48 protein-coding genes and 4 pseudogenes (2 of these 52 only partly in view) are annotated in these 57176 nt (G+C 72.7%); 38 read left to right on the top strand and 14 right to left on the bottom strand.

Translation table 11 applies throughout. The features are described from left to right. Both rpsI and glmM read left to right on the top strand, forming a co-directional pair. Window positions 1-441, top strand: partial view of a 30S ribosomal protein S9 gene (rpsI, locus tag IE142_RS05950; protein WP_043380984.1) — the 3' portion only. 72 nt of this gene lie to the left of the window's left edge; only the last 441 of its 513 coding nucleotides appear in the window; the start codon falls outside the window, past its left edge; the stop codon is at window positions 439-441. A 210-nt stretch (window positions 442-651) separates the two neighbouring features. Beyond that, a complete protein-coding gene (glmM, locus tag IE142_RS05945) occupies window positions 652-2010 on the top strand; it encodes a phosphoglucosamine mutase (protein WP_191884726.1) in 1359 nt (452 codons plus the stop codon). A gap of 112 nt (window positions 2011-2122) precedes the next feature. Here glmM and IE142_RS05940 read toward each other — a convergent pair. Continuing rightward, window positions 2123-3065 (bottom strand): annotated as a pseudogene (locus IE142_RS05940) (DUF389 domain-containing protein). Window positions 3066-3096: 31 nt separating this feature from the next. Then, window positions 3097-4065, bottom strand: a complete 969-nt coding sequence (gene coaA, locus IE142_RS05935; protein ID WP_191884725.1) for a type I pantothenate kinase — start codon at window positions 4063-4065, stop codon at window positions 3097-3099. Window positions 4066-4600: 535 nt separating this feature from the next. Between coaA and IE142_RS05930 the strand changes: the two genes are divergently transcribed. Next, the gene (locus IE142_RS05930; protein ID WP_191884724.1) at window positions 4601-5041 is read left to right on the top strand and encodes a hypothetical protein; all 441 of its coding nucleotides are present in this window, start codon (window positions 4601-4603) and stop codon (window positions 5039-5041) included. A gap of 100 nt (window positions 5042-5141) precedes the next feature. Further along, window positions 5142-6989, top strand: coding sequence for a glutamine--fructose-6-phosphate transaminase (isomerizing) (gene glmS / locus IE142_RS05925; RefSeq protein WP_191884723.1), 1848 nt, complete (start codon window positions 5142-5144; stop codon window positions 6987-6989). On the opposite strand, the pseudogene IE142_RS05920 reads toward glmS, so the two are convergent. Next, a pseudogene (locus IE142_RS05920) lies at window positions 6925-7451 on the bottom strand (ASCH domain-containing protein). The gene glmS and the pseudogene IE142_RS05920 sit on opposite strands and share 65 nt — an antisense overlap. 120 nt (window positions 7452-7571) lie before the next feature. Continuing rightward, the gene (locus tag IE142_RS05915) at window positions 7572-9038 is read right to left on the bottom strand and encodes an NAD(P)H-hydrate dehydratase (RefSeq protein WP_191884722.1); all 1467 of its coding nucleotides are present in this window, start codon (window positions 9036-9038) and stop codon (window positions 7572-7574) included. A gap of 69 nt (window positions 9039-9107) precedes the next feature. Here IE142_RS05915 and IE142_RS05910 point away from each other — a divergent pair, with 69 nt between their 5' ends. Then, on the top strand, window positions 9108-9710 hold the full coding sequence (locus tag IE142_RS05910) for a helix-turn-helix domain-containing protein (RefSeq protein WP_191884721.1): 603 nt from the start codon (window positions 9108-9110) through the stop codon (window positions 9708-9710). Window positions 9711-9766: 56 nt separating this feature from the next. Here the strand turns inward: IE142_RS05910 and IE142_RS05905 are convergent, their stop codons facing one another. Continuing rightward, window positions 9767-10138 (bottom strand): holo-ACP synthase, encoded by a 372-nt coding sequence (locus tag IE142_RS05905; protein ID WP_043380970.1) that lies wholly within the window; start codon window positions 10136-10138, stop codon window positions 9767-9769. A 63-nt stretch (window positions 10139-10201) separates the two neighbouring features. On the opposite strand from IE142_RS05905, the gene alr reads away from it, so the two are divergent. From alr to IE142_RS05885, 4 genes and pseudogenes are all read left to right on the top strand, one after another. After that, window positions 10202-11368 carry an alanine racemase gene (alr, locus tag IE142_RS05900; RefSeq protein WP_191884720.1) on the top strand — a complete coding sequence of 389 codons (1167 nt, stop codon included), beginning with the start codon at window positions 10202-10204 and terminating at the stop codon, window positions 11366-11368. Between the two features lie 187 nt (window positions 11369-11555). Next, window positions 11556-12864 (top strand): annotated as a pseudogene (locus IE142_RS05895) (alpha/beta fold hydrolase); the annotation flags it as partial. Beyond that, on the top strand, window positions 12833-13366 hold the full coding sequence (gene tsaE / locus IE142_RS05890; RefSeq protein ID WP_191884719.1) for a tRNA (adenosine(37)-N6)-threonylcarbamoyltransferase complex ATPase subunit type 1 TsaE: 534 nt from the start codon (window positions 12833-12835) through the stop codon (window positions 13364-13366). The pseudogene IE142_RS05895 and the gene tsaE, both read left to right, overlap by 32 nt. Window positions 13367-13510: 144 nt before the next feature. After that, window positions 13511-13669, top strand: a complete 159-nt coding sequence (locus IE142_RS05885; RefSeq protein WP_191884718.1) for a hypothetical protein — start codon at window positions 13511-13513, stop codon at window positions 13667-13669. Between the two features lie 31 nt (window positions 13670-13700). Here the strand turns inward: IE142_RS05885 and IE142_RS05880 are convergent, their stop codons facing one another. Next, window positions 13701-14255 (bottom strand): hypothetical protein, encoded by a 555-nt coding sequence (locus IE142_RS05880; RefSeq protein ID WP_191884717.1) that lies wholly within the window; start codon window positions 14253-14255, stop codon window positions 13701-13703. 202 nt (window positions 14256-14457) lie between these two features. On the opposite strand from IE142_RS05880, the gene tsaB reads away from it, so the two are divergent. From tsaB to IE142_RS05840, 8 genes are all read left to right on the top strand, one after another. After that, complete coding sequence (tsaB, locus tag IE142_RS05875) at window positions 14458-15111, top strand: tRNA (adenosine(37)-N6)-threonylcarbamoyltransferase complex dimerization subunit type 1 TsaB (protein WP_191884716.1); 654 nt, start codon at window positions 14458-14460, stop codon at window positions 15109-15111. Window positions 15112-15155: 44 nt separating this feature from the next. Beyond that, complete coding sequence (gene rimI, locus IE142_RS05870) at window positions 15156-15641, top strand: ribosomal protein S18-alanine N-acetyltransferase (protein ID WP_107480426.1); 486 nt, start codon at window positions 15156-15158, stop codon at window positions 15639-15641. Continuing rightward, a complete protein-coding gene (tsaD, locus tag IE142_RS05865) occupies window positions 15634-16737 on the top strand; it encodes a tRNA (adenosine(37)-N6)-threonylcarbamoyltransferase complex transferase subunit TsaD (RefSeq protein ID WP_191884715.1) in 1104 nt (367 codons plus the stop codon). The genes rimI and tsaD overlap by 8 nt, the downstream gene beginning before the upstream one ends. Next, window positions 16734-16991 (top strand): hypothetical protein, encoded by a 258-nt coding sequence (locus tag IE142_RS05860; RefSeq protein WP_191884714.1) that lies wholly within the window; start codon window positions 16734-16736, stop codon window positions 16989-16991. Before tsaD ends, IE142_RS05860 begins: the two co-directional genes overlap by 4 nt. Window positions 16992-17316: 325 nt before the next feature. Beyond that, window positions 17317-18369 carry a LacI family DNA-binding transcriptional regulator gene (locus tag IE142_RS05855; RefSeq protein WP_191884713.1) on the top strand — a complete coding sequence of 351 codons (1053 nt, stop codon included), beginning with the start codon at window positions 17317-17319 and terminating at the stop codon, window positions 18367-18369. A 175-nt stretch (window positions 18370-18544) separates the two neighbouring features. Then, complete coding sequence (locus IE142_RS05850; protein WP_191884712.1) at window positions 18545-19591, top strand: LCP family protein; 1047 nt, start codon at window positions 18545-18547, stop codon at window positions 19589-19591. A 121-nt stretch (window positions 19592-19712) separates the two neighbouring features. After that, window positions 19713-20069: a YciI family protein gene (locus tag IE142_RS05845; RefSeq protein WP_191884711.1), complete on the top strand. Its 357-nt coding sequence runs from the start codon at window positions 19713-19715 to the stop codon at window positions 20067-20069. 46 nt (window positions 20070-20115) lie between these two features. Further along, window positions 20116-21402 carry an RNA polymerase sigma factor gene (locus IE142_RS05840; protein WP_191884710.1) on the top strand — a complete coding sequence of 429 codons (1287 nt, stop codon included), beginning with the start codon at window positions 20116-20118 and terminating at the stop codon, window positions 21400-21402. Here IE142_RS05840 and IE142_RS05835 read toward each other — a convergent pair. Beyond that, window positions 21399-22589, bottom strand: a complete 1191-nt coding sequence (locus tag IE142_RS05835; protein WP_191884709.1) for a class I SAM-dependent methyltransferase — start codon at window positions 22587-22589, stop codon at window positions 21399-21401. The two genes, IE142_RS05840 and IE142_RS05835, sit on opposite strands and share 4 nt — an antisense overlap. A gap of 162 nt (window positions 22590-22751) precedes the next feature. Here IE142_RS05835 and IE142_RS05830 point away from each other — a divergent pair, with 162 nt between their 5' ends. From IE142_RS05830 to groL, 4 genes are all read left to right on the top strand, one after another. Then, window positions 22752-23621, top strand: coding sequence for a polysaccharide deacetylase family protein (locus tag IE142_RS05830; protein WP_229830172.1), 870 nt, complete (start codon window positions 22752-22754; stop codon window positions 23619-23621). Next, on the top strand, window positions 23618-24337 hold the full coding sequence (locus tag IE142_RS05825) for a polysaccharide deacetylase family protein (RefSeq protein WP_191884707.1): 720 nt from the start codon (window positions 23618-23620) through the stop codon (window positions 24335-24337). The genes IE142_RS05830 and IE142_RS05825 overlap by 4 nt, the downstream gene beginning before the upstream one ends. A gap of 375 nt (window positions 24338-24712) precedes the next feature. Continuing rightward, entirely contained in the window at window positions 24713-25021 is a 309-nt protein-coding gene (groES, locus tag IE142_RS05820; protein WP_019329594.1) for a co-chaperone GroES, read from the top strand. 120 nt (window positions 25022-25141) lie between these two features. After that, the gene (gene groL / locus IE142_RS05815) at window positions 25142-26767 is read left to right on the top strand and encodes a chaperonin GroEL (protein ID WP_191884706.1); all 1626 of its coding nucleotides are present in this window, start codon (window positions 25142-25144) and stop codon (window positions 26765-26767) included. A 297-nt stretch (window positions 26768-27064) separates the two neighbouring features. On the opposite strand, the gene IE142_RS05810 is transcribed toward groL, so the two are convergent. Then, a complete protein-coding gene (locus IE142_RS05810; RefSeq protein WP_191884705.1) occupies window positions 27065-27838 on the bottom strand; it encodes an SDR family NAD(P)-dependent oxidoreductase in 774 nt (257 codons plus the stop codon). 97 nt (window positions 27839-27935) lie between these two features. Continuing rightward, window positions 27936-28604, bottom strand: coding sequence for an MOSC domain-containing protein (locus IE142_RS05805; protein ID WP_191884704.1), 669 nt, complete (start codon window positions 28602-28604; stop codon window positions 27936-27938). A gap of 81 nt (window positions 28605-28685) precedes the next feature. On the opposite strand from IE142_RS05805, the gene IE142_RS05800 reads away from it, so the two are divergent. Then, window positions 28686-29606 (top strand): LysR family transcriptional regulator, encoded by a 921-nt coding sequence (locus IE142_RS05800; RefSeq protein ID WP_043380928.1) that lies wholly within the window; start codon window positions 28686-28688, stop codon window positions 29604-29606. 44 nt (window positions 29607-29650) lie between these two features. On the opposite strand, the gene IE142_RS05795 is transcribed toward IE142_RS05800, so the two are convergent. Further along, the gene (locus IE142_RS05795; protein WP_043380925.1) at window positions 29651-29989 is read right to left on the bottom strand and encodes a WhiB family transcriptional regulator; all 339 of its coding nucleotides are present in this window, start codon (window positions 29987-29989) and stop codon (window positions 29651-29653) included. Between the two features lie 389 nt (window positions 29990-30378). Here IE142_RS05795 and IE142_RS05790 point away from each other — a divergent pair, with 389 nt between their 5' ends. The 4 genes from IE142_RS05790 to IE142_RS05775 all read left to right on the top strand — a co-directional run bounded on the left by IE142_RS05790 (window position 30379) and on the right by IE142_RS05775 (window position 34735). Next, window positions 30379-30990 (top strand): response regulator transcription factor, encoded by a 612-nt coding sequence (locus tag IE142_RS05790; RefSeq protein WP_003948568.1) that lies wholly within the window; start codon window positions 30379-30381, stop codon window positions 30988-30990. Window positions 30991-31269: 279 nt separating this feature from the next. Then, complete coding sequence (locus IE142_RS05785; RefSeq protein WP_019329587.1) at window positions 31270-31857, top strand: sigma-70 family RNA polymerase sigma factor; 588 nt, start codon at window positions 31270-31272, stop codon at window positions 31855-31857. 139 nt (window positions 31858-31996) lie between these two features. After that, entirely contained in the window at window positions 31997-33505 is a 1509-nt protein-coding gene (guaB, locus tag IE142_RS05780) for an IMP dehydrogenase (protein ID WP_043380922.1), read from the top strand. Between the two features lie 105 nt (window positions 33506-33610). After that, window positions 33611-34735, top strand: coding sequence for a GuaB3 family IMP dehydrogenase-related protein (locus tag IE142_RS05775; protein ID WP_191884703.1), 1125 nt, complete (start codon window positions 33611-33613; stop codon window positions 34733-34735). 67 nt (window positions 34736-34802) lie between these two features. Here IE142_RS05775 and IE142_RS05770 read toward each other — a convergent pair whose 3' ends face one another. Further along, window positions 34803-36011 (bottom strand): nucleotide sugar dehydrogenase, encoded by a 1209-nt coding sequence (locus IE142_RS05770; protein ID WP_100049448.1) that lies wholly within the window; start codon window positions 36009-36011, stop codon window positions 34803-34805. A 317-nt stretch (window positions 36012-36328) separates the two neighbouring features. Here IE142_RS05770 and IE142_RS05765 point away from each other — a divergent pair, with 317 nt between their 5' ends. The 9 genes from IE142_RS05765 to IE142_RS05725 all read left to right on the top strand — a co-directional run bounded on the left by IE142_RS05765 (window position 36329) and on the right by IE142_RS05725 (window position 50971). Next, entirely contained in the window at window positions 36329-38035 is a 1707-nt protein-coding gene (locus IE142_RS05765) for a glycerol-3-phosphate dehydrogenase/oxidase (RefSeq protein ID WP_043380917.1), read from the top strand. A 148-nt stretch (window positions 38036-38183) separates the two neighbouring features. Continuing rightward, window positions 38184-40265: a serine/threonine-protein kinase gene (locus IE142_RS05760; RefSeq protein ID WP_191885049.1), complete on the top strand. Its 2082-nt coding sequence runs from the start codon at window positions 38184-38186 to the stop codon at window positions 40263-40265. Window positions 40266-40417: 152 nt separating this feature from the next. Further along, complete coding sequence (locus IE142_RS05755; RefSeq protein ID WP_191884702.1) at window positions 40418-43150, top strand: serine/threonine kinase C-terminal domain-containing protein; 2733 nt, start codon at window positions 40418-40420, stop codon at window positions 43148-43150. Window positions 43151-43306: 156 nt separating this feature from the next. Beyond that, entirely contained in the window at window positions 43307-45007 is a 1701-nt protein-coding gene (locus IE142_RS05750) for a serine/threonine-protein kinase (protein WP_191884701.1), read from the top strand. Window positions 45008-45126: 119 nt separating this feature from the next. Then, window positions 45127-46212, top strand: coding sequence for a serine/threonine-protein kinase (locus IE142_RS05745; protein WP_191885048.1), 1086 nt, complete (start codon window positions 45127-45129; stop codon window positions 46210-46212). Window positions 46213-46286: 74 nt separating this feature from the next. Then, the gene (locus tag IE142_RS05740; RefSeq protein WP_191884700.1) at window positions 46287-46553 is read left to right on the top strand and encodes a hypothetical protein; all 267 of its coding nucleotides are present in this window, start codon (window positions 46287-46289) and stop codon (window positions 46551-46553) included. Next, on the top strand, window positions 46553-47389 hold the full coding sequence (locus IE142_RS05735) for a serine/threonine-protein kinase (RefSeq protein ID WP_191884699.1): 837 nt from the start codon (window positions 46553-46555) through the stop codon (window positions 47387-47389). Before IE142_RS05740 ends, IE142_RS05735 begins: the two co-directional genes overlap by 1 nt. A gap of 112 nt (window positions 47390-47501) precedes the next feature. After that, complete coding sequence (locus tag IE142_RS05730; protein WP_191884698.1) at window positions 47502-49115, top strand: succinic semialdehyde dehydrogenase; 1614 nt, start codon at window positions 47502-47504, stop codon at window positions 49113-49115. Window positions 49116-49153: 38 nt separating this feature from the next. After that, entirely contained in the window at window positions 49154-50971 is a 1818-nt protein-coding gene (locus IE142_RS05725) for a GMC family oxidoreductase N-terminal domain-containing protein (protein ID WP_191884697.1), read from the top strand. 85 nt (window positions 50972-51056) lie between these two features. Here the strand turns inward: IE142_RS05725 and IE142_RS05720 are convergent, their stop codons facing one another. Together IE142_RS05720 and IE142_RS05715 are read right to left on the bottom strand one after the other, a co-directional pair. Then, complete coding sequence (locus IE142_RS05720) at window positions 51057-52115, bottom strand: cell wall protein (protein WP_229830171.1); 1059 nt, start codon at window positions 52113-52115, stop codon at window positions 51057-51059. Window positions 52116-52783: 668 nt separating this feature from the next. Then, on the bottom strand, window positions 52784-53116 hold the full coding sequence (locus tag IE142_RS05715; protein WP_191884695.1) for a chorismate mutase: 333 nt from the start codon (window positions 53114-53116) through the stop codon (window positions 52784-52786). 348 nt (window positions 53117-53464) lie between these two features. Here IE142_RS05715 and guaA point away from each other — a divergent pair, with 348 nt between their 5' ends. Continuing rightward, on the top strand, window positions 53465-55045 hold the full coding sequence (gene guaA, locus IE142_RS05710) for a glutamine-hydrolyzing GMP synthase (protein WP_043380896.1): 1581 nt from the start codon (window positions 53465-53467) through the stop codon (window positions 55043-55045). Between the two features lie 3 nt (window positions 55046-55048). Here the strand turns inward: guaA and IE142_RS05705 are convergent, their stop codons facing one another. Continuing rightward, window positions 55049-55549, bottom strand: a complete 501-nt coding sequence (locus IE142_RS05705; RefSeq protein ID WP_191884694.1) for a pyridoxamine 5'-phosphate oxidase family protein — start codon at window positions 55547-55549, stop codon at window positions 55049-55051. Window positions 55550-55620: 71 nt separating this feature from the next. Between IE142_RS05705 and IE142_RS05700 the strand changes: the two are divergent. Continuing rightward, a pseudogene (locus IE142_RS05700) lies at window positions 55621-56263 on the top strand (class II aldolase/adducin family protein); the annotation flags it as partial. Window positions 56264-56581: 318 nt separating this feature from the next. After that, on the top strand, window positions 56582-57176 hold the start of the coding sequence (locus tag IE142_RS05695) for a hypothetical protein (RefSeq protein ID WP_191885047.1). 701 nt of this gene lie beyond the right edge of the window; only the first 595 of its 1296 coding nucleotides appear in the window; the start codon lies at window positions 56582-56584; its stop codon lies off the right edge, out of view.

Here is a 57176-nt window from a genome sequence, read left to right as displayed (position 1 = left end):
CCCGTCGAGGGCGAGTACACCTCGGAGTCCATGGCCTCCGCCTTCGGCGAGCCCCAGCCGGCCGCCGGCCTGGGCCGTCGCAAGAACGCCATCGCCCGTGTCCGGATCGTCCCGGGCACCGGCAAGTGGAAGATCAACGGCCGCACCCTCGAGGACTACTTCCCGAACAAGGTGCACCAGCAGGAAGTCAACGAGCCCTTCAAGGTGCTCGAGCTGGACGACCGTTACGACGTCATCGCCCGCATCGCCGGTGGCGGTGTCTCCGGTCAGGCCGGTGCGCTCCGTCTCGGTGTCGCCCGCGCCCTGAACGAGGCCGACGTCGACAACAACCGCGGCCCGCTCAAGAAGGCCGGCTTCCTCAAGCGCGACGACCGTGCGGTCGAGCGCAAGAAGGCCGGTCTGAAGAAGGCCCGCAAGGCTCCGCAGTACAGCAAGCGCTAAGTCGCGCCTGCCTGTACTCCGAACGCCCCGGCGGCACGCCACTGTGCTGCCGGGGCATTCGTTTATCCCCGCCGTTGGGCGTATAACGGCACAAGACGTTCTAAGGCTCGTGTGATCGGATTACCGGGCGGTGCGCCCGGGGCGACGGGAGCCGACTGCGTGGGCCGTACCGGCAGCGCTCCCGTCCGTGACGCTTCCTCAGGAGGACAAGTGGGACGACTCTTCGGCACGGACGGCGTGCGCGGCGTCGCCAACGCGGATCTGACGGCCGAGCTGGCGCTCGGACTCTCCGTCGCCGCGGCGCACGTACTGGCCGAGGCGGGCACCTTCGCCGGACACCGGCCGACCGCCGTGGTCGGGCGGGACCCGCGCGCCTCCGGGGAGTTCCTGGAGGCCGCCGTGGTCGCGGGCCTGGCCAGCGCCGGCGTGGACGTGCTGCGCGTCGGCGTGCTGCCGACGCCCGCGGTCGCCCACCTGACCGGCGCGCTCGGCGCCGACCTCGGCGTGATGCTCTCCGCGAGCCACAACGCCATGCCCGACAACGGCATCAAGTTCTTCGCCCGCGGCGGCCACAAGCTCGCCGACGAGCTGGAGGACCGCATCGAGTCCGTCTACGCCGAGCACCGCACCGGCGCCCCCTGGGACCGCCCGACCGGCGCCGGCGTCGGCCGCGTCCGCGACTACGACCAGGGGCTCGACCAGTACGTCGCGCACCTCGTCGGCGTCCTGCCCAACCGCCTCGACGGGCTGAAGATCGTCCTCGACGAGGCGCACGGCGCCGCCCACCGGGTCTCGCCCGAGGCGTTCGCGCGGGCCGGGGCCGAGGTCGTCACCATCGGTGCCGTGCCGGACGGCCTCAACATCAACGACGGCTGCGGCTCCACCCACCTCGACCTGCTCAAGGCCGCCGTCGTCGAGCACGGCGCCGACCTGGGCATCGCCCACGACGGTGACGCCGACCGCTGCCTGGCCGTGGACCACACCGGCGCGGAGGTGGACGGCGACCAGATCCTGGCCGTGCTGGCGCTGGCGATGCGGGAGCGGGACGCGCTGCGGTCCGACACCGTCGTCGCGACCGTCATGTCCAACCTGGGCTTCAAGCTGGCCATGGAGCGCGAGGGCATCCGGTTCGCGCAGACCGGCGTCGGCGACCGGTACGTCCTGGAGGAGATGAAGGAGCACGGCTACGCCCTCGGTGGCGAGCAGTCCGGCCACGTGATCATCCTCGACCACGCGACCACCGGCGACGGCACGCTGACCGGCCTGATGCTGGCGGCGCGGGTCGCGCAGACGGGCCGTACGCTCCAGGACCTGGCGTCCGTCATGGAGCGGCTGCCGCAGGTGCTGATCAATGTGCCGGACGTGGACAAGTCCCGGGTGACGAGCTCCGCCGAGCTGGCGACCGCGGTCGCGGAGGCCGAGCAGGAGCTCGGGAGCACCGGACGGGTACTGCTGCGGCCCTCGGGGACCGAGCCGCTGGTGCGGGTGATGGTGGAAGCGGCCGATATCGAGCAGGCTCGGTCTGTTGCCGGGCGGCTGGCGGATGCGGTGAAGTCGGCACTGGGGTAGTTCCTCGGGCCGGGATCGGTGGCGGGAGGTTCTGCGTGACGCGGGCCGCGGGTTTCGTGGCGGCTCGTCGCGCCCACGCGGCGGAGCCGCTGACCAGCAGAGCCTCGCTGCCCTAGGTGGGTTTCGTCATCCGGCGTCGTTGGGTCGTCCACAAGCCCTTCTGGGCCAGGAGCGTCAGTGTGCCGGCCAGGATGAGGGCGACGAGGTTGAGCAGTAGCTGCTCGGTCGAGCGCCAGGCCTGGTAGGCGTCGTCGTAGAAGAGGGCCACGGCCGCGTTCGCGGCGGCCGGGACCGTGGTGACGGAGATGGCGACGCCCACCAGGGCGCCGGACTTCGCCGACGTCAGCGACAGCGTCCCCGCGATGCCGGCGAGGACCGCCACCACGAAGGGGAACCAGTCGGGGGCGTACACGAACCCGGTGTTGGGTCGCTCCGCCCGCAACTGTGCCTTGCTGAACAGGTTCACGGCGTCCATGAAGAGGCTGAAGCCCACCGTCACGGCCATCGCCACCGCGAAGCCCACCAGGAGCGCCACGAGTGAGTGCAGGGCGAGGCGCGGGGCACGCTGCACGATCGCCGTGCAGATGCCGGCCAGCGGGCCGAACTCCGGGCCGACCGCCATCGCGCCCACGATCAGGATCGCGTTGTCGAGCACCACACCGCAGGCCGCGATCATCGTGGCGAGCGTGATGAAGGCGATGTAGGTGACGGAAAGGGTCGACTCCTCCGTGCGTCGCCTCCTCCAACTGCTCCCACAGCACCGCGTCGGCGGGCTCGCCCGGCGCGTCCTTCGCGGCCTTGTCGGCTCGCTCGGACAGTGACAGGTCGATGTTCTCCGCGGTGATGGCGCCGCAGCTGTCGATGCCCAGTGACCGGAGCCGGTCGATGAGCGCGTCGCCCGCCTCCCGGGCGACGTCGCACATGACGACGTGGCCCTGCGGATCGCGGGCTGCGCCCGGCAGGACGACCAGATGGGTGGTGCCGACCGTCCCCTCGACCAAGCGGACCACCTCGTCGGTGCGGTCGGCCGGGGTGATCAGGCGCAGACGCAGCATCCGGTATTTGTACCGGCTGGGACCGGAGCCGTCACAGTTTGCGCAGGCTGAGCCGCTGCACCTTGTGGTCGGGGCCCTTGCGCAGGATCAGGGTGGCCCGGCCGCGGGTGGGCGCCACGTTCTCCACCAGGTTGGGCTTGTTGATGGTGCGCCAGGTGGTGCGGGCGTAGTCGAGGGCCTCCTCCTCCGACACCTGGGTGTACTTGCGGAAGTACGAGGACGGGTTCTGGAAGGCGGTCTCGCGCAGCTTGCGGAAGCGGCTGAGGTACCAGTGCTCGATGTCCTCGGTCCGGGCGTCGACGTACACGCTGAAGTCGAAGTAGTCGGCGAGTCCGACCCTCGTGCGGCCGTCCTTGCCGGGCAGCGCGGGCTGGAGGACGTTCAGGCCCTCGACGATCAGGATGTCGGGGCGGCGGACGACGAGCCTCTGGTCCGGGACGATGTCGTAGATGAGGTGGGAGTAGACGGGGGCGGTCACCTCGGCCTTGCCCGCCTTGATGTCGGCTACGAAACGGGTCAGGGCCCGGCGGTCGTAGGACTCGGGGAAACCTTTCCGCGACATCAGGCCGCGGGCCTCCAGCTCCTTCGTGGGCAGCAGGAAGCCGTCGGTCGTGACCAGTTCCACGCGCGGGTGCTCGGGCCAGCGGGAGAGCAGCGCCTGGAGCAGGCGGGCGACGGTGGACTTGCCGACGGCGACCGAGCCGGCGACCCCTATGACGAAGGGGGTGCCGGACTGGGAGCCCTGCTCGCCGAGGAAGGTGTTGAGCGCGCCGCGCAGGCCGTCGGTGGCGCCGACGTAGAGGTTGAGCAGCCGGGACAGCGGGAGGTAGATGTCCCGCACCTCGTCGAGGTCGATGACGTCGCCGAGACCGCGCAGCTTCTCCACCTCCTCGGCGGTCAGCGGCAGCGGCGTCTTGTCGCGCAGCGCGCTCCACTCGGGGCGGGTGAGGTCGACGTAGGGAGTCGCCTCCGGCCGTTGCCGGTGGGCGCTCCGGGGCATCGAGGGGACCGGAGAGATCACAGTCCATTGTTAACGGAGTTCGAACACGGCGGCAGGTGGGGTGTGTCACGTCGGCCGGTCCGTTCGTGGCCGACGGCACCGAAGAAGTTACGGACGGGTACGGGTAGCCGATTATCGATCATGAGGGCGATTGCCGTGTGCAGCGTGCCCAACCCCGAGCGGGAAGCGTCTGCAATCCGGCATCGTCCCCGATGAACGAGTGCCGACGTGAGGTCGACCGCTGTCCGCCGCACCGCTCTGGCGACCTCCGCCGCCCTGCCCCTGTTCGTCACCGCCTGTGGCGGATCGTCCGACGACGACGGTGCGGCCGGGGACGACAAGGCCGAGGCGGACCGGTCCGCGCCGGCGGGTCGGGACGAGGCCGCAGACAACGCCCCGGCGGGTCACGCGCTGACCGTCGCCGAGCTGGAGAAGGACCCCTGGACCGGGCGGACGTCGAGAACGGTGAGGTCGCCACCGATATCCCGGCGGACGAGGACGTCGCCGAGGACCAGGTCTCGACGGACGGCAAGGTATGTGCGCCGCTCGCCCACCCTCGGACTGCGTCTCCGTCTGGCCCGTCCAGGAGCGCTTCACGTCCGCCGCCGGCTCGCCCCGGGCCACCGCGGTCTGGGCCAGGCTGAACGTCGTCCCCTACGCGGACGGTGGCGCCGAGCGGGCACTGACGGAGCTGAAGGCCGCCGTCGAGCAGTGCGCCGGCGGCTTCGCCGCGAGCGTGGGCAGCGGCAAGCAGCGGGTCGCCGAAGTCACCACGACCGCCGCTCCCAAGGGCCTCGCGGTCACCCTCGGGGTGGACATCGGCAAGGACGCCAACGCGCTCATGAAGGTCGTCGTGTTCCGCAAGGGCGCCACGATCGCTTCCTTCGGCGCCGCCGACCTCTCCTCCATGGCGACCGGCGCGGACTTCGAGGTCCCCGCGGCCGTCATCGACACGCAGATCGCCAAGCTCGGCTGACGCCGGGGTCCGTCGGAGGCGTTCGTACCCCGGTGGGAATTTCTGATTTCGGGCACGAGAAGGCCGGTTCGCGATCGAATCTGATCGTAGGCTGCCGGTCATGTGTGGAATCGTGGGATACGTGGGGTCTCAGTCGGCGCTCGACGTCGTGATGGCCGGGCTGAAGCGACTCGAGTACCGGGGATACGACTCGGCGGGCGTCGCCGTGCTCGCGGACGGTGGCCTCGCCACCGCCAAGCGCGCCGGGAAGCTCGTCAACCTGGACAAGGAACTGGCCGAGCGACCACTGCCGAGCGCCGTGACCGGCATCGGTCACACCCGCTGGGCCACGCACGGCGCGCCGACCGACGCCAACGCCCACCCGCACCTCGACAACGCGGGCCGGGTGGCCGTGGTCCACAACGGCATCATCGAGAACTTCGCGTCGCTGCGGACCGAGCTGGAGGAGCGCGGCCACACGCTGGCCTCCGAGACCGACACCGAGGTCGTCGCCCACCTGCTCGCCGAGGAGTTCTCCGCCTGCGCCGACCTCGCCGAGGCGATGCGGCTGGTGTGCCGGCGCCTGGAGGGCGCGTTCACGCTGGTCGCGGTGCACGCGGACCAGCCGGACGTGGTCGTGGGCGCGCGCCGCAACTCGCCGCTCGTGGTGGGCGTCGGGGAGGGCGAGTCCTTCCTCGCCTCGGACGTGGCCGCCTTCATCGCGCACACCCGGGACGCCATCGAGCTGGGCCAGGACCAGGTCGTGGAGCTGCGCCGGGACGGCGTCACGGTCACCGGCTTCGACGGCACCCCGGCGGACGTGCGCTCCTACCACGTCGACTGGGACGCCTCGGCCGCCGAGAAGGCCGGCTACGACTACTTCATGCTCAAGGAGATCGCCGAGCAGCCGAAGGCGGTCGCCGACACCCTGCTCGGCCGCATCGACGGCTCCGGCACGCTGAGCCTGGACGAGGTGCGCATCCCCGCCGGGGTGCTCCGGGAGGTCGGCAAGGTCGTCATCGTCGCGTGCGGCACGGCCTTCCACGCCGGGCTGATCGCCAAGTACGCCATCGAGCACTGGACGCGCGTCCCCTGCGAGGTGGAGCTGGCCAGCGAGTTCCGCTACCGGGACCCGATCCTGGACCAGCAGACCCTGGTCGTCGCGATCTCCCAGTCCGGCGAGACGATGGACACCCTCATGGCCCTGCGCCACGCCCGCGAACAGGGCGCCAAGGTGCTCGCCATCTGCAACACCAACGGCTCGACCATCCCCCGCGAGTCCGACGCCGTCCTCTACACGCACGCCGGCCCCGAGGTCGCGGTCGCCTCCACCAAGGCCTTCCTCACCCAACTGGTCGCCTGCTACCTGGTCGCCCTCTACCTCGGACAGGTGCGGGGCACGAAGTACGGGGACGAGATCCGTGACGTCGTCCGCGACCTGTCCCGGATCTCCGGCGCCGTCGAGCAGGTCCTGGAGACCATGGAGCCGGTGCGGGAACTGGCGCGCTCCCTGGCCCACAAGAACACGGTGCTGTTCCTGGGCCGGCACGTCGGCCACCCGGTCGCCCTCGAAGGTGCCCTCAAGCTCAAGGAGTTGGCGTACATGCACGCCGAGGGCTTCGCGGCGGGCGAGCTGAAGCACGGGCCGATCGCGCTGATCGAGGAGGACCTGCCGGTCGTCGTGGTCGTGCCGTCCCCGCGCGGGCGCTCGGTCATCCACGACAAGATCGTGTCCAACATCCAGGAGATCCGGGCCCGGGGCGCCCGCACCATCGTCATCGCCGAGGAGGGCGACGAGGCGGTCGTGCCCTACGCCGACCACCTCGTCCGCGTCCCGGCCACGCCGACGCTCCTCCAGCCGCTGGTGGCGACGGTCCCGCTCCAGGTCTTCGCCTGCGAGCTGGCTACGGCCCGCGGCAACGAGGTGGACCAGCCGCGGAACCTCGCGAAGTCGGTGACGGTGGAGTGACCCACCGGTCCGCGTGACGCAGGTCGGCGACGAGACGTAAGCGCTCCAGCACCGCCTGCGTCTCGTCGTCCACCGCGAACCCGGGGTCGTCCAGGGCGGCGCGGATCTCCGCGCGGTGCCGGAACCGCCCGTGCCCGGCCCGCCATTCGGTCACGCCGGTGTACCCCTCGCCCTCGTCCACCGCGTGGACGAGGTCCACCCGGCCCGGCGGGACGACGCGGACCTCGGTCACCTCGATGCCGGCGGCCGGCCGATCGTCCGAGTCGACGACCACCGACCGATGCCCCACCTCGGGCAACGGCTCCCGTCCCGCTCGTACTCGACGACGAGGCCGGTCGTGGAAGTCTCGGACCCGTCGAGGATCGCCGCCACGAGCTGGTCGCGCAGGGGGCCGGGGAACGCGAACTCGGCTCTGGGCAGCGAGTCGATGTGCGAGAAGGCTGAGACGGGGTCAGGCGTCATGGCTGAACAGTGACCATGCGCCCCTGGGGTGCCGTAGCTCCGGTTCCTGCCGTGACTGCCGTGGCTCCCGAAGGCGCGGGCGGTCGCCCACTCAACGCCCGCCCGGCACCGAGCCCCCGCTCACCCCCCAGGCTCGAACCCCCGCACATCCCGCCACGCCCGCCCCACCGCCTCCGCGACCTCGTGCGCCCCCACCGGCGCCCCGTCCGCCGCGAACCGCCCCGCCAGCCCGTGCAGATACGCCCCGGCACTCCCCGCGTCCCGCGTCGACAGCCCCGCCGCCAGCAGCGACCCCGCGAGCCCGGACAGTACGTCCCCGCTCCCCGCAGTCGCGAGCCACGACGTCCCCGTCGAGTTGACCCGCACCGGCCCTCCCTCCGCCCCGGCCACCACCGTCGTCGACCCCTTCAGCAGCACCGTCGCCCCGTACCGCCCCGCCAACTCCCGCGCCGAGGCCAGCCGCGCCCCCTCGACCTCCTCGCGGGCCACCCCGAGCAGTGCCGCCGCCTCCCCGGCGTGCGGCGTCATCAGCGTCGGTGCCGTACGTCGCCGCACCGTCCCGGCGTCCGCCAGCCGCAGCCCGTCCGCGTCGATCAGCACCGGCACCTCCGCGGCCAGCACCTCGGCCACGGTCCCGGCGTCGTCACCGGCCCCCGGCCCGACGACCCACGCCTGCACGCGCCCCGCCCGCTTCGGGCCCTGGTCCGACACGAGCGTCTCGGGATAACGGGCGAGCACCGCGTCCCCGGCCGGACCGACGTACCGCACCGCCCCGGCCCCGCCCCGCAGCGCCCCGGCGACGGCGAGCACGGCCGCGCCCGGGTAACGCGCCGACCCGGCGGCGATGCCCACGACTCCCCGCCGGTACTTGTCGCTCTCCACACCCGGCACCGGCAGCAGCCGCGCCACGTCCGCGTGCTGCAACGCCTCCAGCTCGGCCGCGTCGTTCGGCAGCGGCAGCCCGATGTCCACGAGCCGCACCGACCCCGCGTACTCCCGCGCCGGATCGACCAACAGCCCCGGCTTGTGGGCCCCGAACGTCACCGTCAGGTCGGCCCGTACGGCCGCCCCGCGCACCTGCCCGGTGCCCGCGTCGACCCCGCTCGGCAGGTCCACCGCGACGACGGGGGCCCGCGACCGCGCCGCCGCGTCGGCGAGCGGTACCGCGGCCTCCCGCAGTCCGCCCTTGCCGCCGATCCCCACGATGCCGTCGACGACCAGGTCCGCCCGCCCGATCAGCTCACCGGCACTCCCGCCGCCGGCCTCCGCGACCTGCCCGCCCGCCCGGCGCAACGCCGTCAGCCCCCCGCCGTGCGCGCGCTCCGGCGTGAGCAGCACCGCCGTCACCCCCGCTCCCCGCCGGGCCAGGCGGGCCCCGGCGTACAGGGCGTCGCCGCCGTTGTCCCCGCTGCCGACCAGCAGCACCACCCGGCTGCCGTAGACCCGGCCGGCCACCCGCCCGAGCACCTGGGCGCAGGCGGCGGCGAGCCCGGCCGCCGCCCGTTGCATCAACGCCCCCTCGGGGAGCCGTGCCATCAGCTCCCGTTCGGCCGTCCTGATCATTTCCACGCCGTACGCAGTCCGCATGCCGTCGAGTCTTCCCCGTACGCGGTGGACACGCACGGCCCCCCGTCCGCGATGGGGGACAGTTGGTCCATGGGTGACGACGAGACGGCACAGGTGATGACCTCGCTGGGGGCCCGCCTGCGCGCCATCCGGCAGGCCCGTGGCCTCACGCTGGCCCAGCTCGGCGCCGCCACCGGCATCTCCGTGTCCACGCTGTCCCGGCTGGAGTCGGGGCAGCGCGAGCCGGGGCTGCGGCACCTGCTGCCGCTGGCCGGGGCGCACCGCCTGCCCCTGGACGAACTGGTCGGCTCCCGCACCGGCGACCCAGGCGTCCACCCGCGCCCGTTCACCCGGCACGGCCAGACCTGGGTCCCGCTCACCCGCAACCCCAACGACGGGCTGCACGCGTACAAACAGATCCTGCCCGCGCCCGCGGTCGCCCGCACCGAGTGGACCCCGCGGCCGGAACAGGGCTCGCACGAGGGCCACGAGTGGATCTACGTCCTCTCCGGCCGCCTGCTCCTCGCCCTCGGGGACCACGACCTGGTCCTGACGGCCGGTGAGACGGCGGAGTTCGACACGCGCATCCCGCACGGGATCGCCAACGCGGGGGACCGGCCCGTCGAATGGATAGCCCTGTACGGCGCTCAGGGCGAGCGCATGCACGTCCGGGTCCAGCCGGCGCAGAACTGACCCCACCGGTCCGGGTCCAGTGGGCACGGAACCGGCCACACCGACCCGCGGCCGGCCTACCCCTCCGCGATCACCACCGCCGAGGCCACCCCCGCGTCGTGACTCATCGACACATGCCACGACGCCACCCCGAGCTCCGCCGCCCGGGCCGCCACCGTCCCCGTCACCCGCAGCCGCGGCTGCCCGCTGTCCTCGACGTACACCTCGGCGTCCGTCCAGCGCAGCCCGGCGGGCGCGCCGAGCGCCTTCGCCAGCGCCTCCTTCGCCGCGAACCGGGCGGCGAGCGAGGCGACACCCCGGCGCTCACCGCCGGGCAGCAGCAACTCGCTCTCCACGAAGAGCCGCCGCGCCAAGGCCGGCGTACGTTCCAGCGACGCGCCGAACCGCTCGATCTCTGCCACGTCGATCCCGACCCCGATGATGCTCATGCCGGGCACCTTAACGACTGAGGGCGGAGCGGGCGCCGGGTGCTCTGAGAGACTGGGGACACGATGAGTGAGACAGCTGCTCGGTGGGACGCGCAGGCGCGGGCCCGGGCCGAGATCGATCTGGCCGCCCTGCGGGCCAACGTCCGAGCCCTGCGCGAACGGGCCCCCGGGGCGGCTTTCATGGCCGTGGTCAAGGCTGACGCCTACGGTCACGGCGCCACCGAGTGCGCCCGCGCGGCCGTCGCGGCGGGCGCGACCTGGCTCGGCACCGCCACCCCGCAGGAGGCCCTCGCGCTGCGCGCGGACCCGGCGCTGCCGGAGGACCTGCGGATCATGTGCTGGCTGTGGACGCCGGGCGGCCCCTGGCGCGAGGCCGTCGAAGCCGGGCTCGACGTGTCCGTCAGCGGCATGTGGGCCCTGGAGGAGGTCGTCGGGGCGGCACGGCGGGCGGCAGTCCCCGCGCGGGTGCAGCTCAAAGCCGACACCGGGCTGGGGCGGGGCGGCTGCCAGCCCGGCGCTGACTGGGAGGAACTGGTCGGCGCGGCACTGCGGGCCGAGGCCGAGGGGCTGCTGCGCGTCACCGGGCTCTGGTCGCACTTCGCCTGCGCCGACGAGCCCGGGCACCCCTCCATCACCGCGCAGCTCACCCGCTTCCGGGAGATGACGGCGTACGCGGAGCAGCAGGGCGTACGCCCCGAGGTGCGGCACATCGCCAACTCGCCGGCCACGCTCACCCTCCCCGAGTCCCACTTCGACCTCGTACGCCCCGGCATCGCGATGTACGGCGTCTCGCCCAGCCCCGAGATCGGCACCCCCGCCGACTTCGGACTGCGCCCCGTGATGACGCTGTCCGCCTCCCTGGCCCTGGTCAAGCAGGTTCCCGGCGGCCACGGCGTCAGCTACGGGCACCACTACGCCACCTCCGGCGAGACCACCCTCGGCCTCATTCCCCTCGGCTACGCGGACGGCGTCCCGCGCCACGCCTCGTCCGCCGGCCCGGTTCTGGTCGGCGGCAAGTGGCGCACGGTCGCGGGGCGGATCGCGATGGACCAGTTCGTCGTCGACCTGGGCGGGGAGCGGCTCGAGCCGGGCGCCGAGGCGGTGCTGTTCGGCCCCGGCGACCGCGGGGAGCCCACCGCCGAGGACTGGGCGCAGGCGGCGGGCACCATCGCGTACGAGATCGTCACCCGGATCGGAACACGCGTTCCGCGCGTCCACGTGAACGAGTGACTCGGACGGGCGACTCGAACGGACGGCGTGAACGGGCGACTCGGCCCGGGTGACTTGAACGAGTGACGTGGAACCGGTGACGCGCCCGTCCGCGGCGTGACGCGCACGGGCGCGGCACAGGTGAACCGACGACCAGCGGGTATCCGCACAGCAGCCCGGCGGACCCCGGCGAAGAGGAGCGGTGTACGTGAGCGAGAGCAACGCGGAGGCCTTCGCGTCGGCCGTCGTCTCCGCCACGGAGGCCGCCACCGAGGCCGCCGTCGGCGGCTGGCGCCGGGCGACCGGCATCGCCGGCGTCGCGATAGGCGTGGTCGCGGCGGGTGCCGCGGCGGGCGTGGCGATAGAGCGGCTGACCGTCGGCCGCGGCATGCGCCAGAAGGCGCGGCTCGCCCTCGACTCGGCGGGGCCCTACGGCGGACTGCGCGGCATCCCCGGGAGGGCGTACGCCGACGACGGCACCGAGCTGTACTACGAGGTCGACGACGTCGAGCCGGAGACGGAGTCCGCGCTCACCCTGCGCCGCCGGCGGCTGTTCGGCCGCAAGGAGCCCGCCCCCGTGACCGTCGTCTTCAGCCACGGGTACTGCCTCAACCAGGACTCCTGGCACTTCCAGCGGGCGGCCCTCCGGGGAGTCGTCCGCACCGTGCACTGGGACCAGCGCAGCCACGGCCGGTCCGGGCGGGGCGTGGCCCAGGCGCGGGACGACCGGCCGGTCACCATCGACGAGCTGGGCCGCGACCTGAAGGCCGTCATCGACACGGCCGCGCCCGAGGGCCTGATCGTGCTGGTCGGGCACTCCATGGGCGGCATGACCGTGATGGCCCTGGCCGACGCGTTCCCCGACCTGATCCGCGAGCGGGTCGTCGGCGTCGCCCTGGTCGGCACGTCCTCCGGGCGGCTCGGCGAGGTGAACTTCGGGCTGCCCGTTGCCGGTGTCAACGCGGTGCGGCGGGTGCTGCCGGGCGTGCTGAAGGCGCTGGGGCAGCGGGCCGAGCTGGTGGAGAAGGGGCGGCGGGCGACGGCGGACCTGTTCGCCGGGATCATCAAGCGGTACTCGTTCGCGTCCCGGGACATCGACCCGGCCGTGGCGCGGTTCGCCGAGCGGATGATCGAGTCGACGCCGATCGACGTGGTGGCCGAGTACTACCCGGCCTTCAACGACCACGACAAGACCGGGGCCCTCGCCCGCTTCGCGGGCCTGCCCGTGCTCGTGCTGGCCGGGGTGCGGGACCTGGTGACGCCGAGCGAGCACAGCGAGGCGATCGCCGATCTGCTGCCGGACGCCGAGCTGGTGCTGGTGCCGGACGCGGGGCATCTGGTGATGCTGGAGCATCCGGAACTGGTCACCGACCGGCTCGCCGACCTGCTCGCCCGAGCGCAGGAGGCGGCGCACGGCGCGGTCGTGTGAGAGCGGCGGCTCGGACGGGCGGGCCGCCGCTCCGGCAGCGGCTACCGTGGATGCCTATGGAAGCACCAGCAGCACCGCAGGGCCCGGCCGGGTCCTCCGAGCACACCCCCGCCGTCGAGATCACCGTCACCTCCCAGGAGCAGATGCGGGAGCTGGGCCGCAGGCTCGCCGAAGTGCTGCGCGCCGGTGACCTGCTGATGCTCAGCGGGGAGCTGGGTGCGGGCAAGACGACGCTGACCCGCGGGCTCGGCGAGGGCATGGGCGTGCGTGGCGCCGTCACCTCCCCGACCTTCGTGATCGCCCGCGTGCACCCCTCCCTCGGCGACGGCCCGCCGCTCGTCCACGTCGACGCCTACCGGCTCTCCGGTGGACTGGACGAGATGGAGGACCTCGACCTCGACGTCTCGCTGCCCGACTCGGTGATCGTCGTGGAGTGGGGCGAGGGCAAGGTCGAGGAGCTGACCGACGACCGGCTGCAGGTGCGGATCCGCCGGGCCGTGGGCGACACCACCGACGAGGTGCGGTACGTGACGCTGACGGGCGTCGGCGAGCGCTGGACCACGGCCGACCTGAGCGTGCTCGCCGTCTGAGCCGCGGGCCCCGCACCGCTCGCGGGCCGTCCCGACAACACGTCGGCAAGATGTTGCGTTCCGGGTCCTGCGCGTGGTCACATGGTACCCAGCTCGTAGTTAGGTAAGCCTAACTACGCCGCCCCCGACCATCAGGAGGCCTCCATGTCGGAGACCAAGCCGCAGCCGGGGCCCGCGCCCACCCGTGTGTCCATGTACGACCTGCTCGCGTCCTGCGTCGCCGCGAAGGCGGTCTCGACGCCGCCGCGCGCACCCGAGCCGGGGACCCGGCGACCGGTCCGGGAGCACCGCGAGGCCGCCTGAGGTCGCGGTCGCCGAGGGGGGGCTCCGGGGGTCAGCGAACCACGACGACCTGCTGCCCGATCGTCGCGAACTCCCACATCGCGTCGCCGTCCGCCCGGGTCTGCCGGATGCCGCCGGTGCGCTCGTCCGGGTCGGGCTTCGCCATCGAGCCGTCCACGGCCGCGCTGAACCCGATGACCACGCCGTCGACGCTGGTGAAGCGCACGACGTGCTCGACCGGGATGCCGTCGGAGCCGGTGACCCGGTTGGAACGGGACGTGACCGCGTAGGTGCCCGGCGCCGGGTCGACCGTGCTGGGTGTGATCCTGAAGGTGCGCCGGACCCGGTCGTCGGCGCCGACCAGCCACACCCGGTCGTCGTCCACCGAGTACACCACCCGTTCACCCCTTCCGGTCCCCGCGGGCAGGGCGTCCGGGTGCAGTCGGTCGCGGGGCGCCTTGGGGGCGCCGGGGGCGGGCGAGCTGCTCGCGTGGCCCCGGCCGGCGTCGTGCGGGGCGGCGACCGACGCCTGATGGGCGAGGAACCCGATCGTGGCCAGCGCCGCCGCCGTGAGACCGGCGACGACACCGGCGCTGCTGCTTGCCACTGGGCGACCACCTCGTCTTCGTACGTCGTGCGTCCGTCTGCGGCGAAGGTAGCAGTACGTGACCGTATGACCGCGGTGCGCGACACGGCGAGGTCCGTCGACGGGTGGGCGTGCCGACGCGGCCCGGCGCGCGCATCCGCCGCCCGCGGCGCCGCCCACCGGGGCGTCCGACACGGGCCCCGCGGCGCCGTAGGCTGTTTGCGTGCTCTTGCTCGCTCTGGATACCGCCACGCCCGCCGTGACCGTCGCGCTGCACGACGGTACGGACGTCATCGCCTCGTCGAGCCAGGTGGACGCACGCCGCCACGGTGAGCTGCTGCTGCCCGCCGTCGACCGCGTGCTCGCCGAGGCCCGACTGCGCCTCGACGCCGTCACCGGCATCGTCGCCGGCATCGGCCCCGGCCCGTACACCGGGCTGCGCGTCGGCCTGATGACCGCGGACACCTTCGGGCTCGCGCTCGGCGTGCCCGTGCACGGCGTGTGCACGCTGGACGGCCTCGCCTACGCCGCCGACCTGGAGCAACCCTTCGTGGTGGCGACCGACGCCCGCCGCAAGGAGGTCTACTGGGCCCGGTACGCCGACTCCCGCACCCGCCTCACCGACCCGGCGGTCGACCGTCCCGCCGACATCGCCGAGCAGGTGGCCGGGCTCCCGGCCGTCGGCGCGGGCGCGCTGCTGTACCCGGGCACCTTCCCGAAGGCGCACGAGCCGGAGCACGTGTCCGCCGCCGCCCTGGCGTCCCTGGCCGCCGAGAAGCTCGCGGCGGGCGAGGAACTGCCCGCGCCCCGGCCGCTGTACCTGCGCCGACCAGACGCCCAGGTGCCCAAGAACTACAAGGTGGTCACCCCCAAGTGACCGAGTCAGCCACTGCCGGGCCCGCGACCGCCGTGCTGCGCGAGATGCGCTGGTGGGACATCGACCCCGTCCTCCTGATGGAACGGGAGCTGTTCCCGGAGGACGCCTGGTCGCGCGGCATGTTCTGGTCCGAGCTGGCCCACGCGCGCGGCCCCGGCGCGACCCGGCGGTACGTGGTCGCCGAGACGGACGGACGGGTCGTCGGCTACGCGGGGCTCGTCACCTCAGGCGAGCAGGCCGACGTGCAGACCATCGCCGTCGCCCGCGACCACTGGGGCACCGGCCTCGGCGCGCGGCTGCTGACCGAACTGCTGCGGGCGGCCACCGCCTTCGAGTGCACCGAGGTCCTGCTGGAGTGCCGGGTGGACAACACCCGCGCCCAGCGGCTGTACGAGCGCTTCGGCTTCGAGCCCATCGGCTTCAGGCGCGGCTACTACCAGCCGGGGAACGTGGACGCCCTGGTGATGCGCCTGACCGACCCTTCCACCTCCCTGCCGGGAACCGAACGAGGAACCGACAACCATGCCTGACGAACCTCTGGTCCTGGGGATCGAGACCTCCTGCGACGAGACCGGTGTCGGTGTCGTCCGGGGCACCACCCTGCTGGCCGACGCCGTCGCGTCCAGCGTCGACGAGCACGCCCGCTTCGGCGGCGTCGTCCCCGAGGTGGCGAGCCGCGCCCACCTGGAGGCCATGGTCCCCACCATCGACCGCGCCCTGAAGGAGGCGGGGGTGAGCGCGCGGGACCTCGACGGCATCGCGGTCACCGCCGGTCCCGGTCTCGCGGGCGCCCTGCTGGTCGGCGTCTCGGCGGCCAAGGCGTACGCCTACGCCCTCGGCAAGCCCCTCTACGGCGTCAACCACCTCGCCTCGCACATCTGCGTCGACCAGCTGGAGCACGGCCCGCTGCCCGAGCCGACGATGGCCCTGCTCGTCTCCGGCGGCCACTCGTCGCTACTGCTCTCCTCCGACATCACCTCCGACGTCCGCCCGATGGGCGCCACCATCGACGACGCGGCCGGCGAGGCCTTCGACAAGATCGCCCGCGTGCTGAACCTGGGCTTCCCCGGCGGCCCGGTCATCGACCGCTACGCGCGCGAGGGCGACCCGGACGCGATCGCCTTCCCGCGCGGCCTCACCGGCCCGCGCGACCCGGCCTACGACTTCTCCTTCTCCGGCCTGAAGACGGCCGTGGCCCGCTGGATCGAGGCCAAGCGGGCGGCGGGGGAGGAGGTGCCGGTGCGCGACGTGTCGGCGTCCTTCCAGGAGGCGGTCGTGGACGTGCTCACCCGCAAGGCCGTGCGGGCCTGCAAGGACCAGGGCGTCGACCACCTGATGATCGGCGGCGGCGTGGCCGCCAACTCCCGGCTGCGGGCGCTGGCCCAGGAGCGCTGCGAGGCGGCCGGTATCCGGCTGCGCGTGCCGCGTCCCAAGCTGTGCACGGACAACGGCGCGATGGTGGCCGCGCTCGGCGCCGAGATGGTCGCCCGGAACCGGGCCGCCTCCGACTGGGACCTGTCGGCCGACTCGTCGCTGCCGGTGACCGACCCGCACGTGCCGGGGCGCGGCCACCCGCACGTCCACGACCACGTGCACGAGGTCAGCAAGGAGAACCTGTACTCGTGACCGTCGCGCTGATGTGGGAGGCGCGGGCGGTGCCCGGCCGGGGCGAGGACCTGCTCGCATGGGCGCGGGCGCAGCCGCTCGCCGACGCCCCGGTCCGCCGGGAGACCCTGCGTGCCCCGCAGGACCGGGTCCTCGTCATCACCTGGTGGGACGCCGCCTACGACGCCGAGCTGCCGGAACTGCCGGAACCGGACGCCGGTCTGGTCACCCGGGCGGTGCACCGGTGGCGGTTCGAGTCGGTGGCCGCGGACTGAGCGGGGAGGTCGCGAGGCCCACGGCGCCCATCGTGGGCCTCCGCCACAGCAACCTGCCGTTCCGGCGCTCCCGGACGGTGACGAGCAGGGCCTGCATCCCCCGGTGAGCGGCGGACGCCGGCGGGAGCAGCGCGAGCCACGGCCCCCACACGAGGGCCGCCGTCAGCGTCGGCACGGCCATGAAGGCGAAGGAGCCCGGGAGGAAGAGGCGCTCGCGCCGGGCCGTCGGGATGTCGAACGTTTCGACGTTTGGGGCGAATGTTCCGACCGCCCATGGTCGTCCGAGGGGTACGTCACAAGGGCCTACAGGGTTACGATCGCCATCATGACATCCCCGCAGCCCGCCGGAACCCGGACTCAGAGGCGCCCCGCGCAGACCGCGACCCTCGCCGAGATCGCGCGCGAGGCCGGTGTGTCGGCGCCGACTGTTTCGAAGGTCCTCAACGGCCGCGCCGACGTAGCCCCCGCGACCCGCTCCCGCGTGGAGGAACTGCTGCGCACCCACGGCTACCGGCGCAGGCGGGCCGAGGCGACCCGCTCGCCCCTGATCGACCTGGTCTTCCACGAACTGGAGAGCGCCTGGGCGATGGAGGTCATCCGCGGGGTGGAGAACGTGGCGCGGGACGCGGGGCTCAGCGTCGTGCTCTCGGAGAGCGCGGGACGCCTCACCCCCGGCCGCAGCTGGGCCGACCAGGTGGCCGCCCGCCGCCCGCACGGCGTGATCCTCGTCCTGTCGGGCCTCGACGAGTCCCAGCGGGCCCTGCTCACCAGCCGCTCCATCCCGTTCGTGGTGATGGACCCGGCCGGCGACCCGGGCGCCGACGTGCCGTCCATCGGCGCCACCAACTGGCAGGGCGGGCTCGCCGCCACCCGGCACCTGGTCGACCTCGGCCACACCCGCATCGGCGCGATCAGCGGACCCACCCGGATGATGTGCAGCCGCGCCCGCGTCGACGGCTACCGGGCCGCCCTGGAGACGGCCGGGCTGCCGGTCGACCCCGGTCTGATCGTCAACGGCGACTTCCACCACGAGGCCGGCTACCGGCAGGGCCTGGAGCTGCTGCGCCGCCCCGACCGGCCGACCGCCGTCTTCGCCGGCAACGACCTCCAGGCGCTCGGACTGTACGAGGCCGCGCGCGAGCTGGGGCTGCGCATCCCGCAGGACCTGAGCGTGGTCGGGTTCGACGACCTGCCGGTGGCGCGCTGGGTGGGGCCGCCGCTGACGACCGTACGGCAGCCGCTGATGGAGATGGCCGAGGCGGCGGCCCGGTTGGTCCTGGACCTCGGGCGCGACGACGGCTCGGCGGCGGCGACCCGGGTGGAGCTGGCCACCAGCCTGGAGGTGCGCAGCAGCACGGCGGCGCCTCCGACGGCCTGACGCCCGAGGTCGGCCGCCGTCCCTCCCCGAAACGTTCGGCAGGCTCCGAGGTCTGAGAATTCCCGCAGAATGCCGTCCCGCATGTTCCTGCTTTCAACAATTCAGACGTATGTTCCTGGCGATGGGGCATTCGGGTGGGGACCCGAATGGGACCGGCACGAGCGGGGGCGGACGCATGGCGGGGCGGGACGCGCGGGGCGGGCCGGGTGGGCCGAGCGGGCGCTCGAAAGGGCTGCGGGCCGCCGGTCTCGCCCTGGTCGGGGCCCTGCTGCTGGGGGCCGCCGCGGCGGGCTGGGCCTACTGGCACCTCAACGACAACATCAAGAGCGTCGACATCAACGGCGCGCTCGGCGACGACCGCCCGGCGAGGCCGGTCACCGTCCCCTCCGCATCGCCCTCCGCGTCCCCGGTGCCCACCGGCGCCCTGAACATACTGGTCCTCGGCTCCGACTCGCGCGGCGGCGAGGAGAACCGGGAACTGGGCGGCGGCGACAGCGAGGGCGCCCGCTCGGACACGGCGATGGTCGTCCACCTCGACGCCGGCCGGACCGCCGCCACCGTCGTCAGCATCCCCCGCGACACGCTCGTCGACCGCCCGTCCTGCCCGCTGCCGTCCGGCGGTTCGACCCGGGAGGCGAGCGGTGCCATGTTCAACACCGCCTACGCCCTGGGCGGGCCGGTCTGCGCGGTCAAGACCGTCGAGTCGATGACCGGTGTCCGCATGGACCACTACATGGAGATCGACTTCTCCGGCTTCGCCGAACTGGTCGACGCGCTCGGCGGGGTCACGGTCACCACGGACGCGGACATCGACGACGACAAGAGCCACCTGCGCCTGGACGCCGGCACCCACCACCTCGACGGCACCGAAGCACTGGGTCTCGCCCGCACCCGGTACGGCCTGGAGGGCGGCAGCGACCTCGCCCGCATAGAACTCCAGCACAAACTGGTCAAGGCCCTGCTGGAGCAGATCTCCGGCACCGACCTGCTCACCGAACCCACCCGGCTTTACCAGGTCGCCGACGCGGTCACCGGCAGCCTCACCACCGACACCGGCCTGGACTCGCTGGGCGAGCTGATCAGCCTCGGCCGCAGCCTGGGCGGCCTGTCGGCGGACGGCGTACGCACCGTCACGATGCCCGTCGTACCGGCCCCCTGGGACGCCAACCGGGTGGTGGCCCTGGAGCCGGACGCCGGTGAGCTGTGGGGATCGCTGCGCTGAGAGAAGTCCCGGAGGGAATCCGGAAAGGATCCGGGGCACCTGTCGATCCACGCCCCGCCCGTTCGACGCACGGGTGAGAGGCCGGGACGGACCCGGCCCCCGACCCACCCGAGGAGTCACCATGCCCCGCTTCCTGTCGCTGATCCGGATCGAGGAGAACGACGCCCTCTCCGGCGGCCCCAGCCCCGAGCTGGTGCAGCGCATGGAGAAGCTGATGGAGGAGATGACGAAGGCCGGCGTGCTGCTCGACACCGCCGGGCTGACCCCGACCGCCCAGGGCACCCGCGTCCACTACGAGGGCGGGCAACTGTCCGTCACCGACGGGCCGTTCACCGAGTCCAAGGAGGTCATCGGCGGCTACTCGCTTCTCCAGGCGAAGGACAAGGCGGAGGCGGTCGAGTGGACCAAGCGCTTCCTCAAGGCGCACGAGGAGTACTGGACGGTGACCTGCGAGGTGCGGGAGCTGATGGAGGGCTGAGCCCGCGCTTTGCGCCGCGGGCCCTGGGGCTGTTGCATGGTGGGCTGTGGAACCACAGCCCACCGAGCCCACCGAAGCCGTCGAGCCCACCGAGGCCATCGAGACGGTCTTCCGCCTGGAGTCCCCACGCGTCATCGCCGGCGTCGCCCGCCTGGTCCGGGACGTCGGTATCGCCGAGGAACTCACGCAGGACGCGATGGTCGCGGCCCTGGAGCAGTGGCCCCGGGACGGCGTGCCCGACAAACCGGGCGCCTGGCTCATGGCCACCGCCCGGCGCCGTGCCGTCGACCTGATCCGGCGCCGCGAGAACTACGCCCGCAAGCTCGCGGAGATCGGCCGCGACCTGTCCACCGCGGCACCACCGCCCGAGGAGCCCGCCGACCCGGAGGACATCGACGACGACCTGCTGCGCCTCGTCTTCACCGCCTGCCACCCGGTGCTGTCCGCCGAGGCCCGCATCGCCCTCACTCTCCGCCTGATCGGCGGCCTGACCACCCCCGAGATCGCCCGTGCCTTCCTCGTCCCGGAGCCGACGGTCGCGCAGCGCATCGTGCGCGCCAAACGCACCCTGGCCCGCAAGGACATCGCCTTCGAGGTGCCCCACGGTCCGGACCGCGCGGCCCGCCTCGGCTCGGTCCTGGAGGTCATCTACCTGATCTTCAACGAGGGCTACGCCGCCACCTCCGGCGACGACTGGCTCCGCCCCGGCCTGTGCGAGGACGCCCTGCGTCTGGCCCGCGTACTCTCCGCCCTGATGCCGAAGGAACCCGAGGTCCACGGCCTGACCGCCCTGCTGGAGTTCCAGGCGTCCCGCACCGCCGCCCGCACCGGCCCCGACGGCACGCCGGTCCTGCTCAAGGACCAGAACCGCCGCCGCTGGAACCGCATGCTCATCACCCGCGGCGTCACCGCCCTCGACCACGCCCACGCCACCAGGGCCTCCGGCTCCCCCGGCCCGTACGTCCTCCAGGCCGCGATCGCCGCCTGCCACGCGACGGCGTACACGTACGAGGAGACCGACTGGCCGCGCATCGCCGCGCTCTACGGCCTGCTCGCGGCCCGCGCCCCGTCACCGGTCGTCGAACTCAACCGCGCGGTCGCGGTGTCGATGGCCGAGGGCCCGGCCCCGGCGCTCGCGCTGGTCGACGCCCTCGCCGCGGAACCCGCCCTGCGCGACTACCACCTGCTCCCCAGCGTCCGCGGCGACCTCCTCCTCCGCCTGGGCCGTACGGCCGAGGCCCGGGCGGAGTTCGAACGCGCCGCGTCCCTCGCCCGCAACGAACGCGAACGCGAACTCCTGTGGCGCCGGGTACGGGAGACGGACACCGCTTAGCGGACGGGATGCCCGATCAGCATCGTCGGAGCCCCCGCCACCCGGGTCAGGAAAACCGTCGCCGCGTTCGGTCCCTGCGGCTTGACCTTGCGCCGCAGTTCCTCCGGCTCGACCGCCGAGCCCCGCTTCTTGACGGTCAGCGTGCCGACGCCGCGCTCGCGCAGCAGCGCCTTCAGTCTCTTGACGTTGAAAGGGAGTTGATCGGTGATCTCGTACGCGGTGGCGTACGGCGTGCGGTGCGGTTCGTCGGCGGTGACGTAGGCGATGGTCGGGTCGATGAGCCCGCCGTCGAGTTCCTCGGCGACCTCGGCGACCAAGTGGGCGCGGATGACGGCGCCGTCCGGCTCGTACAGGTACCTCCCGACCTCCCGGACCTCGGGGTCCGGGAGCATGGTCCCGGGTGTCACGTGAATGCCCGCCATGGCGGGCAGCAGCGTCGCCCGCCGCGCCCCCGGTGTCACGTCCGGGCCGAACCACAGCATGGCCTCCTTGACGTCCCCGCCGTCCGAGACCCACTCGGCCGTCGCTTCCGCGGGGATCGCCTCGTGCGGAATGCCGGGCGCGATCTTCAGCAGGCCGAGCGGCGCCCCGAGCGCGGTGGACACGGCCCAGGACAGGGGAGGGGAGTAGGCCTCCGGATCGAAGATCCGGCCACGTTTGGAGGAACGCCGGGCGGGGTCGACGAACACGGCGTCGTACCCGGTCGTGTCCACCTCCGTCACGTCGGCCTCGCGCACCTCGATCAGGCCGGCGAGACCGAGCGCGTCGGCGTTGGCGCGGGCCGCCCCGCACGTCAGCGGATCCCGGTCGACGGCCAGTACCCGGATCCCGGCGCGGGCGAAAGCGATCGCGTCGCCACCGATCCCGCAGCACAGGTCGGCGACGGAGGCCACGCCCAGGCCCTTGAGGCACTCCGCCCGGTACGCCGCCACGCTCGCCCGCGTCGACTGCTCGACACCGTTGGGCGTGAAGAACATCCGCCCGGCGTCCTCGGCCCCGAACTTCGCCACCGCCCGCTGCCGCAGCCGCGCCTGCCCGAGCGCTGCCGACACCAGCTCCGCGGGGTGCGTGCGCCGCAACCGGGTCGCGACCGCCAGCTCCCGTGCCGGGTCGGTGTCGCGCACCGCGTCGAGGAGGGCGCGGCCCTCGGGGGTGAGCAGGGCGAGGAGGGCGTCGAGGTCGTTCACCGGAACATTGTGGGCCAGTCGGTGGATGGTGTGCCTCCGGTGCGGTGTCGGGCCGGGTTCGGCGGCCCCGGACTGCGAGGATCCGGCACCATGCGAGCAGTCGTACAAAATGACAAAAGCCGGGTGTTCGGGGTGTTTCGCTCCTCCTCTCCAAGGCTCCGGATGCGCGGCGGCCTCGCCGTGCTCGCCGTCGCCGCCCTCGCCTCCGGCTGTGCGCAGGACGCCTCCGAGGTGCGCGGCGCCGCCGGCCGGCAGCCCCTCCAGGCGCCCCCGGCCCGCACCCTGGACGCCTACGCGTCCAAGCTGGGCGCGGTGCACGCCGCCCGGGTCGCCGCCGCCAAGCGCTGGAAGCTGAAGAGGGTCCCGCTGACCGCCCCGCCACCCCCCGCCGAGAAGCCGGAGATCAAGGCCCGCGAGGGCTTCGAGGTGACCGGCCAGGAGAACCTCCCGCCGGTCTTCACCTCGATCCCCACCGAGGAGAAGGTCGTCTTCCTCACCATCGACGACGGCGCCGAGAAGGACCCGGCGTTCCTGCGGATGATGAGCGAGCTGAGGATCCCGTACACGGCCTTCCTCAGCGACTACCTGGTCAAGGAGGACTACGGCTACTTCAAGGACATGCAGGACCGCGGCGTCACCCTCAGCAACCACACCCTGAACCACCCCTACCTGCCGGGCTTGTCCTACTCCGGGCAGAAGCGCGAGATCTGCGGCATGCAGGACGTGATCGAGAAGCGCTACGGCAAGCGACCGACCGTCTTCCGCCCGCCCTACGGCAACTACAACCGCGACACCCTGCGCGCCGCCAAGGCCTGCGGCATCGAGTACGCCCCCATCTGGAACGAGGAGGTCTTCGCGGACCACTGGGACTACCGCGAGTGGGACCGGAAGATCCACCCCGGCGACATCGTGCTCACCCACTTCCGCGGCGAGGACGACTGGGGCGGCACCATGCGCGACATGGTGCGCGAGTTCCTCGACAAGGTCACCGCCGAGGGATACGCCGTGGCCCGGCTGGAGGACTACCTGTGAGGCGAGGCCGGCTGTGGCCGGCCGGGGCCGCCCTGGCCGCCGTACTGCTCACCGGATGTGCCCAGTTCGCCGGGTCCGCGCAGCCTCCGGCGGGCGGGGAGCCCGCCCAGGGCAGCGATCGGGGACAGAGCCTGCCGCCCGTCGTGGACCACGTCCGCACCACTGACCCGGTCGTCTTCCTCACCTTCGACGACAGTGCCGAGCGCGACCCGCACTTCGCCGACTTCGTTCGCGCACACCGCCTCCCGGTCACCCTGTTCCTCACCGACACGGTCGCCGGACCGGCGTACGGCCACTTCGCCCGGCTGCGCTCGGTGGGCGCGAGCCTGCAGAACCACACCCTCGACCACCGCTCCCTGCGCGGTCTGCCCCACGCCGGCCAGCGTGCCGAGATCTGCGGCCAGCAGACCAAGCTGAGGTCCCGCTTCGGCGTCCGCTCCCACCTCTTCCGCCCGCCCTACGGCACCTACGACACCACCACCCTGCGCGCCGCCGCCGACTGCGGCATCACGGCCGTCGTCCTGTGGCGGGCGGCCCTGAACGCCGACGGCGGCCTCACCTACACCCGCGGCGACCACCGCCTGCGCCCCGGCGACATCGTGGCCGTCGACCCGGACCACCCGACGGGCACGGGCCTGAGCGCGCGCACGCAGACCCTGCTGGAGACGATCGAGGAGCGGGGGCTGCGGGTGGGGCGGCTGGGGGACTACCTCTGACCTCCCGGCGCCGGTCGGTGAACCAAGCCCGTCCGCTCCGGACGCAGGCCGGCATTTGCAGCCCGTCCGGCGTTCGAGGGCGAGGCCGTCCAGGCCGAAGAGCGGGGGCGTGGGGGCGGCAGCCCCCAGCGAGCCCGGCACCGGCGTGGGGTGCCTCCACGGACCGGCGTCCAGACGAAACCCCGCCGACGCGCCGCCGGCATTGGCACTCCGCTTGACCGAGTGCTAATCGCGGTCATAGTCTCGGGTCTGGCACTCCCCCCTGGAGAGTGCCAACACAGCGACGGGCAGGTCCGGCACCCGCGACGACGGATCGACCTGGTCGCCACCTCAGACAGTTAACCCCGTGAGATCTCCGAAGGGGGAGGTCGGATCGTGACGACCGCCAGCTCCAAGGTTGCCATCAAGCCGCTCGAGGACCGCATCGTGGTCCAGCCGCTCGACGCCGAGCAGACCACGGCTTCGGGCCTGGTCATTCCGGACACTGCCAAGGAGAAGCCCCAGGAGGGCGTCGTCCTGGCCGTGGGCCCGGGCCGCTTCGAGGACGGCAACCGTCTTCCGCTCGACGTCAGCGTCGGCGACGTCGTGCTCTACAGCAAGTACGGCGGCACCGAGGTGAAGTACAACGGCGAGGAGTACCTCGTCCTCTCGGCCCGCGACGTGCTCGCGATCGTCGAGAAGTAGTTCACCCGAAGCACCTTGCTTTCCAGCTGCGCCCCTGGCTCCCGCGACCTTAAAAAGCCGGGCGTCGGGGGCGCAGTTGCCGTATAACCCCGAGATTTCCGGAAGAGGGCTCACGCTCCCATGGCGAAGATCCTGAAGTTCGACGAGGACGCCCGTCGCGCCCTCGAGCGCGGCGTCAACAAGCTCGCCGACACGGTGAAGGTGACGATCGGCCCCAAGGGCCGCAACGTCGTCATCGACAAGAAGTTCGGCGCCCCGACCATCACCAACGACGGCGTCACCATCGCCCGTGAGGTCGAGGTCGAGGACCCGTACGAGAACCTCGGCGCCCAGCTGGTGAAGGAGGTGGCGACCAAGACCAACGACATCGCGGGTGACGGCACCACCACCGCCACCGTCCTGGCCCAGGCGCTGGTCCGCGAGGGCCTGAAGAACGTCGCCGCCGGTGCTTCCCCGGCGCTGCTGAAGAAGGGCATCGACGCGGCCGTCGCCGCCGTGTCCGAGGACCTCCTCGCCACCGCCCGCCCGATCGACGAGAAGTCCGACATCGCCGCCGTGGCCGCGCTGTCCGCCCAGGACCAGCAGGTCGGTGAGCTGATCGCCGAGGCCATGGACAAGGTCGGCAAGGACGGTGTCATCACCGTCGAGGAGTCCAACACCTTCGGTCTGGAGCTGGACTTCACCGAGGGCATGGCCTTCGACAAGGGCTACCTGTCGCCGTACTTCGTGACGGACCAGGAGCGCATGGAGGCCGTCCTCGAGGACCCGTACATCCTCATCAACCAGGGCAAGATCTCCTCCATCGCCGACATGCTGCCGCTGCTGGAGAAGGTCATCCAGACCAACTCCTCCAAGCCGCTGCTGATCATCGCCGAGGACGTCGAGGGCGAGGCCCTGTCGACCCTGGTCGTCAACAAGATCCGCGGCACCTTCAACGCCGTCGCGGTGAAGGCCCCGGGCTTCGGCGACCGCCGCAAGGCGATGCTGCAGGACATGGCCGTCCTCACCGGCGCCACCGTCATCTCCGAGGAGGTCGGCCTCAAGCTCGACCAGGTCGGCCTCGAGGTGCTCGGCACCGCCCGCCGCATCACCGTCACCAAGGACGACACCACGATCGTCGACGGTGCCGGCAAGCGCGACGAGCTCGAGGGCCGCGTCGCCCAGATCAAGGCCGAGATCGAGTCCACCGACTCCGACTGGGACCGCGAGAAGCTCCAGGAGCGCCTCGCGAAGCTGGCCGGCGGCGTGTGCGTGATCAAGGTCGGCGCCGCCACCGAGGTGGAGCTGAAGGAGCGCAAGCACCGTCTGGAGGACGCCATCTCCGCGACCCGCGCCGCGGTCGAGGAGGGCATCGTCTCCGGTGGTGGCTCCGCGCTGGTCCACGCCGTCAAGGTCCTCGAGGGCAACCTCGGCAAGACCGGCGACGAGGCCACCGGTGTCGCGGTCGTCCGCCGCGCCGCCGTCGAGCCGCTGCGCTGGATCGCCGAGAACGCCGGCCTGGAGGGCTACGTCATCACCTCCAAGGTCGCAGAGCTCGACAAGGGCCAGGGCTTCAACGCCGCCACCGGCGAGTACGGCGACCTGGTCAAGGCCGGCGTCATCGACCCGGTGAAGGTCACCCGCTCCGCCCTGGAGAACGCCGCCTCCATCGCCTCCCTCCTCCTGACGACCGAGACCCTGGTCGTCGAGAAGAAGGAAGAGGAAGAGCCGGCCGCCGCGGGCCACGGCCACGGCCACGCCCACTGAGCGACACGCTCGTAGAAAAGCCCGGCGCCCACCAGGGTGCCGGGCTTTTCCGTCCGGAGACCCGTGTCGTGCCGGTGTACGAACGGCCGCGCGCGGCTGACACGACGACGAGCCGCGGCAGGTGCGAACCGGCCACACCCGCCCGACCGGAGTCCGGAAAGGAGACGCGGGACCGGAAGAAGAGCGCGTGTCGTGAACGAGGGGGCGCAGAACGGGCTCGGCGCCGTCCTCTCGCGCCGAGACGTGACCGACCGGGCCGCCAGCACCCGGTGGTACAGCGAGCGGTGGTGGGCGCGACTACCGCGGCCCGTACTTCCGCCCCGTCCGCGAGGTGATCCCGCCCAGCACCCCCCGCGGCACCAGCTTCGCCGCCCCCATCAGCGCCTTGTAGCGGGGATCGGGGATCGACAGGGACTTCCCCCGCGCCAGATCGCCCAGCGCCGCCGCGACCACCTTGTCCGCGTCGAGCCACATCCAGCCCGGGATGTTGTCCGTGCCCATCCCGGCCCGCGCGTGGAACTCCGTGCGCACGAAGCCGGGGCACAGGGCCATCAGGCGCACCCCGCTGCCGGCCAGGTCCTTCGCCACGCCCTGGGTGAACTGCACGACCCACGCCTTGGAGGCGCCGTACGTGCCGCGCGGGACGAAGGCGGCGACCGAGGCGACGTTGACGACCCCGCCGCGCCCCCGCTCCCGCATCGACTCCGTCGCTGCCGAGGTCAGCCGCAGTACCGCCTCGCAGTGCACCTTGAGCATGGTCAGCTCGTCGGCCATCGAGACCTCGAGGAAGCGGCCCTTGTTGCCGAAGCCGGCGTTGTTGACCAGCAGGTCGACGGGGTTCCGGCGCTCGCCCAGCCGGGCGGCCACCGCGTCGATCCCGGCGTCCGTCGCCAGGTCGGCCGTCAGCACCTCCGCCTCGATGCCGTGCCGGTCGTGCAGCTCGGTCGCCTGTTCGCGCAGCCGCTTGGTGTCGCGGGCGACCAGCACCAGGTCGTGTCCGCCCGCCGCCAGCCGCCGCGCGAACGCGGCGCCGATGCCCGCCGTCGATCCCGTAATCAATGCCGTTGTCATGGCGCAAGGTTATGGGGCCGGACCGAGCACGTCCGCTTCGCTCACATCGTGATCGCCGATCGTGAGGAACCGGTGACCGGCTCCTGGTGAGAGGGGGTCAGGAGCTCCTCCCCGCCACGTACTTCCGCGCCGTCGCCAGCGCCTCCGGGTGCAGCGCCCCGCCCGCCGCGAGCAGCCGGGGCAGCAGCTCCCGTTCGGTCGTCACCGCCCGGAACTGCAGGGCCACGGTCACCTCGTGGCCGGGCCGGTGGACGATCTCGACCGGGTCGCCCTCCCGTATCTCCCCGGGCTCGATCACCCGCAGGTACGCGCCCGGTGCCCCCTTCTCCGTGAACCGCTTCACCCACCGCTCCTCGCCCAGATGGCTCTGAAAGGTACGGCAGGGGATGCGGCCGGAGGTGACCTCCAGGAGCAGGTCGGTGCCCACGCGCCAGCGCTCGCCGATCAGGGCGCCGCAGACGTCCACGCCCGTCGTGGTGAGGTTCTCGCCGAAGGAGCCGTTCGGCAGCGGGCGGCCCAGCTCGCGCTCCCAGTCGTCCAGGTCCTCGCGCGCCATCGCGTAGACCGCCTGGTCGGGGCCGCCGTGATGACGGGTGTCGCAGACCGTGTCCCCGGCCAGCCCGCTCGCCCCGGTGCCCTCCGGCCCGGGCTCCCTCACCCGTACGGCTCCGTCCACCGGCTGCTTGTCGATGCCGGTGACGCCCTCGGGATGGTCCGTGTACGGCACCGCCTTCGCGCGGCCGAGATTCACTGAGAGAAGCTTCATGGCCGAACGGTAGGACAAGCCTCATCAAAGCGTCGACGCATTATTCGGCGTCCGGTCAAAGGGTCGCTTATCCTCGACGGTGTGATCGAGGCTCGTCATCTCCGCGTGCTGCGCGCCGTGGCATCGACCGGTTCCTTCTCCGCCGCCGGGCGCGAGCTGGGCTGCACCCAACCCGCCGTCAGCCAGCAGATGAAGGCCCTGGAGGCCTCCGTCGGCACGCCCCTGCTCGTGCGCACCGGCCGGGAGATGCGGCTCACCCAGGCCGGAGAGGCGCTGGTGCGGCACGCCGCCGGGATCATCGCCGGGCTGACCGCCGCCGAGGAGGAGGTCGCCGCCATCGCCGGGCTGCGCGCGGGGCGGGTCCGCCTGGTCTCCTTCCCCAGCGGCAGCTCCACCCTCGTCCCGACGGCCCTGGCCGCACTGCGTGCCGCGCATCCCGGCACCCGGGTGTCCCTGGAGGAGGCCGAGCCGCCGAGGTCCGTCGAGCTGCTGCGCGAGGGCGACTGCGACGTGGCGCTGGCCTTTCGCTACGAGGGGGCGGCCGGCGCGGAGGAGTGGGACGACCTCGTCGTACGGCCGCTGCTCACCGACCGGCTGGTGGCGCTGGTGCCGGAGGGGCACCGGCTCGCCCACACGAAGCCCACGGGGTCGGTGGCCATCGGGGAACTGGCCCGGGAACCCTGGATCGCGGGCTGCCCGCGCTGCCGGGGCCAACTGGTCGAGGTCTGCGAGGGCGCCGGCTTCACGCCCCGCATCGACTTCGCCACCGACGATTACCCGGCCGTCGTGGGTCTGGTCGGGGCCGGCCTGGGCGTGGCCGTGCTGCCCCAGCTCGCCGTCGAGTCCGTGCGGCCCCGGGGCGTGCGCACGGTGGCGCTGGAGCCGGCGGTGCGGCGGGAGATCGTCGCGCTCACCCTGCCCGACCTGGCCCAGGTGCCGGCGGTGACGGCGACGCTCGACGAGCTGGCCCGGGCGGGGGCGCGCCAGCCGGCGTCGCGCTGAGGGCGGAGCGCACCTCGGCGCCCGTGTCCTGGAGAAACGTTCCTTCAGTGATGCGCGGTCGCCTCCCCGCCGGCCGACGCCGATGCCGTCGCCGCCACCAGGCGGTTGCGGGCCCGTCCCATGAGCTCCTCGCGCTCGTCCTCGGTCAGGCCGCCCCACACGCCGTACGGCTCGCGCACCGCCAGCGCGTGCGCCGCGCACTCGGCGCGGACCGGGCACCTCATGCAGACCTCCTTGGCCGAGTTCTCGCGAGCACTCCGCGCCGCTCCCCGTTCGCCCTCCGGGTGGAAGAAGAGCGAGCTGTCCACCCCGCGGCACGCAGCCAGGAGCTGCCAGTCCCACAGGTCCGCGTTCGGTCCTGGAAGGCGGGAGAAATCTGCCATTGCGTGACCCCTTGTAGCCGATATGGGTAGATGCGGGATGCCAGCACCCACGACCGTACAACTACGATCTAAGGAGATGAAAATATGACTCATTGCGAATCTAGCCGCAGACACCAGCGAAGCGGAAGAAAAGCGGCTGAATGGGGCATCGGATGTGATGAAACGGGGCGGGTCCCACGCGCATGTCTGCTGCGTGGCCGCCCCCTCACATAGAGTGCCGAAGACGACACACAGCCCCGTAACTCTTTCGAGTGACCGTCGTTGAGAGTGCGGAGGCGGTTGAAGGAACAAGTGCTCGGGCGGGCGTCCGGGACGGTCGACCGCACAGGTGACGATTTCGTACCAGCCTGGAGGCTCAACGTGACGCGCATCAGCTGCGGAGGACGGCCATGACTTCCGTCCTCGTCTGCGACGACTCCCCGCTTGCCCGAGAGGCGCTCCGCCGCGCGGTCGCGACCGTGCCCGGCGTCGAGCGCGTGACGACGGCCGCCAACGGCGAGGAAGTCCTCCGCCGCTGGGGCGCCGACCGCTCGGACCTGATCCTGATGGACGTGCGCATGCCCGGCCTGGGCGGCGTCGAGACCGTCCGGCGGCTGCTGTCCGCCGACCCCGGCGCGCGCATCATCATGCTCACCGTCGCCGAGGACCTGGACGGCGTGGCCCTGGCGGTCGCCGCCGGTGCCCGCGGCTACCTGCACAAGGACGCCTCGCGCGCCGAGCTGCGCGCCACGGTCACGCAGGCCCTCGCCGACCCGACCTGGCGGCTCGCCCCGCGCCGGCTGCGCTCGGCCGAGATGGGTGCCGCGCCCACGCTCACCGCGCGTGAGATCCAGGTGCTGGAGGGCATGAGTCACGGCCGCTCCAACGCGGAGATCGGTCGTGAGCTGTTCCTCTCCGAGGACACCGTCAAGACCCACGCCCGGCGGCTCTTCAAGAAGCTCGGCGCCTCGGACCGGGCACACGCGGTGGCGCTCGGCTTCCGGTGGGGCCTGGTCCGCTAGGACACCCCGTGCGAGGGAGTCCGAAAGGGCCCGTCGGGGAAGCGGCGATCTCCGCTTATCGCGAGGTGAGCGGGGGTGACAAGGCGACCCGCCGGGTGCCCGCTGCTCGTTTCGGCGCGGATGACGCATCCTTGAGGTGTGGAGTTCCTCGGGGACGAGTCGGTCGAGCGGGAGGGGAGGGCGCAGGGGATGAGTTCCGGCGCACCTGCTCATAACGCTTCGGTGCACAACAGCGGGCGCGACGCCACGGATCGGACGGCCGCAAGGCACCATGGACCGATGCGTGACGACGAGGCGGCCCCTGATCAAGGGACGGTCGGCGGGCTCGTGCACCGCGCCGTCGACGGGGACGAGCAGGCCACGCACGACCTGCTCGCCCATGTCCATCCCTTGGCACTGCGCTACTGCCGCACGCGTCTTTCCCGCCTGCCCGGCGACGCCCGGCACTTCGTCGAGGACCTCGCCCAGGAGGTCTGCGTCGCGGTGCTGCTCGCGCTGCCCCGCTACAAGGACACCGGTCGCCCGTTCGAGGCGTTCGTCTTCGCCATCGCCGCCCACAAGGTCGCCGACCTCCAGCGCGCGGCGATGCGGCATCCCGGCTCGACGGCCGTCCCGTCCGACGAGATGCCGGAGCGACCGGACGACTCCCTCGGCCCGGAGGAGCGAGCGCTGCTCAACAGCGACGCCGCCTGGGCCAAGAAACTCCTGGCCAACCTGCCCGAGAACCAGCGCGAGCTGCTCCTGCTGCGCATCGCCGTGGGACTCACGGCCGAGGAGACCGGGCAGATGTTGGGAATGTCACCCGGCGCCGTCCGGGTCGCCCAGCACCGGGCGCTGAGCCGCCTACGGGCCCTGGCGGAGCAGTAGCGCCGGGAGTGAACGGGCGGTGTCCGGCGCCCGTACGAAACTACGAAGGTCGGACGGGTCCTTGATCGTGGAATGAGCCACCTCCAGTTCCCGTTAGCATGGACATCCGCACCGATCAAGGCCATTTGGGGAAGGTGTCATGACTGCCAACGTCGACGGAGTGCCCGAGAAATTCGCGACGCTCGGGCTGACCTACGACGACGTGCTGCTGCTGCCGGGCCCGTCGGACATGGCACCCGACGAGATCGACACCGCCTCGTACGTCTCCAAGAACGTGCGGGTGAACATCCCGCTGCTGTCCGCCGCCATGGACAAGGTCACCGAGTCGCGCATGGCGATCGCGATGGCCCGCCAGGGCGGCGTCGGCGTTCTCCACCGCAACCTGTCCATCGAGGACCAGGCCAACCAGGTCGACCTGGTCAAGCGCTCCGAGTCGGGCATGGTGGCCGACCCCATCACCATCCACCCGGACGCCACCCTCGGCGAGGCCGACGCGCTGTGCGCCAAGTTCCGCATCAGCGGCGTCCCGGTCACCGACGGCAACAAGAAGCTGCTCGGCATCGTCACCAACCGCGACATGGCCTTCGAGACCGACCGCTCCCGGCAGGTGCGCGAGGTCATGACGCCGATGCCGCTGGTCACCGGCAAGGTCGGCATCTCCGGCGCGGACGCCATGGAGCTGCTGCGCCGCCACAAGATCGAGAAGCTGCCGCTGGTCGACGACAACGGCGTCCTCAAGGGCCTGATCACGGTCAAGGACTTCGTCAAGGCCGAGAAGTACCCCAACGCCGCCAAGGACGGCGAGGGCCGACTGCTGGTCGGTGCCGCGGTCGGTGTCGCCGGTGACGCCTTCGAGCGCGCCCAGGCGCTGATCGAGGCGGGCGTCGACTTCATCGTCGTCGACACCGCGCACGGCCACTCCCGCCTGGTCGGCGACATGGTCGCCAAGATCAAGTCGAACGCGGCCGGCGTCGACGTCATCGGCGGCAACATCGCCACCCGCGACGGCGCCCAGGCCCTCATCGACGCCGGCGTGGACGGCATCAAGGTCGGCGTCGGCCCCGGCTCCATCTGCACCACCCGCGTCGTCGCCGGCATCGGCGTCCCGCAGGTCACCGCCATCTACGAGGCCTCGCTCGCCGCCAAGGCGGCCGGCATCCCGGTCATCGGCGACGGCGGTCTCCAGTACTCCGGCGACATCGCCAAGGCCCTGGTCGCCGGCGCCGACACCGTGATGCTGGGCTCGCTGCTCGCCGGCTGCGAGGAGTCGCCGGGCGAGCTGATGTTCATCAACGGCAAGCAGTTCAAGTCGTACCGCGGCATGGGCTCGCTGGGCGCCATGCAGACCCGCGGCGACCGCAAGTCGTTCTCCAAGGACCGCTACTTCCAGGAGGGCGTCGCCTCCGACGAGCAGCTGGTCCCCGAGGGCATCGAGGGCCAGGTGCCCTACCGCGGCCCGCTCTCCTCGGTCGTCCACCAGCTGGTCGGCGGCCTGCGCCAGTCGATGTTCTACGTCGGCGGCCGGACCGTGCCCCAGCTCCAGGACAACGGCCGGTTCGTGCGGATCACCTCCGCCGGCCTCAAGGAGAGCCACCCGCACGACATCCAGATGACGGTCGAGGCACCGAACTACAGCCGCAGCAAGTAGGCAGAAGGCCTTCCAGGGCGGCTCCGGGAGCATCCGGGGCCGCCCTCGGTGCGCCCGTCGGGGATACTGGAAGGCGCTGCAACGCAACAGGGAAAGGCCACAGACGTGACTGAGATCGAGATCGGGCGCGGCAAGCGCGGCCGCCGGGCGTACGCCTTCGACGACATCGCCGTCGTCCCCAGCCGCCGTACGCGGGACCCGAAGGAGGTCTCGATCGCCTGGCAGATCGACGCCTACCGCTTCGAGCTGCCGTTCCTGGCCGCTCCCATGGACTCGGTCGTCTCCCCGGCCACCGCCATCCGCATCGGCGAGCTGGGCGGCCTGGGTGTGCTGAACCTGGAAGGGCTCTGGACCCGGCACGAGGACCCGCAGCCGCTGCTCGACGAGATCGCCGGTCTCGACCCGGACAACGCGACCCGCCGCCTCCAGGAGATCTACGCGGCTCCCATCAAGGAGGAGCTGATCGGCCGGCGCATCAAGGAGGTGCGTGACTCGGGCGTGGTCACCGCGGCCGCGCTCTCCCCGCAGCGCACCGCCGAGTTCTCGAAGGCGGTCGTGGACGCGGGCGTCGACATCTTCGTCATCCGCGGCACCACGGTCTCGGCGGAGCACGTCTCCGGCTCGCACGAGCCGCTGAACCTGAAGCAGTTCATCTACGAGCTGGACGTCCCGGTCATCGTCGGCGGCTGCGCCACCTACACCGCCGCCCTGCACCTGATGCGCACCGGTGCGGCGGGCGTCCTCGTCGGCTTCGGCGGCGGCGCCGCCCACACCACGCGCAACGTGCTGGGCATCCAGGTGCCCATGGCCACGGCGGTGGCGGACGTGGCGGCGGCCCGCCGGGACTACATGGACGAGTCCGGCGGCCGGTACGTGCACGTCATCGCCGACGGCGGCGTCGGCTGGTCCGGCGACCTGCCCAAGGCGATCGCCTGCGGCGCCGACTCCGTGATGATGGGCTCCCCGCTGGCCCGCGCCACCGACGCGCCGGGCAAGGGCAACCACTGGGGTATGGAGGCCGTCAACGAGGAACTGCCGCGCGGCAAGAAGGTCGACCTCGGCACGGTCGGCACCATCGAGGAGATCCTCACCGGCCCGTCCCACAATCCCGACGGATCGATGAACTTCTTCGGCGCCCTGCGCCGTGCGATGGCCACGACCGGCTACAGCGAACTCAAGGAGTTCCAGCGCGTCGAGGTGACGGTGGCGGACTCACAGCACCGGCGGTAGTCACCCCTTCGCAGTACCGGGGGCCCGGAGCGTCTGCTCCGGGCCCCCGCGTGTGCGCGCGTCGCGATCAGAGCCGGTGCGCCGCCCCCGTCGGCGTCGCCCCCCGCGTGTCCAGGAGCAGCTGGGCCTTCACCGACAGGCCCTGGAGGTCGTACGTGCGGTGCTGCTGGAGGAGGATCGTCAGGTCGGCGTCGGCGGCGGCCTCGTAGAGGGAGTCGGCGCGGGGGACGGGGCGGTCGGCGACGTTCCAGGACGGGATGTGCGGGTCGTGGTAGCTGACGGCGGCGCCCATGGACATCAGGCGGGTCGCGATCTCCTCGGCCGGGGTGGCCTGCTGGTCGGCGAGGTCGGCCTTGTAGGTGACGCCGAGGAGGAGGACGCGGGCGCCGCGCGCGGACTTGCCGTGCTCGTTGAGGAGGGCGGCGGCGCGCTGAACGACGTAGCGGGGCATCTGGCCGTTGACCTGCTGGGCCAGCTCCACCATGCGCAGGCTGTGCGGGGCCCGGCCGGTCAGGTCCTGGGGGACGGAGTGGCCGCCGACGCCGGGGCCGGGGCGGAAGGCGTGGAAGCCGAAGGGTTTGGTCTCCGCGCAGCGCAGCACGTCCCACAGGTCGACGCCGAGGTCGTCGCAGAGGACGGCCATCTCGTTGACCAGGGCGATGTTGACGTGCCGGAAATTGGTCTCCAGGAGCTGGACCGTCTCCGCCTCGCGGGGGCCGCGGGCGCGGACCACCTTGTCGGTGAGGCGGCCGTAGAAGGCGGCGGCGGACTCGGTGCAGGCGGGGGTGAGGCCGCCGATGACCTTCGGGGTGTTGGCCGGGGTGAAGTCGCGGTTGCCGGGGTCGACGCGGCTGGGGGAGTACGCGAGGTGGAAGTCGCGGCCGGCGCGCAGCCCCGAGCCCCGCTCCAGGACCGGGCGCAGGAACTCCTCCGTCGTCCCGGGCCGCACCGGTGACTCCAGGATGACCGTGGTGTGCGGGCGCATGTGGTCGGCGAGGGTGCGGGCGGCTGCCTCCACCTGGGTGAGGTCCAGGCCACCGTCCGGGGAGGGCGGGGTGGGCGCGCAGATGACGGCGGTGCGGACGCGGCCCAGCTCGGCCGGCGTGGCGGGGGTGCGGAAGCCCGTCGCGAGCATCCGGCGTACCTCGGCGGGCGTGAGCGGGTCGGCCTCGGGGCCGGTGCGGTAACCGAGGGTGGGGATGCCCGCGGCGACGGCGGCCTGGGCCAGGGGCAGGCCGTACGGGCCGAGTCCGATGACGGCGAGATCTGCGGGCATGGCGTGGGCCGTCCTTCCCAGTAGCCGAAGCGGGACAGGTGCGCAAGCCCGGTGGACAGGGTGGGCGAGCACAACGTCAGACTAGGAGTAAATATGACCGATTCGTGGGATTGGTCGGCCTGGTTTCGGTGAGTGTCGACGGGGAGCGGTGGGGAGGTTGTCCACAGACATGTCGTCCACGGGCTTCGTTGTCCACAGGTTGCGGCCCTCCGACGGCCGATGTCGGGCGAGCCGGTCAGAATCTGGGCATGGTGGGTACCAGGAACCGGGCTTCGCCCGACGGGTGCGGCCGACGCGACGGACAGCGGGAGGCAGCAGTGAGGACAGCGACACTGGGGCCGGCGCAGCGCGCCGAGTCGCTCGCGGCCATGGCCGAGCGCGAGCTGGACGTTCTGGTGGTGGGCGCGGGCGTGGTCGGCGCGGGCACCGCGCTCGACGCGGTGACGCGTGGTCTGTCCACCGGCCTGGTCGAGGCCCGGGACTGGGCGTCGGGCACCTCCAGCAGGTCCAGCAAGCTGATCCACGGCGGCCTGCGCTACCTGGAGATGCTCGACTTCGCGCTCGTACGGGAGGCGCTGAAGGAGCGCGGCCTGCTCCTCGAGCGGCTCGCACCGCACCTCGTGAAGCCCGTGCCCTTCCTGTACCCCTTGCAGCACAAGGGCTGGGAGCGGCTCTACGCCGGCTCGGGCGTCGCCCTCTACGACGCGATGTCGATGGCCCGCGGACACGGCCGGGGCCTGCCGATGCACCGGCACCTGAGCCGACGTCACGCCCTGCGGGTGGCGCCCGCGTTGAAGAAGGACGCGCTGGTCGGCGCGCTCCAGTACTACGACGCCCAGATGGACGACGCCCGGTTCGTGACGACGCTGGTGCGCACGGCGGCCGCGTACGGCGCCCACGTCGCCAACCGGGCCCGGGTGACCTCCTTCGTCCGCGAGGGCGAGCGCGTGGTCGGCGCGCGCGTGCAGGACGTCGAGGCGGGCGGGGAGTACGAGATCCGCGCCAAGCAGATCGTGAACGCGACCGGAGTGTGGACGGACGACACCCAGTCGATGGTGGGCGAGCGCGGACAGTTCCACGTCCGGGCCTCCAAGGGCATTCACCTGGTCGTGCCCAAGGACCGCATCCACTCCACCACCGGGCTGATCCTGCGCACCGAGAAGTCCGTGCTGTTCGTCATTCCCTGGGGCCGGCACTGGATCATCGGCACCACGGACACCGACTGGGACCTGGACAAGGCCCACCCGGCCGCCTCCAGCGCCGACATCGACTACCTCCTGGAGCACGTCAACTCCGTGCTGCACGTGCCGCTCACGCGCGACGACGTCGAAGGCGTGTACGCAGGGCTGCGCCCGCTGCTGGCCGGCGAGTCCGACGCCACCAGCAAGCTGTCGCGCGAGCACACCGTCGCCCACCCGGTACCCGGCCTGGTCGTCGTGGCGGGCGGCAAGTACACGACGTACCGGGTGATGGCCAAGGACGCCGTGGACGAGGCGGTGCACGGGCTCGACCTGCGGGTGGCCGACTGCGTCACCGAGGACACGCCGCTGCTCGGCGCCGAGGGCTTCCGCGCGCTGTGGAACGCGCGGAAGCGGGTCGCCGCGCGCACCGGCCTGCACGTCGTGCGCGTCGAGCACCTGCTGAACCGGTACGGCGTCATGACGGAGGAGGTGCTGGAGCTGATCGCCGCCGACCCCTCCCTCGGCGAACCCCTGCACGCCGCCGACGACTACCTGCGGGCCGAGGTCGTCTACGCCGCCTCCCACGAGGGCGCGCGGCACCTGGACGACGTACTCACCCGGCGCACCCGCATCTCCATCGAGACCTTCGACCGGGGCACCCGCAGCGCCCGCGAGGCCGCCGAACTGATGGCGCCGGTGCTCGGCTGGGACAAGGACCAGATCGAACGGGAGGTCCAGCACTACGAGAAGCGGGTCGAGGCGGAGCGGGAGTCGCAGCGCCAGCCCGACGACCTGACGGCCGACGCGGCCCGGCTGGGCGCCCCCGAGATCGTGCCGCGGTAGGGGACGGCGGGGCGGGTGTGACAGGAGGTCAGTCCGGCCCGCCGCCCGCCCCGCAGCCCCGTCGGCCCGAGAGGCACCCTGGGCGTCGAGTACTTGTCGGGTGAGAGACAATGAAGGCTCTGTCAGGGCGGGTTGCATGAGGGGACGCATGTCGGAGGCGGAGCGGGCGGGGACATCCCGTACGGACAAGAGCGCACGTCTCCTCGCCGGGCGGTACCGGCTGGGAGACGTGCTCGGCCGCGGCGGCATGGGGACGGTGTGGCGCGCCGAGGACGAGACCCTCGGACGCACGGTCGCCGTCAAGGAGCTGCGGTTCCCGGGCAACATCGACGAGGAGGAGAAGCGGCGCCTGATCACGCGCACGCTGCGTGAGGCCAAGGCGATCGCGCGGATCCGCAACAACAGCGCCGTCACGGTCTACGACGTCGTCGAGGAGGACGACCGTCCCTGGATCGTGATGGAACTCGTCGAGGGCAAGTCGCTCGCCGAGGCCATCCGCGAGGACGGCCTGCTGGAGCCGAGGCGCGCCGCCGAGGTGGGGCTCGCCATCCTCGACGTGCTGCGCTCGGCGCACCGCGAGGGCATCCTGCACCGCGACGTGAAGCCGTCCAACGTGCTGATCGCCGAGGACGGCCGGGTCGTGCTCACCGACTTCGGCATCGCCCAGGTCGAGGGCGATCCGTCGATCACGTCCACCGGCATGCTCGTCGGTGCCCCCTCCTACATCTCCCCGGAACGCGCCCGCGGCCACAAGCCCGGCCCGGCCGCCGACCTGTGGTCGCTCGGCGGACTGCTGTACGCGGCGGTCGAGGGCGCCCCGCCCTACGACAAGGGCTCCGCCATCGCCACGCTCACCGCCGTGATGACGGAAAGCCTGGAGGAGCCGAAGAACGCCGGCCCGCTGCGGGACGTCATCTTCGGGCTGCTCAACAAGGACCCCGCCCAGCGGCTCGACGACGCGGGCGCCCGTGCACTGCTCAACAAGGTCATCCACGCACCGGAGCCGGCGGACGAGCCAGCCGACGCCACCAAGGTCGTGCCGCTGCCCGCCCAGTCGGAGGAGCGGAACCGCGGGGGCGCTCCGTCGGGTGCGGGGGGCAAGCGCGGCGAGGAAGCCGGGGAGCGGCTGCGCGGAGCGCTGCGTTCTGTGCGCAAGGCCGCCGTCGGGGCCGGTGCCGCCGGTGCCGCCACCTCCCGCGCCAAGCAGGGCGGCGCCGGCCGGGCCGCGTCGGGCGCCGCCGGTTCGGCCACCGCTTCGGCGTCCGCCGGGACGGCCGCCACCGCGTCGGCGCCGGCCGGTGCGCCGGGCGCCGGTGTCCGTGACGGGTGGGGCGCCGGTGCGGGTGCGGCGTCCGGAGCCCGGTCGGGTACGGGTGCCGGCGCCGGTACGGGTTCCGGGGCGGCGAACGCGCCCGCGGGTACCCGCAGCTCCGGCTGGCCCGTCGTGCCGCCCCCGGACCTGCCGCCCCGGCCCGCGCCCCGCGCACCGCTCACCGACGTGGTACCGCGCCGGACGCTGATCATCATCGCGGTGGTCGTGGCGCTGGCCGTGCTCGGCACCGTCCTGGCCCTCACGCTCGGCGGCGACGACGAGAAGGGCGCCCAGGGCGGGAACGGTGACAAGACCGTCGCCACCGCGGGGGCGAGCGGCGACACCGAGCAGGACGACGAGGGCGGGGCCCGCACGGACGGCTCCGCCTCCGAGGAGGCCACGGACGGGTCCTCGGCCGGCGCGCCGGACTCCGGCGCGAGCGCGTCCGGCGACACCGGATCGGGTGACGCCGGGAAGGCCGACGAGGGCGCGGCGGCCACCCACCGTGGCGACCAGGGCTACTCCATCGGACTGCCCGAGGGCTGGAAGTTCCGGAGCACGGGGTCGGCGGGGGACCGTTTCACCGGCCCCGACGGCCAGAAGCTGCTCGTCGCCTGGACGTCGACGCCCAAGGGCGACCCGGTCGCCGACTGGAAGAACCAGGAGCGGTACATGGTCCGCTCCCAGTACAAGAAGATCCGCATCGAGAAGGTGGGCTACCGCGGCTGGAACGCGGCCGACTGGGAGTTCACCTACACGGACGGCGGTACCGAGTACCGCACCGTGGACCGGGGTTTCGTCGTCAACGACCACCAGGGCTACGCGCTGATGTACACCGCCCGGGCCGACGCCTGGGACAGCGATCTGCGCCGGGACACGTGGCAGACGCTGACGAAGACCTTCGAACCCAAGTCCTGAACCGGCCGGTCCGGGTTTGAGCGGTCCGATATCTGGCATCCCCTCTTTGCGGGTTGCCTCCGGCACGTATCGTGAGTGCTCGCGGACCGTACGCAGCCGGGACGGCCCGCCGGGCGAACGGAATTGACCGACGGGCTGCCGGGGGTGGCGACGTGGACGACTATGCGGGACGGGTGCTCGCCGACCGCTACCGCCTGCCGCTGCCGCCGTCCGACGAGTACGAACTCACCGAGACCCGGGCCTTCGACACCTACAGCGGTCAGGAAGTCCTGATCAGGCAGGTGCCGTTGCCCGAGGTCGTCGAGGCGGAGGTGCTGGACGCGGACGGCCTGCCCGACGGATTCACCGCCCGCGACGGCGGTTCCCGGCACGCGGGCGGTCGTTCTGCGGCCGCGCGCCAAGGGTCCCGCAAGCCCGCCGATCCGGTGGTGCGCCGTGCCGTCGAGGCAGCGCAGGCCGCTGCCGCCGTACCCGACCACCCACGCCTCGACCAGGTCTTCGACGTGTTCGCCGAGGGCGGTTCCCTGTGGATCGTCAGCGAACTGGTGGCCGCGAGGCCGCTGGCCGCCCTGCTCGCCGAGCAGCCGCTGACCCCCTACCGGGCGGCCGAGGTGGCGTCCGACATCCTGCTGGCGCTGCGGGTACTGCACACGTACGGCTGGGTGCACCGCAACATCACCGCGCGCACGGTACTCGTCTGCGACGACGGGCGCGTGATGCTGACCGGCCTGGCGGTCGGGGCGGCGGAGGAGGCGCTGTGCGGGTACGACCCGGTGCCCGCCCCCGACGACGGGGAGGGCGGGAGCGCCGCGGTCGCTCCCGACGGGACCTTCGGGCGGGGTGGCGGCGCGGAGACCGGGGGGCTCGGGCCCGGTGGGGCCGGGGCTGCCGACGCTCTCGTGCCCGGGGCCCGTGACGCCGCTGGCCCCCGGGCGACGGGCGTCGGCCCGCAGGGTGCGCAGTCCGGGAGCTACGGAACCGGCGGTACCGACCCCGAGGCCGCCCGGCGGGCCGCCATCGAGGCCCGGGACGTGGGTGGGCTGCCGGTACCCCAGGGGCCCGGCGGCGCCGCCTCCGGGCTCGCCCCCGCGCCACCGGCGACCAGCGGGGACGTCCGCGCCGCGCGCGCCGGAGCCATCGCCGCGTACCGCGCGGGTGCCCGGGCCGCCGCCCGCGTCCAGGAGGGCCGCAACGGCCGCGCGGCCCTGACCGGCGCCCGCCCCGCCGCCGGCAACGGCCCCGACCGGCCTCCCCACGCCGTCGGCGCGGGCACCGGCACGGAACCCGGAGCCCGCACCGAAGCAGACCGGGGACGACCCTCGCACGCACCGGACGGGTCCCACCCTGTCGACCGCGACGCAGGGCCCGGCCCCCACACCTCCGGTCCTCACCCTGCCGCCCCCCGGCCCGCCGACACGGTCCAGGCCGCCCCGCCGGGACAGATCACCGACCCCTACGGCGTGGGCGCGACCTCCTGGCACGGCGCCACCGCCCGCCCCACCGGGGATCCGGCCGCCGCCCCCCGGGCGGCCGGGCACGCCCTGCCCGCCGCCCCGCAGCAGGACACGGGCCCCGCGCACGGTCAGTGGGACGACCTGGTCATCGGTACCTCCGCCCAGCGCGGCCCGGCCACCGCGCTCGCCGCCGAACGGGCACGGCAGACCCGGATGGCCGTGGTAGGGCCGGTGACGGAGCGCTGGGCGCCGGAACAGGCCGGGCCGGTGCACGAGAACTGGCAGCTCGCCGCGCCCATCGGGCCCGCCACCGACCTGTGGGCGCTGGGCGCGCTGCTCTTCCGCGCCGTGCAGGGGCACGCGCCCTACCCGGAGGAGGCCACCGCCGAGCTGGTGCAGATCGTGTGCGCGGAGCCGCCGGCGTTCGCCGAGGAGTGCGGACCGCTGCGTCCGGTCGTGGAGTCGCTGCTGCGTCAGGACCCCACCGAGCGCATCGACTTCGAGGAACTGCGCGGCTGGCTGCGCTCCCTCGTCAGGTCGGCCCCCGAACCGGAGGCCGGACTCCACGTCGTCTCCGCCCCGCCCGCCGAGACCAGCCGGCTGCCCATCGTCCGCCGCCGGGGCGAACTGGTGCGCAAGCGGCGTGCCGGTCTGCCCGCACACCAGGGGCGGCACAAACGGGACCGGCGGGAGACGGCCCGTTCGCCGCGCAGCCTCGGCCGCACCCTGCTCCTGCTGATACTGCTCGCCCTGGCCGGGGCGATCGCGTACGCCGTGCTCTTCATGCCGAAGAGCGACACGAGCGGCGCCGGCGCCACCGACCGCACGGGTGCCGCCGGCGGTGCGAGCCAGGCGCCGCCCGAGCAGTCCCCGGACGGCGGGAGCGAGCCCCGGCCGGAGGAGACGCCCCCGAAGAGCGACCCCGGCCCCTCCCGGACGGAGTCGGGTTCCACCGAGACCCAGAGCAACGACCCCGCCGTGGCCGACGGGTTCACGCTGCGCAAGGACGCCGAGGGTTTCCGCGTCGCCGTCGCCGAGGGCTGGGACCGCACGCCCCGCAACGGCAGCGGGCAGGTCGTCTACAGCAAGGGCGACTTCGAGCTGATCGTCGTACCGGGCCGGGACCGGGCATCCGAGTTCGGTGACGACCCGATGGCCTACCAGCGCGACACCGAGCCGGAGCTGGCGTCGTACCGTGCCTCCAGCTGGGCCACCTCCAGCGGACTGAGGACCATCGAGGTCGGCGGACGGACCATGGTCGAGGGCCAGTTCACCTGGACCGGCGCCGACGGCGAACTGTACGTGCGCAACCTCGCGATGCTCGTCGACGGGCGCTACCACGTGGTCCAGGTCCGCGGCCCGGCGGCGGAGCGGGACGAGGTGACCCGGCTGTTCGAACAGGCTTCGTCCAGCTATCAGTACACCGGATGACCCGCCAGGAACCCCGTGCGGCCCGATGGTTGCGCCGCGACGCGGAAAGCGAGAACCGTCACAGACCGGTTTCCATGCCACCCCACCCGTTCCCCGCGGGTTGACCGGTCCCTAGTCTGGCCCTGACCAGATCAATTGCGGGGCAACGTGAATCAGATGCAGGGCCGGCTCGTCGCGGGCCGTTACCGGCTCGGCGACGCCATCGGCAGTGGCGGCATGGGCCGGGTGTGGCGCGCACACGACGAGGTGTTGCACCGGGTCGTCGCCATCAAGGAGCTGACCGCCGCGCTCTACGTCTCCGAGAGCGACCAGGCGATACTGCTGGCGCGCACCCGGGGAGAAGCGCGGGCCGCCGCGCGGATCAACCACTCGGCCGTCGTCACCGTGCACGACGTACTCGAACACGACGGCCGGCCGTGGATCGTGATGGAGTTGGTCGAGGGCCGCTCACTGGCCGACGCGGTCAAGGAGCAGGAGCGGGTCGAGCCGCGGGAGGCGGCCCGGATCGGGCTGTGGGTCCTGCGGGCCCTGCGTGCCGCGCACACCGCGGGCGTGCTGCACCGGGACGTCAAGCCCGGCAACGTGCTGCTCGCCGACGACGGCCGCGTGCTGCTCACCGACTTCGGCATCGCGCAGATAGAGGGCGACTCCACCATCACACGGACCGGAGAGGTCGTCGGTTCCGTCGACTACCTGGCCCCCGAGCGCGTCCGCGGCCACGACCCCGGACCCGCCTCCGACCTGTGGGCGCTGGGCGCGACGCTGTACACGGCGGTGGAGGGCAGGTCGCCCTTCCGCCGCACCTCACCGCTCACCACCATGCAGGCGGTCGTCGAGGAGGAGGCCGGCGAGCCCCGGTACGCCGGTCCGCTCGCGCCCGTCATCGACGCCCTGCTGCGCAAGGATCCGGCCACGCGCCCCGACGTGACCGAGGCCGAGCAGATGCTCGCGGAGGCGGCGGAGGGCCGCCGGCCGAAGTCCGCCCAGGCGTACGTGCCGACGCAGTACTCGGGCTCTTCGCGACAGGACGGCACGGTCCACCCGGGGGCGGCGGGGCCGGTGGGCGGCACCACCGCGACGCCCCACCGGACGACGACCGGTCCGACGGCCGTCGGCCCGGTGCCGACGGGGCACCCCGCGACGGGCCCCGTGCCGACCGGCCCCACGGCGGCAGGGCACTGGTCGGCGAGCGCCGCTCCCCGACGCCGCCGTCGCCTGCGCACGGTCGCCCTGGTGGTCGCCGTGGCGGCCCTGATCGGCGCGGCCACCGCCGTGGTGCTGCAACAGCGGGACGACGGCGGCTCGTCGGCCGGCCCGGTTCCCGCGCACTCACCCTCCGCCTCCTCGTCCGCCACGGACGACACGGGACCCGGTGGAGCCGTTCCGGCCGACTGGGTCCGCTGTGACGACCCGCTGGGTTTCAGCCTTCACCTGCCCGAGGACTGGGAGCGCACGGACTTCGGCGGCAACAGCGGTGAACTCCGGCAGATCGACTACACCCCCGACGGCGGCGAACACGTCCTGCGCATATCCGTCGACACCGCTCCCGACTACAACGACCCGTACGCGCACCAGCTGGACCTGGAGGTGCAGCTCCAGCGGCTGGTCGACTACCGGCGCCTCGTCCTGGAACGCGCCGACTACCGCGACCGCGACAGCGCCCGCTGGGAGTACACCTGGACCGCGCTGGCCAAGGACACCGCCTTCCCCGGACCGCGCCGCGCCGTGTCGCAGACGTACATGTCCCGGGACGGTGTCGAGTACGCCCTGAACATGTCGGGTCCCGTCGACGACTGGGAGACCACGCGGCAGCAGTTCCGCACGGTGCTGCGGAGCTGGCAGGAGAAGACCGCCTGACCCGCGCCGGGTGACGGACGCGGCGGTGGCCGGAAGTCGTCGCAACGGCGTTCGGACGCCCGTCGGTTGTCGGCCACCCGGTCACGGCTGCCCGGAGCCGATGCGTCCGGTGGGGCATGATGGGACGCATGGTGACCGAGGAGGCGGGCGGGCGTGTCATCGCGGGCCGTTACCGGCTCCATGAGCGGCTCGGCCGCGGCGGCATGGGCATCGTGTGGCGGGCCACCGACCGACTGCTCGGCCGCGAGGTGGCCGTGAAGGCGCTCCCGCTGGACGAGACGCTCTCCGCGGCCGAGGCCCGGCGACGCCGGGAGCGCACCCTGCGCGAGGCCCGCGCGGTCGCACAGCTCAGCCACCCGCACATCATCGTGGTGCACGACGTCGTCGAGGACGACGACCGCGCGTACATGGTCATGGAGCTGGTCGACGGCGGCTCGCTCGCCGACCGCGTGCTCAGCCACGGCCCGCTCGGCGCCGCCGAGGCCGCCCGCATCGGCATCGCCCTGCTCGACGCGCTGCACACCGCGCACACGGCCGGCATCCTGCACCGGGACGTGAAGCCGTCGAACGTACTGGTGTCCGACGACGGCCGGGTCGTGCTCACCGACTTCGGCGTCGCCCAGGTCGCCGGTTCCACCACCCTCACCGAGACCGGCTCCTTCGTCGGCTCCCCCGAGTACACCGCGCCCGAGCGGATGTCGGGCGCCGGGACCGGGCCGGAATCCGACCTGTGGTCGGTGGGCGTGCTGCTGTGCGCGGTTCTCAGCGGCGCCTCGCCCTTCCACCGGGACTCACTGGGCGGCGTCCTGCACGCCGTGGTCACCGAGGAGATCCGCCCGCCCGCCCAGGCCGGGCCGCTCCTCCCGGTCGTCCAGGGCCTGCTGGAACGCGACCCGCAGCGTCGTCTGGACGCGGCGGAGGCGGAGCGGATGCTGGGGGCCTTTCTGGCCACCGGCCGCACGCCCGAGCGACCCGGGGCGGGGGAGCCCCGGCGCGCGACCCGGGCCGTGCTCACCTCGGTGCTGCTGGTCCTCGCGGCGGCGGGGGCGGGCGTCACGGCGGCGGCTCTGCTCGACGACGGGGACGGCGACGGGGGCGGTGCGCCGACGAGTTCGGCCTCCGCGAACCCGACGACGGAGTCGGCGTCGCCCTCCGCGTCCCCGCTCTCCTCCGCGCCCTCCGCAACACGAACAGACGCGAGATGAGCGGCAGTGCGCGTCACGGCCCGCGGCGGCACGGGCCTGGTCGGACTGGACATGCTCAAGGACGGCGAGTACTCATGGGACTTCGCCGAGAAGCCCGCGCCGAGGGGCGAGCCGAGCGAGATCGAGTACCGGGGCGAGAAGGCCGCCGAGAACGTCATCGCGTACACGACCAGGACACGCAGGACCCCCGCGAGCGCGAGCTCCACATCCTCTACTACCGGGCGGCCAACGGCGACATGTACCGGGTGCGGATCGACTACCCGCGCAAGGGTCACTTCGCCGACGGGGGACGCGAGATCGCCCGGACGGTGGTCGCCAACCGGGAGGTCGCAGAGCCCTGATGGAAGTCCCAAACCGGCTGGTCGGGCAGCGGTACCGCCTGGTGGAGCGTGTCGCCCCCGGTGGCGCGGGCGGCGTCTGGCGGGCGTTCGACGAGGTCGCGGGCCGCGAAGTCGCCGTCAAGCGGCCCGTACTGCCCGGGGACCCGGCGGACGAGGGCTACCGCCGGGCCGCCCACCGTCTCGGCCGCGAGGCGCGTGCCGCCGCCCGTGTCGACCACCCGGCCGCCGTGCGCATCCACGACGTGGTGGTGGAGGAGGCGGCCGGGGACGGCGGACCGCCCTGGATCGTCATGGAGTGGGTCGGCGGCGAGTCCCTGCACGAGGCGCTGCGGCGCGGCCCGGTGCCGGCGCCCGAGGCCGCCCGGGTCGGCCACGCGGTCCTGGGCGCGCTGCGCGCCGCGCATTCGGTCGGCATCGTGCACCGTGGTGTGGGCGCCGACAGAGTCCTGCTGGGCCCGCACGGCCGGGTCGTGCTCACCGGTTTCGGCACGGCCCACGTCCCGGGGGGAGGAGGTTCCGCGGGGCCGTGCGAGGCGGGAGCGGCCCCGCGCAGCCGTGTGCCGGGCGAGGAGTCCCTGCCCGGCGCGGGGCCCGCCGCCGACCTCCGGGCCCTGGGGACCCTGCTGCACACCGCCGTCGCGCAGCAGCCGGCGGCCGGCCCGCTCGGCCCGCTGGTCGAACGTCTGCTGGCTGCGGACGACGGGTGGCGGCCGAACGCGGGCGCCATCGCCGATGAGGTCGCCCAGGAGGTCGCGCAGGGGCTGGCGGCGGTGGCCGGCGTCCTTTGGCCCGCCCCGCCGCGAAACGAAGGGATCAGCTGCCGCCCTTCCGCATAACGCCCTGATCAGCACGTTTGTTGCCAGCGATCACTGGCGTCATGTGAGCACTCGGTGAATCCCGATTACCGACGGGTACACAAAGCCGTCGCGGCGTCATACCCTGCGGCTCATGACGGACGCGCAGGCCCCGGAAATCACCGGCACGAACCCCCTCGCCCCCAGCCCGGCGGGCGCCCGCACCGCTGCGGACGTGGTCACACCCGAGCTGGTCGCCCAGCTCACCAAGGGCGTGGTCGGCTCCGGGCGGACCACCAACCACACGCCCTTCACCGGCGAGAAGCTGGCCGACCTGCCCGAGTCGACGCCCGAGGACGTGACCGGCGCCTTCGAGCGGGCCCGTGCCGCACAGGCCGTGTGGGAGCGCACACCGGTACGGCAGCGCGCCGCCGTCCTGCTCCGCTTCCACGACCTGGTCCTGGAGCGGCAGGCCGAGGTCCTCGACCTCATCCAGCTGGAGACCGGCAAGGCCCGCCTGCACGCCCACGAGGAGGTCCAGGCCGTCGCCGTCGCCGCCCGGCACTACGGCCGCAAGGCCCCCGCGTACCTGCGCCCCAAGCGGCACACCGGGGCCGTACCGACCCTCACCAAGGTCACCGAACTGCGCCACCCGCGCGGCGTCGTCGGCCAGATCGCCCCGTGGAACTACCCGCTGGAGCTGTCCGTCGGCGACGCGCTGCCCGCCTTCGTCGCGGGCAACGCGGTCGTCATGAAGCCCGACACCGAGACCTGCCTGACCGCCTTGTGGGCCCGCGACCTGCTCATCGAGGCCGGCCTGCCCGCCGAGGTCTTCCAGGTCGTCCTCGGCGAGGGCCCCGTCGTCGGCCCCGAGGTCGTCAGGCACGCCGACTACGTCTCCTTCACCGGCTCCACCCGCACCGGCCGCGAGGTCGCCCAGGACGCCGCCGCCCGGCTGGTCGGCGTCTCCCTCGAACTCGGCGGCAAGAACGCCATGCTGGTGCTGGAGGATGCCGACATCGAAAAGGCCGCGGCGGGCGCCGTACGCGCCTGCTTCTCCTCGGCCGGCCAGCTCTGCATCTCCATCGAGCGGCTCTACGTCCACGAGTCGGTCGCCGACGTCTTCCTGGACCGCTTCGCCGCCCGCACCAGGGCGATGCGGCTCGGCACCTCCCTCTCCTACGGCGCCGACATGGGCTCACTGGTGGGGGAGCGGCAGCTCCAGACCGTGAAGGCGCACGTGGCGGACGCCGTGGAGCGGGGCGCGAAGATCGTCGCGGGCGGGGTCGCCCGCCCGGACATCGGCCCGTACTTCTACGAGCCGACCATCCTTGACGGGGTCGTGGCCCCCATGGCCGTGTGCGCCGCGGAGACCTTCGGTCCGGTCGTCTCCGTGTACCGCTTCAGGACCGAGGACGAGGCGGTCGAGCAGGCCAACTCCACGCCGTACGGCCTGAACTCCTCGGTCTGGACGAAGGACGCCCGGCGAGGCCGCGGGGTCGCCGCCCGGCTGCGCACCGGCACGGTCAACATCAACGAGGGGTACGCGCCCGCCTACGGCAGCGTCCAGTCCCCCATGGGCGGCATGAAGGACTCCGGCCTCGGCCGCCGGCACGGCTCCGAGGGCATCCTCAAGTACACCGAGGCCCAGACGGTCGCCCACCAGAGGCTGCTGCCGATGGCGCCCTCGCTCGGCATGGACGACGAGAAGTACGCGGCGTTCATGAGCCGGAGCCTGCGGCTGATGAAGGCGTTCCGCTTCCGCTGATCCACCCAACCACCGCCCGTTCTCAACGAGGAGAGCACGTGTCGCAGGAGAACTCTGTCCAGACCCGGGACGAGAACGGGTACGACTACGACGTCCTCGTCGTGGGTTCCGGCTTCGGCGGCTCCGTCTCCGCCCTTCGCCTTACGGAGAAGGGATACCGGGTCGGCGTCCTGGAAGCGGGCCGCCGCTTCACCCGGGAGTCGCTGCCGAAGAACTCCTGGGACCTCAAGAACTACCTCTGGGCCCCCAAGCTCGGCATGTTCGGCATCCAGCGCATCCACCTGCTCGGGAATGTCATGGTCCTGGCAGGCGCGGGCGTCGGCGGCGGCTCCCTCAACTACGCCAACACCCTCTACGTGCCGCCGAAGCCCTTCTTCGACGACCCCCAGTGGCGTGACATCACCGACTGGCAGGACGAACTGGCGCCGTACTACGACCAGGCCAAGCGCATGCTCGGCGTCCGCCTCAACCCGACCATGACCCCCTCCGACGTGCACCTCAAGGCCGCCGCGCAGCGGATGGGGGTCGGCGACACCTTCCACATGGCGCCGGTCGGCGTCTTCTTCGGCGACGGCGAGGACGCCGACGGCACGGCGAAGGCCAAGGCGGGCGAGCGGGTGCCCGACCCCTACTTCGGCGGCGCGGGGCCCGACCGCAAGGCGTGCAACGAGTGCGGCGCGTGCATGACCGGCTGCCGGCACGGCGCCAAGAACACGCTCAACGAGAACTACCTGTACCTCGCGGAGAAGGCCGGCGCGGTCGTGCACCCCATGACGTCGGTCGTTTCGGTCACCGGGGACTCGCGCGGCGGTTTCGCCGTGGCCACGCTCCCCACCGACCGGAGGAAGAAGGGCGCGGGCCGCGTCTTCACCGCCCGCCGTGTCGTGATCGCCGCCGGCACCTACGGCACCCAGACCCTGCTGCACCGCATGAAGGCGAACGGCCAGCTGCCGCACATATCCGACCGGCTCGGCGTGCTGACCCGCACCAACTCCGAAGCCCTCGTCGGCGCCCAGACCGACGACCGGCGCTACCGCAAGGCCACCGGCGAGCCGCGCGCCGACTTCACACGCGGTGTCGCCATCACCTCGTCGATCCACCCGGACGCCAGCACCCACATCGAGCCGGTCCGTTACGGCAAGGGATCCAACTCGATGGGCGGCCTGTCCATCCTCCAGGTCCCCTACGCCGGCCACACCGCCTCGGGCACGTCCCGCGTCCTGGGCTTCCTGGGCCACGTGTGCAAGCACCCCGTGCTGGCCCTGCGTTCGCTCTCCACCCGCAAGTGGTCGGAGCGGACCATCATCGGCCTGGTGATGCAGTCCCTGGACAATTCCCTGACCACGTACCTGAAACCGACGGGCGTCGGCAAGGGCCTGCTCACCGCCCGCCAGGGCCACGGTTCGCCCAACCCCAAGCAGATCAAGGCCGCGACCGAGGGCGCCTCCGCACTCGCCGCCGAGATCAACGGCTTCGCCGGCTCCAACGTCGGCGAACTGATGGGCACCCCGCTCACCGCGCACTTCCTGGGTGGCTGCCCGATCGGCGCTTCTCGCGAGTCCGGCGTCATCGACCCGTACCACCGGCTCTACGGCCACCCCGGCATCTCCGTCGTCGACGGCGCCGCGGTCTCGGCGAACCTGGGCGTCAACCCGTCCCTGACCATCACGGCGCAGGCCGAGCGCGCGATGGCGTACTGGCCCAACAAGGGCGAGGAGGACCCGCGCCCGGCGCAGGGCACGGAGTACCGGCGTCTGGCCCCCGTCGAGCCCAGGTCCCCGGCGGTCCCGGCGGAGGCGTTCGGCGCGCTGCGGCTGCCGTTCCTCGGGATGCCGGCGGTGCCGCCGAGGAAGTAGCGGCCCGCGGAACGAAGGGAAGGACCTGCGCCCCCCTCCGAGCACAGGTCCTTCTCGTCTTGCGGCAGGCGGTGCCGGTCAGCCGTTACGCCTGGGCACCGGTCCTGCGGCGCCGGACGACGAACATCGCGCCCGCACCGACGACGACCGCCAGGCCACCGACGAGGCCGATCGTCGGCAGGGCGGAGTTGGAGCCGGTCTCGGCGAGGCTGCCGGAGGGCAGCTTCGAGACGTCGCCCTGCGGCTTCTTCACCGAGATCTTGCCGTCCTTGTCGTCACCCTTGTCGCTGGGCTTGGCGGTACCCGGGTTCGGGTTGCCGGAGCCGGACGCCAGGATCTGGAAGTCGTACTGGCTCCAGCCCGCTGCGATGCACTCCTGGCCGTCGACGTTGTCCAGGTAGGCACCGAAGGCGAAGGAGTAGGCGTCACCGGCCGGGGCCTTGGCGTCGACGCTGAGCCGCATGTCGACGGTCTGGGTGGCCTTGGCCTTCAGCTTCTCCATGAAGAAGAAGTAGTCACCGGCCCAGTCGTCGTCGCCGACGCGGTCCCAGGTCCCGGTCTCGGGGTTCTTGAACTCGAGGTCGACGTACGAGCTGAGGAACTTCGACTCGTCCTCGAACTCGTAGTTCTCCACCTCGGCGTAGAAGGCGACCTCCTTGACGTCGGTCTTCGACTCGTTGGTGACGACGAGCTCGAACGGGTGGTAGCCGTCGCCGGCGACGATCTTGCCCGGCAGGCCCTTGATGTCCGCGGACACCTTGGCGCCCGCGTAGTCGGCGTCGATCTCCTCGCAGACCGGGATCTCGGGGAACTCGGGCTCGGTCGGCTCGTCGGTCGGCGCCGACGTCGACGGCGAGGGCGCGGGATCGGTCGTCTCCGAGCCGGAGGTGCTCTCGTCGTCGGTCGGGGTCGACGGGCCGTCGGTGGGGGTGCTCTCCTCGTCGGTGGGAGTGCTCTCGGCGTCGGACGGCGTGCTCTGCCCGTCAGTGGGGGATGTCTCCCCATCGGTGGGAGAAGCCTGGTCGCCCGGGGTGGTGGTGCCGGTTCCGGACGTTTCGCTCACCGACGGCGTGGGGCTCTCGGTCGCGAAGGCGGCCGGTGCCGACAGCAGTGCCAGCGGGGCGATGACGGACGTCGCGGCCATGGTAACGATGGCGCGGCGAAGCTTCATGAAGACCTCGTGAAGTCAGGCGTACCGCGCTGGGGCGGTACGGGGCTCTGAGGAGGCCTCCGCGTGTGGGCGCGGTGGACCCTTCGGCCGATCTGCTCGATCGGTTCGGCCTGTTTGATCAGCGAAGCCTGTGAATGGTTGCCCGCACATTCACGGAAACTTTATGTGTCCTGCACCACACATGCGGCGGGTCCCACATGCGAGGGCCCACATGTGAAGGGCCCCGCGGGGCGTGGCCGCGGGGCCCTTCTTCAGCCAGCACCGGCGTCAGGGCGGCACCGGTGCCTCGGAGCGGCGCCGGGGGGTCGCGCCGCGGGCCTGTCGAGCATGCGGTTGTGCGGGGGAGGGGACGTCCCGGACCCGGACGAGTCCCGTCGGCCGGCCCCGGGCGTCCCCGGGGCCGGCCGTTCTCTTGGGTGACCGGGCTGCTGTCCCCTGCCGTCCGGTCACTTTCTGGGGCGAGGTCCCACGACGTACGGCACGATCCGTACGTCTCATCGCCCCAGTGAGCCACGCGTGGTTCTTTCGGGCCCGCCCCTGGCTGGCACGGACACCGGGACCAACGAAGCGTCCCGCGCGGCGGTCACGCGCCGTACGGGTGAGAAGGTGCCCGAACGCAGATGCGAGCCCGGACACGGCGTTCAGACGCGACCCCGACACAGCTCCAGCAGCGTCATCGCCAGTGACGTACCCGGCTTGCCCAGCGCCTCGCTGTAGTGGCCGAGGACCTCCATCTCGCGGGAAAGGTTCACCCGCCGGCCGCCGGAGGTGATCCGCGCCTGCTGGATGACGGCGGAGACGGCCATCCGTTCCTGGATCAACCCGATGATCCGGTCGTCGAGGGCGTCGATGCGCTCCCGGCCGCCGGTGATCACCTCGGCGGCCTCGGGGGTGCGGGCGCCGGTCTGGTCCACGCCGGTCCTGTCCGCGGTCGCCGTGTGTGCGGAGGTGGTGTGTGCGGTGGTGACGGTCATGTCGTGGGCTCCTCGCCGGAGAGTGGGTGGCGGTGCCCCGGGGCGGCAGGACCGGAAACGACAGGCGCCCCGGACCTTGTCGGCCCGGGGCGCCTGGGAAGTCGCTTGTCAGTTGCTCAAGCAGCACGACCTATGGCAGCCGGTGGGCCGGTTGCCATAGGTAAAGACGAACGCCTGGTGCGTGAGCATGCCATCAGTATGCCCCGCGAACGCTCCGTGTCCAAAGCGGTTCGCATGGTGAGACGTGGTGCGCGGAGCGGTCCGCGCACCACGGCCGGGGCGGGCCACCTGCCCACCTCGGTAGAATCGGGAGCACAAGACCCCCGCCCGACCGCCGGAAGGCACCCCGTGTCATCAGCGACTCCCGCTGCCGCCGCCCCCGACACCGTCCTGGTCGTCGACTTCGGCGCGCAGTACGCCCAGCTCATCGCCCGTCGCGTCCGCGAGGCGCGGGTCTACAGCGAGGTCGTGCCGAGCTCCATGCCGGTCGACGAGATGCTCGCCAGGAACCCGGCAGCCATCATTCTCTCCGGTGGCCCCTCGTCGGTGTACGAGCCGGGCGCCCCGACCGTCGACCGCGCCCTGTTCGAGGCCGGTGTGCCCGTCTTCGGCATGTGCTACGGCTTCCAGCTGATGGCGCAGACCCTCGGCGGCACCGTCGACAACTCCGGCGCGCGAGAGTACGGCCGCACCGACCTGACGGTCTCCAAGCCGTCCTCCACCCTCTTCGAGGGCACCCCGGCCGAGCAGGCCGTGTGGATGTCGCACGGCGACGCCTGCTCCGCCGCCCCCGAGGGCTTCACCGTCACCGGCTCCACGGACGTCGTCCCGGTCGCAGCCTTCGAGAACGACGAGAAGAAGCTCTACGGCGTCCAGTACCACCCCGAGGTGATGCACTCCACGCACGGACAGCAGGTGCTGGAGCACTTCCTGTACCGCGGTGCGGGTCTCGCCCCCGACTGGACGACGGGCAACGTCATCGAGGAGCAGGTCGCGGCCATCCGCGAGCAGGTCGGCGACAAGCGCGCCATCTGCGGCCTGTCCGGCGGCGTGGACTCCGCGGTCGCCGCCGCCCTCGTCCAGAAGGCCATCGGCTCCCAGCTGACCTGCGTCTACGTCGACCACGGCCTGATGCGCAAGGGCGAGACCGAGCAGGTCGAGAAGGATTTCGTCGCCGCGACCGGCGTGCAGCTGAAGGTCGTGGACGCCGGCGAGCGGTTCCTCAAGGCGCTGGCCGGGGTCTCCGACCCCGAGGAGAAGCGGAAGATCATCGGCCGCGAGTTCATCCGGGTCTTCGAGCAGGCCCAGGCCGAGATCATCGCCGACGAGGGCCCGGCCGTGGAGTTCCTGGTCCAGGGCACCCTCTACCCGGACGTCGTCGAGTCCGGCGGCGGCACCGGCGCGGCCAACATCAAGTCCCACCACAACGTCGGCGGGCTCCCCGAGGACCTCGAGTTCAAGCTCATCGAGCCGCTGCGCAAGCTGTTCAAGGACGAGGTGCGCATGGTCGGCCAGGAGCTGGGCCTGCCGGACGAGATCGTCCAGCGCCAGCCCTTCCCGGGCCCGGGTCTCGGCATCCGCATCGTCGGCGAGGTCACCAAGGAGCGACTCGACCTGCTCCGTGAGGCCGACGCCATCGCCCGCGAGGAGCTGACCGCGGCGGGGCTCGACCGCGACATCTGGCAGTGCCCCGTGGTGCTGCTCGCGGACGTCCGCTCCGTCGGCGTCCAGGGCGACGGCCGCACCTACGGCCACCCGATCGTGCTGCGGCCCGTCTCCTCCGAGGACGCCATGACGGCCGACTGGTCGCGGCTGCCGTACGACGTGCTCTCCAAGATCTCGACCCGCATCACCAACGAGGTCAAGGACGTCAACCGCGTCGTCCTCGACGTGACGTCGAAACCGCCGGGCACGATCGAGTGGGAGTAGCCCCTAGGTGCGCTTGACGGTGCGCAAGGGCTGTCCGGGCTGCCAGACCTGGACGACGAGATACGCGTCGTCCTCCACGTAGGTCCGCACGACCTCCGTCAGCTCGGTACGGAAGAGGTGGAACGGCTCCGGCGGTTCCACCTCTTTCACGTACCGGGCCCGGGTCGCGGAGTCCTCGACCTCGATCGCCCGTCCGCCGATCCGCACGTCACCGCCGCCCATCCCGGTGCCGTCCCCCGGGTTCGCCTGCAAGGCGAACCGCGGGTCGCGGCGCAGGTCGAGCGCCTTGACCGAGCCCGGCATCATGCCGAGCCACAGCTCGCCGTCCAGGAAACGCACCTCCAGGCCGGTGGTGCGCGGCGAGCCGTCCCTGCGCAGCGTGGCGAGGACGTGGTGGGTGTAGGCGCCGAAGCGCGCCTCTACGGTGGCGGCCAGGTCGGGTTCGGCAGTGGCGAAGCAGGACCAGTTCGCCGCTGTGCTGCCTGTTGCGGTGCTCGATGCCATACGCCGAGTGTGGACCCGATACCCGACACCGTCTGTCCGGTATCGGGCTGGGTATCGGCTTGCGGTTCGCGATGCCGCCGATGCACGACTCGGTCGAGGGCGAGCGCCGGCACCGCAAGGAACGGCTCGCGGGCGCGCTGCGGCTTTCGGCCGGTACGGGTTCGAGGACGGGGTCTCCGGGCACATCACGGCCCGCGACCCCGAGTACAGCGACTGTTTCCGGGTCAACCCGTTCGGCATGCCGTTGGGGCACATCACGGTGAGCGACCTGTTGTCGGCCGAACCGATGGCCAGCCAGGCGGTGGAGGGCCGCTACCACGTGAACCAGGCCGGTTTCACCGTCCACGCCCAGGTGCACGCCGCCCGGCCGGACGTCGTCGCGGTCGCCCCCTGCCATTCCAGGCACGGGCGCGCCCCCTCCGCCCTCGGCGACCTGAAGGGCGGCGCATCGCCGGGGAGCTCGGCTCGGACAAGGCGCTGGTGCTGCGCAACCACGGGCTGCTCACCGTCGGCGACTCGGTGGACGCCGCGGCCTGGTGGTTGCTGTCGCTGGAGCGGTCCTGCCAGGCGCAGCTGACGGCGGGGGCGGCGGGCCGACCGGTGCTGATCGAACACCGGCAGGCGGTGGCCACCCGGGAGCAGTTCGGCGGCGACCTGGTGGGGTGGATCAACTACCAGCCGCTGTGGCGGTTGATCAGCCGCAGCGAGCCGGATCCCTTCGACGGAGGGCCGGTTCCCGCAGTCGGTTCGGGGTCGGTTCCCGCAGCCAGTTGTGGCCGGTTCCCGCAGCCGGTTCGCGACCGGCCCCGGGGCCGGGTCAACACGGCGGTCCGCATGTCACCCGCGTTGGGCAGAGGGGCGGGGGCGCCGGGCGCGCAGGGTGCGTTGTGCGGCACAATTCGCTGTCGTCCCATGAGACTTGGGGTGGCCGACGCGGGTGGCGCGATGGAAACACCCCGTGCAGGTGTCGTTGCTGGGTTCACCGCGGTTCGCGCGGGTTGTCGCAGGGGTCGGGGAAGGCGGGCGTCGGGCGTGGCGGTGCAGGAGGCGAGACACGGGAGCGGCTCGGGCAGGAGCGCGTACGAGGAGGCCCACGGGGGCGGTTGCACCTGCGGGGACTGCCCGCACGGCGCCCGTGAGGGGCACCGTCGGGCGGTCGCCGCGTTCCTGTCGCGGCGCGACGAGTTCGCCGCCGGCCAAGGGCTGCCGGCCGCGGTGGCCCACTCGGCCTCCGCCTCCCGGCAGTGGGTCTCCGAGGAGCTGACCCAGTCCGCTGAAGTCGTCGCTGAACGCGGTCGCGCCGAGGGCGAGGCGTGGCTCGCGGGCCTCGGCCGCCGTACGGCGGCCACGGTGTGGGCCGGGGTCGTACTGCTGCTGCTCGTGCAGTCGCTCACCGCCATCGGCGCGGGCTGGACGGCGGCGCGCACCGCGGGTCTCGCGGCGGCGCTGGTCGTGGCCGGTGCGCTGACGGCGGCCTCGTGGTTCCACCGGGCGCGGGGCGGGGCGCTGGCTCCGGTGATCGGGGAGGACAACCGCCTGTCCACGTCCCGGGCCGTGGCGGCGGCCTGGGTGCTGTTCGTCGCGTACGCGGTCCTCGTCCTGGCCGGACAGCTGGCGGTGGCCTCGG

Origin of the sequence: Streptomyces mutabilis (genome assembly GCF_014649815.1) — a bacterium.
Classification (GTDB): Bacteria; Actinomycetota; Actinomycetes; order Streptomycetales; family Streptomycetaceae; genus Streptomyces; species Streptomyces mutabilis.
The sequence above is the reverse complement of the archived record's forward strand: the minus strand, read 5'-3'. Positions and strand labels throughout refer to the sequence as shown.

What these genes read in the sequence shown, in the direction of transcription:
- guaB (WP_043380922.1), top strand. Translation starts at nt 31,997, where the DNA reads ATGACTGCCAACGTCGACGGAGTGCCCGAGAAATTCGCGACGCTCGGG.
- glmS (WP_191884723.1), top strand. Translation starts at nt 5,142, where the DNA reads ATGTGTGGAATCGTGGGATACGTGGGGTCTCAGTCGGCGCTCGACGTC.
- IE142_RS05910 (WP_191884721.1), top strand. Translation starts at nt 9,108, where the DNA reads ATGGGTGACGACGAGACGGCACAGGTGATGACCTCGCTGGGGGCCCGC.
- IE142_RS05715 (WP_191884695.1), bottom strand. Translation starts at nt 53,116, where the DNA reads ATGACCGTCACCACCGCACACACCACCTCCGCACACACGGCGACCGCG.
- IE142_RS05760 (WP_191885049.1), top strand. Translation starts at nt 38,184, where the DNA reads ATGTCGGAGGCGGAGCGGGCGGGGACATCCCGTACGGACAAGAGCGCA.
- IE142_RS05915 (WP_191884722.1), bottom strand. Translation starts at nt 9,038, where the DNA reads ATGCGGACTGCGTACGGCGTGGAAATGATCAGGACGGCCGAACGGGAG.
- IE142_RS05805 (WP_191884704.1), bottom strand. Translation starts at nt 28,604, where the DNA reads ATGAAGCTTCTCTCAGTGAATCTCGGCCGCGCGAAGGCGGTGCCGTAC.
- IE142_RS05745 (WP_191885048.1), top strand. Translation starts at nt 45,127, where the DNA reads ATGGGACGCATGGTGACCGAGGAGGCGGGCGGGCGTGTCATCGCGGGC.
- tsaE (WP_191884719.1), top strand. Translation starts at nt 12,833, where the DNA reads ATGGAAGCACCAGCAGCACCGCAGGGCCCGGCCGGGTCCTCCGAGCAC.
- IE142_RS05785 (WP_019329587.1), top strand. Translation starts at nt 31,270, where the DNA reads ATGCGTGACGACGAGGCGGCCCCTGATCAAGGGACGGTCGGCGGGCTC.
- IE142_RS05735 (WP_191884699.1), top strand. Translation starts at nt 46,553, where the DNA reads ATGGAAGTCCCAAACCGGCTGGTCGGGCAGCGGTACCGCCTGGTGGAG.
- IE142_RS05905 (WP_043380970.1), bottom strand. Translation starts at nt 10,138, where the DNA reads ATGAGCATCATCGGGGTCGGGATCGACGTGGCAGAGATCGAGCGGTTC.
- IE142_RS05720 (WP_229830171.1), bottom strand. Translation starts at nt 52,115, where the DNA reads ATGGCCGCGACGTCCGTCATCGCCCCGCTGGCACTGCTGTCGGCACCG.
- IE142_RS05790 (WP_003948568.1), top strand. Translation starts at nt 30,379, where the DNA reads ATGACTTCCGTCCTCGTCTGCGACGACTCCCCGCTTGCCCGAGAGGCG.
- IE142_RS05830 (WP_229830172.1), top strand. Translation starts at nt 22,752, where the DNA reads ATGCGCGGCGGCCTCGCCGTGCTCGCCGTCGCCGCCCTCGCCTCCGGC.
- IE142_RS05855 (WP_191884713.1), top strand. Translation starts at nt 17,317, where the DNA reads ATGACATCCCCGCAGCCCGCCGGAACCCGGACTCAGAGGCGCCCCGCG.
- alr (WP_191884720.1), top strand. Translation starts at nt 10,202, where the DNA reads ATGAGTGAGACAGCTGCTCGGTGGGACGCGCAGGCGCGGGCCCGGGCC.
- tsaD (WP_191884715.1), top strand. Translation starts at nt 15,634, where the DNA reads ATGCCTGACGAACCTCTGGTCCTGGGGATCGAGACCTCCTGCGACGAG.
- IE142_RS05885 (WP_191884718.1), top strand. Translation starts at nt 13,511, where the DNA reads ATGTCGGAGACCAAGCCGCAGCCGGGGCCCGCGCCCACCCGTGTGTCC.
- groL (WP_191884706.1), top strand. Translation starts at nt 25,142, where the DNA reads ATGGCGAAGATCCTGAAGTTCGACGAGGACGCCCGTCGCGCCCTCGAG.
- IE142_RS05845 (WP_191884711.1), top strand. Translation starts at nt 19,713, where the DNA reads ATGCCCCGCTTCCTGTCGCTGATCCGGATCGAGGAGAACGACGCCCTC.
- IE142_RS05730 (WP_191884698.1), top strand. Translation starts at nt 47,502, where the DNA reads ATGACGGACGCGCAGGCCCCGGAAATCACCGGCACGAACCCCCTCGCC.
- IE142_RS05740 (WP_191884700.1), top strand. Translation starts at nt 46,287, where the DNA reads ATGGGACTTCGCCGAGAAGCCCGCGCCGAGGGGCGAGCCGAGCGAGAT.
- IE142_RS05750 (WP_191884701.1), top strand. Translation starts at nt 43,307, where the DNA reads ATGCAGGGCCGGCTCGTCGCGGGCCGTTACCGGCTCGGCGACGCCATC.
- IE142_RS05850 (WP_191884712.1), top strand. Translation starts at nt 18,545, where the DNA reads ATGGCGGGGCGGGACGCGCGGGGCGGGCCGGGTGGGCCGAGCGGGCGC.
- IE142_RS05770 (WP_100049448.1), bottom strand. Translation starts at nt 36,011, where the DNA reads ATGCCCGCAGATCTCGCCGTCATCGGACTCGGCCCGTACGGCCTGCCC.
- coaA (WP_191884725.1), bottom strand. Translation starts at nt 4,065, where the DNA reads ATGCCCCGGAGCGCCCACCGGCAACGGCCGGAGGCGACTCCCTACGTC.
- IE142_RS05810 (WP_191884705.1), bottom strand. Translation starts at nt 27,838, where the DNA reads ATGACAACGGCATTGATTACGGGATCGACGGCGGGCATCGGCGCCGCG.
- rimI (WP_107480426.1), top strand. Translation starts at nt 15,156, where the DNA reads ATGCGCTGGTGGGACATCGACCCCGTCCTCCTGATGGAACGGGAGCTG.
- IE142_RS05705 (WP_191884694.1), bottom strand. Translation starts at nt 55,549, where the DNA reads ATGGCATCGAGCACCGCAACAGGCAGCACAGCGGCGAACTGGTCCTGC.
- IE142_RS05930 (WP_191884724.1), top strand. Translation starts at nt 4,601, where the DNA reads ATGTGCGCCGCTCGCCCACCCTCGGACTGCGTCTCCGTCTGGCCCGTC.
- IE142_RS05795 (WP_043380925.1), bottom strand. Translation starts at nt 29,989, where the DNA reads ATGGCAGATTTCTCCCGCCTTCCAGGACCGAACGCGGACCTGTGGGAC.